We start from the raw sequence: 57,671 nt of genomic DNA, 5'->3' as shown, positions 1-57,671 counted from the left end.
AGTCGACCGTCACTCCCCCGACACCCACGCTCTCAGGCGTCCCACTCGGCCTGGGACTGGGTACCGGACCTTTGACGGCGATTCTCGAAAACGGCTCCGACCGAAGCCCGTGGGGGAAAAGGCCGAGCAGGTCGCTCCCGCCCTGCGGCATGATCACGGCATGGACGATCAGGCTTTCGCATGGGTGACTCTCTTCTGCCACGAGAACGTCGCCGGCTGCCCGCGGCCGAGTCGACCGACCGCGGTCTGACTGCGGGACCGAGGCATCGACTGGCACCCGTTCGCCGACCATGAGACCAGGATCGACCTGATGTGCGGCGTGAGGTCGGACGGGCACTGGCACGGTACGTTCGTTGTCCGCTTCCATGCCGACGCTCTTCGGCGGCTCGGCCTGCATCCCGACCAGCCGACATCGGCCCTGACGGACCCGCTGCCACCGAAGCGGTGGGGCCCGTGGGCGCGGTGAGTGCCGTATTGCCCAACTTCCTTCTACGATGCGGCGATTGACGGGCGCCGGCCAGTGCGCGCCGAATCGGTGTCAAGGAGTGGCGGCAGCCAGGGGCAAGCGGCAAGTCAGGGGTGCGTGGCTACGGCGTTGACGCCGTATTCCGTCAGCTTGCGTGCCAGGTGCTCCATCTCCGGCAGCGTTCCCGAGTGGTCGCCGCTCACCACGCGACGCATCACGTCCTTGGCGGTCGTCAGGTCGATGCCGAACTCAGCCCGTAACACCCGCATGATGGCGACCCCCTTGGCTGACGGACCGCTCACCCGCAGCCTCGCGGGTCCATGCTCGGAAAGCATCTGATCCCGCCGTTCGGCCGGCACGTCGCCATCGCACACGGCAGCCGCGGATCCGCAGGCGGAGCACATCACATCGACGTCCCACCGTAAGCGGCCGCCCACGAGGGCCTGAGTTCCCCAGCACTCCAGTTCTCCGCCGCAGTCCTGGCACACCTCGGAGTACCTGACAGATTCGAGCACCACCTGCTCCATCCCCACCTCCAACGGAGACGAGGCTAGACGACGAGCTGAACCGAAGCTGAGGGAACCGGAGCCGAGCACCGGATCTGAGAACCGATGCCCTGGAGAGTCGAGTTCTGTCGGCAGGGGCGATGGGGATGGTCAAGAGTTGCGATGCGGGCCTCAGCGGATCCGGGATGCCGGCTGGCGCCTACGGGCGTTGTGACGGAACTGGTGGGAGCTTCGGCCAGCGAGCGAGCATGCGTTGGCGCATGTCCGCGCTGAGCCTGCCGAAGCCGCTCAGGTCGGCCCGGTCGGCGGTCGCCCGGCTGACGACACCGAGTCGGTGGACGAGGCGTTGCCGGGCGGTCGCGGTGCCCCACTTCCAGTCCCGGTCCGGGACACGCGCCAGGTGGTCAGTGGTCCCGCGATGGGCGCGTTCGACCAGTGCGTCGCCTCGTAGCAACCAGCCGGCGCACGCGTCGGCCAGATCCTCGTGGAGTTCGCCGCCGGTCGCGTCGTGCCATGCCGTGCGGTAGGCCCTCTCCGCCCGGTCCAGCAGTGGAGCGGCCGCCGCGGTGACACACCAGCACGTCGGGAAGCCGATACGCAGGTAGGCGAGCTCCACCAGTCCGCTGCCCAATGACGCCTGTTCGAAGTCGATGAACCTGATCCCGTTGGTGGTGTGCAGGTCGTTGCCGGGGCACGGATCCCCATGGAGAAGGGCATGCCCCGGTGCCCGGTCGAGCCGGTGCACGAGGTCGTCGAGTTCACCGGGCACACCTGGCGCGACGGGAACCTCAAGGGTCTCGGCCAGCCTGAGAAAGGATTCGATGTCGCTCCGGTCCGGGCCCAGCCAGCGGGGAAGCACTCCGACGTCCTGCGGGCCGGCGGTGGCATGCAACCGGGCCAGTGCCGCCGCGTAGTCGACGATCCAGTCGCTGGAGGGGCGTTGGTGGTCCAGACGCTCCAGGACCAGCACCCGTTCGTCGGGATCGATGCCGAGCAGTGCGGGCACCACCGGCGTGTCGGCGCGGGCGGCGAGCCGCAGCGCGGCCACCTCCCGGGTGTACCGCTCCTCGGCGTCGGGACCGTCGACGATCTGCTTCACCACCGCCGGGCCCCTGGCCAGTTCAACGCGCCACACCCGGGAGCGCGGACTGCTGCCCAGGCGGCGAGAGTTCCTGGGTGAGCCCAGCGCGGCTCGTAGCTCGTCCCCGAACGGCAGTCGCGCCCACATGGGCGCATCCTTCCACACGGGTGGACAACGCTGTCGCTGCGGCGAGTGACCGGCGGCCGTTCGCATCGCGGTTCTCGGCGAGCCTCCGACCGAAGCGTCGCGTTCGAACCGGGGGTCGGCGCGGACCAGGGCGACGCGGCCCCGACGGTGAGCAGCGCCATGGACAGCGCCCCGATGAACTGGGACAGCACCAGACCGGCGGCGTGAGCACGGGCCTCTCGCTGCCGGAGACAGGCGACTACGAGTACGACCAGCAGCACGGCGGCCCCTGCCAGACCACCGTGGCGGCGTCCCGCAACCAGGAAGGGCTTCGCGGCAGCGTGGCCGCCGCGTCCGCGAGGATCCCGGTTCCCATGACGGCCGCGAACCACCTGGGACCGAGCGGCCCACGACCCGTGTCGCTCGTCCTGACCGACCGCCCCCGGGGCCGGTCGGAACGTCTCGTGCCCGAGGCAGGGCGACATCCCGGCCCTTCCCCAGGTCATCGCGCGCCACGACACCCCCGTCTCCGGACATCGAAGCGGGCGTCGTGTCCGGCACAAGGACCCGTCCGGCACGCGGAGGCGCAACGACTGTCCACCTGCCGAGTGAGTTCGGTATCCAAACCAACCTGTCCGCAACGGGCGCGACCATCGGCGCGGGAGGCCCACGATGAAGGACACGAAGTCCGGCCGGACGCCGCTACTGGTGACCGTGCCGCTCTTCCCCGGCGGGCGACTGCTCGACGTCACCGGACCGATCGAGGTCTTCGCGACGGCCAACGCGTTCGGCGGCCACATCGCGTACGTGTGGTCCCCCGGACGACGCCGACGCGGTCACCGTCGCGGGCACCGGAATGAGCGTCGGCCTGGCCGCCGACCAGGTCGGCCACGTCAGCGACGTGCTCCTCGTCCCGGGTGGCCCCGAGCGGCCCACTTCGGTCAAGGACGAGGCGTCCGGTCACCGGTCCGTCACCAGCCCGGTTCCTCATAGGTCGGGGCGACGAAAAGGCGTCGCTCGGGAGAGTGCGCCAAGCCTTGGTCGGGCCTTGTCCCGTTCACCGACCGGCCCGGCGCGCCCTCTCACGGCCCAGGTGCGCGAGAAGGACCGAGACATGGCTGCGTTCCGGTTCCTTCGCGGCGGTGACGAGGGTGACAACGTCACGGTCGGCGAGATCGAGGAGGTGACCGACAGCCTCCGCACGTTCGGGCTCGTCCAGCTCCGCCTCATAGGCCCCCTCGAAGCCGGCGAAATCCAACTCACCGGAGTGAAGGGCGACGCGCAGGCCGTTCGAAGGCGCGACCACCTTCAACCACTCGTCCAGTCGCGCTCGCTCCTTGGACAGCCCGCGCGGCCACAGGCGGTCCACCAACACCCTTTGGAAATCCACCGGTTCCGGCGGATCGTAGACGCGCCGCACACGAAACCCCGCCCCCGACCCCAGCTCCATCTCATCCTCTCTCGGACGCACGGCGGCGAGGCGTGGCCGACGCCCGCGATCCGGTGATCCTGCGATCCGCATCCGACAATCGTCACCCGGGCAGCGGGCACCGGCAGCACCCGGCACCGGTCGCCCGGCAGGCCGACCGCACCCGTGCCTCGTTTTCGTGGTGGTCTCTAGGCGGATTCCTGGCCCAGAACGCGACGAGCCGCCTCGGCCTCCGCCTCCGGTGGGGACAACTCGTCGAGGACGTCCAACTCGTCGTCCTCCTCCAACTCCCGCTCCCAGGCTGAGGCGAGACGGCTCTGCTCCTCCCCGGACATGGAACCGACTGACTTGCGGTCCTCAGGACCCAGGGCCGCCAGAAAGCGCGCAACCGAGTCGTTCGGCATCTGTAGACCTCTCATGTCGAAAACGCCGGTCGCTGACGCCGGCGACATGCCATCGGGCACGTAGGAGGGCATCGAGTCACCGGCAGGAAAACTCTGCTCAGCACCCGCCCGGGCGGAAGCCCACCGCCGTGGCTCGACACACTCCGCCGTCGGCGTTCCGCCTGAGCGAAGACCCGGCAGAAGACCCGGCAGCGGCCCTGATCCTCCGACCGAGGGTCGAAGGATTGATCCCGATTCGCCCAGAATAACGTGGATACCGTCAGCCCGGCCTGCGGAGCGGATGCCGTCCAGCCGAGCGAGTGACAGACTGAAACGCGCGTCGGCCGGCCGCGGGGAGAAGTGCGCGGGCGTGACGGTCGACGCCATCGGCTCGGCCCCAGGGTGTGACGGTCGGACGAGGTGCACGCGGCCGAACGCGGTAGGCACCTTCCACCGACCCTTCCACCGACCCTTCCGCAGGGGCCGAACCCGAGGTTCGAAGCGACGATCACCGTGTGGACGGAAACCGTGTTCCGAAAGTGGTGACCCCTGTGAGCGGGACCGATACAGAAACCGGTGGAACAGCAGGACGGTTCGCCGGGCAGACGGTCGTGGTGGTGGGAGGGAGCGCGGGCATCGGCCTGGAGACCGCGCGACAAGTGCGTGCAGCCGACGGCGAGTTGATCCTCGTGGCGCGCGACGCCGGGCGCCTCGAGCGGGCCGCGGACGAACTGCGCCCGCTGAGTACAGCAGCGTTCGACGCCCTGGACGTCGAACGCCTGGAGCACTTCATCGGAGGACTCCCCGGACGCGTCGACCATGTGATGGTCACGGCGGGCAGCCCGTCGTACACACCCATCGCCGAACTCGACCTCGCCAAGGCCGGATACGACTTCGGCGGGCGGATCGCGATGGTCCTGGCAGTGGCGCGAGCGAGCCGGGAGAAGGTCAGAGCCGGGGGAACGCTGCTGTTCATCGGGGGGACCGGCGGCCGACGCCCTGCCCTCGGGATGGCCGTGACGGGCGCTCTCACCGCGGCACTGCCCGCGCTGACCGCCAACCTGGCACTGGAGATCGCTCCTGTCCGAGTGAACCTGATCGCGGCCGGGTTCGTGGACACCCCACTGTCGGCCTCCCTGCTGGGCGACCGACTCGAAGCCCGGCGTGAAGAGTTGAGGAGGACGCTGCCCATCGGCCGGGTGGTCGGGCCGGCCGACGTCGCCGCCCTCGCGTTGCACATCATGGCTAACGATGCCCTCACCGGCGCCACTTACGACATCGACGGCGGCCAGCAACTCGTCGCGCACTGACTCCCCGCCGCGCCGGCCCTGGCACATGCCGCGGTCGGCGACAGCGCTCGGTCCGGCGCGCCAGGTCGCGGATCGGTCGGCCCCCCTTCCGGGGGGGTGAGAAGAGGAACCGACAAGGGGGACCGAGAAGAGGAGAACAAGCATGGACATGAAGCTCGAGGTCGTCGTGGTGCCGGTGTCCGACGTCGACCGCGCCAAGGACTTCTACACGGCACTGGGCTGGAGACTCGACGCGGACGTCGCCACGGACGGGGACTTCCGGGTCGTGCAGGTGACTCCTCCGGGTTCCCCGGCTTCGGTCATCTTCGGCAGCTCGGTCACCGAACAGGCCCCGGGTTCGGCTCGCGGACTGCACCTGGTCGTCGACGACATCGAAGCCGCCCGCGACGAGTTGCTTCGGGGCGGCGCCGAGCCGAGCGAGGTGTTTCACGACGCGGGGGGCGTCTTCCACCACGCGGGTACCGACTCCCGGGTGCCCGGTCCTGCTCCCGAACGCGGCAGTTACGGCTCCTTCCTGTCGTTCAGTGATCCGGACGGCAACGGCTGGCTCCTGCAGGAGATCACCACGCGGCTTCCGGGACGGCTGGACCCGGCGACCACGTCGTTCGGATCGGCCGACGACCTGGCGAGCGCACTGCGGCGCGCCGCGTCGGCGCACGGCGAGCACGAGGCGCGCACCGGCGCGGAGGACCCGGACTGGCCGGACTGGTACGCGCGGTACATGGTGAGCGAGCAGGCGGGGACGGAACCGCCCGTGTGAGCGGCCGGGCGTAGTGCTGTCGGCGACAACTCCCCCTGCCCGACGAAGGTGCGGTGCCGCGCCCGCTAATGCGTGCCGTCGAGGTCGTCGGCGTAGTGCTCGATGGCAGGCCGGTACGCCTGCATCCGTTGGTCGTCGCTGGTGGCCGTCAGTACCTTCAGCAGGGTCCGTACGGCCTCACGGCCTTCGCCGTTGTTGTACAGGGCCATGGCCAGGAACGCCTGCAGGGCCGGATCGTGCGGGAACTCGTCCAGCCCGCGGCGCAGTGTCCGCAGCGACTCCTCGTGACGACCGAGCACGCGATAGGTGCTCCCCAGTCCGAGGAAGGCCCCGTGGCGGTCTTCCTCCGTCAGCCCCGGACGGCTCAAGGCTTGTTCGTAGAACGGGACGGCCTCGCGCTCCAGACCGAGCACATCGTGCGTCCACGCGGTCTGATAGGCGACTTCGGCATCCTGCGGATGGCGTTCCGCCAGTGCCGACAATCGCTCGCGGGCCTCGGCGGCCCGCCCCTGTTCACGCAGTCGTATCGCCCGCGCGAGGTCCGCGTCCCGCTCGCGATCACTGTTCATGCCGCCCCGCACCGGTACGACGCGACGCGACCGGCGTCAGCGGTGGCGTGGCAGACGAAGGGAACTCCCATGCCGCCGATCATGGCACTCCCCGCCGGCAGCGGCACGGCAGTCGGCCGTACCGAGCGGGATCACGACCCGGTGTCACCCACCGCGGGGCGTGGGTCAGGAATCATTGATGTCAGGACGTGCGAGTACAGAGGTGTGGCACCTGGCCGCTGTTCTGGAATCTCGCAGGCCGCCTTCGGAACAATTCGTTCGGCCTTGATCGGCGACTCGCGTAGGGTGCCCGAGTCGTCGGGGCGCGGAGGGCGGTTGGGTGTGGCACCCAAACAGGTGACGCTGGTTCAGTTGGCGGGTGCGGCACGGGCCGCGTTGGGTGGCGGGCGACGGCTGGAGGGCGTCGAGCGTCTCGCGGGCGGCACGACGAAAGGGGTCTACCGGCTGACGATGGACGACGCCACGACGGCGATCGCCTATCTGTGGGAGGACTCCGAGAACTATTGGCCGGCCACCGAGCAGGACGGCGACCTGGCCGACCCGTTCTCACCCGGCGCCGGGCTCGACCTGTTCGAGGCCGCGCACGCGCGGCTGGGAGCGCTGGGTGTCCGGGTCCTCGAGATCCACCTGGTCGACCGTGACCGCACCCATTACCCGGCCGACCTCGCGATCGTCGAGGACGTGCCCGGCGAGAATCTGATGGACCTGCGCGCCCGCGACCCGCGCGCCGCGGAGCCGACCATGACACGCCTCGTCGAGAGTCTGGCGACGATGCGCGGTCACCGGGCGCCGTCCTTCGGCAAGGTGGCTCTGATCGACGGGGGCGGCACGTCGCGTTCGGCTTCGTGCGAGCAGGCGGCGCTCGTCTTCGGGCTGCGGTGTCTCGGCGAAGCGGCCGCGCGCGACCACAGGATCGCCGACGCCCGCGCCCAGTTGGAGGTGCGGCTGCGTCAACTGACCGCGGCGGTGCGGCCGCGCGCCGAGCACTCCGTCGTCCACGGCGAGTTGGGCCTGGACCACGTCCTGGTCGACCGCGACGGCCGCCCCGTCCTGATCGACATCGAGAACCTTCTGTACTTCGACGTCGAGTGGGAGCACGTCTTTCTCCGTCTCCGCCATGCCCGCGGTGAGTATCGGCGACTGTCCGTGGAGAGCCTCGACAAGGACCGTCTCGCGCTCTACAGACTCACCCAGCATCTGTCACTCACAGCCGGCCCGCTGCGCCTGCTCGACGGGGACTTCCCCGACCGGGAGTTCATGCGAGGGATCGCCGAGCACCACCTGAACGAGGCGCTGTCGCTGATCCCGGCGGCTTGAGAACGGGGATTCACGCTTTCCCCAGAGGTTGGAAGGTTCCCGGAAGGGTGTCCGCGTCACGCTCCGCGTCGGCGGGGCCGCGGGCGAGCGGGGCGCGCTGGTGACGCCCGGTCGTGGACAGCGCCATGCGAGAGGGGCGCGCGTCCGTCCCGGGGTGAGCGTGATCCGTTCGGAGATCGTCGATCCGGTCCGACGGGTTTCGGGCGCCGCCCGCCGGGGCGTTTCCCCGACCGGCTTACGCGTCAAGAGCGTTGGGGATCGGACCTGGCGAGGTCCCCGCCCTCCGGGGAAGCCTGCCGGTTCGTCGCGGCTCGCCGGCAGCCCGTGCCCTCGTCGGGCGGTGCGGCGGGTGCGTCGACTTCGTGACCGCTCATCTCGCGCCGTGATCGCCATCAGCCTGACCGCACCGGATGATCACTGTGCGTAATGATTGCTGGTCAGTCTCGGATGGTGATGGCGAGACGGCTTGTCTCGCCTGCCGAGATGGAGGTTTGACATTAGGCATCCTTATGGTTGATAAAGAGCTTGCTTTGGCCATCGAAATACGGTCCGTGATGCCAGTCCCCTCCTAGCCGAATGAGTCCGCCGTGTCCCTGTCCCCCGCCGTCCCGACCCCCGCAGGCCCCGGGGAGGACTGGAACGCCTGGCGTGCCGAGCGCCTGCGCGCGCTCCCCGCGCCGACCGGAAACCTCGCCCTCGTGGAGACCCGCTGGCTGCCGGCCGGCGAGGAACCCGACGTCGACGCGGCCCGCGCCGGACAGCCGGACACCGTGACCGTCACCACGCTGCGGCGCACCGACCTCGTCACCGGCGCCCCGGAACACGGCCTGCGCTTCTGGGACGCGGACTCGCCCTCCATCCGCCACTTCGAGGGCGTCGAGGCATTCCCGTACGACCCGGCCTGGGTCCTGGAAGCCACGTACTCCCCCGTGCCCGGTGCCCGCCGGATCGCCTTCGAGCACCTCCGGGACAACGGCGGCACCCGCGACCTCGTGGTCCCGGGGGACATCACCCTCAGCGTCGACGGCCGCGAGTACACCCTCAGCGCCTTCGACGACGACGGCACCCTGCTGCTCGTCTTCGGCGACCCCACCAACGGGGACACCACCTACGGCGCCGGCCGCTTCCTGTTCGTCGGGCGCGCCGACGACGACAGCCGCGTCGTCCTGGACTTCAACCGGGCCTTCGTGCCGCCCTGCGGATTCTCCGATCAGTACAACTGTCCGATGCCGCCGCGGCAGAACCGCTTCCACCTGCCGGTCCAGGCCGGCGAGAAGCGCCCGATCTTCCGCGACGGCTTCCTCGCGCAGCACTGACCGATCAGCACCACCGGTCGCCACCGACCGATCAGGACGACCGGCCGATCGGCACGGGCCGATCCGCAGACCTCCCCTTTTTCGCCCCGCACGAAAGCGCCCCGAATCATGAGACTCGACAAGTCGACCCTCTACGTCACCGCCACCACCGCCGGCCTCGCCGTCGCGCTCACCGCCTGCGGCGGCTCCGGCGCCAAGAGCGCCTCGGGCGGCGGCTGGAACAAGAACGCCGCCGTCAACATCGGCTCCCTGTACGAGCCGCAGAACCTCGACAACACCGCCGGCGGCGGCCAGGGCGTCACCGAGGCCCTCAACGGCAACGTGTACGAGGGCCTGTTCCGGCTCGGCGACGACGGCAAGGTCGACAAGCTCCTCGCCCAGGACTACAAGGCGAGCCCGGACGGACTCACCTACACCTTCACCCTGCGCGGCGGCGTGAAGTTCCACGGCGGCAAGGAACTCACCAGCGCCGACGTCAAGTACAGCCTGGAGAAGGTCCTCGCGGACGACTCGCAGTCGGCCCGCAAGAGCAACCTCGAGGTCATCAAGGACATCGCCACCCCGGACGCGCACACCGTCAAGGTCACGCTGTCCCAGAAGTCGATCTCCTTCGTCTACAACCTCTCCTATGTCTGGATCATCAACTCCGAGGCGAAGGACCTGAAGACGAGCGAGGACGGCACCGGCCCGTACACCCTCGCCAAGTGGACCCGCGGCTCCGCGCTGAGCCTGAACCGCTTCGCCGGCTACTGGGGCGACGCCGCCGCGAACAAGCAGGTCGTCTTCCACTACTACAAGGACGCCACCGCGCTGAACAACGCGCTGCTGACCAACGCCGTCGACGTGGTCACCAGCGAGCAGTCGCCCGATGCCCTGGACCAGTTCAAGAGCAACCAGAACTACAAGGTCAACGACGGCGACTCCACCACCAAGCTGCTGCTGGCCTTCAACGACAAGGCCAAGCCGTTCACCGACGTCAAGGTCCGTCAGGCCGTCTCGGCCGCGATCGACGACAAGAAGCTCCTCGAGTCCGTCTGGGGCGGCTACGGCAAGCTCGTCGGCTCGATGGTGCCGCCCACCGACCCCTGGTACGAGGACCTCACCGAGGTCAACGCCCACGACGTCGCCCGGGCCAAGAAGCTGCTCGCCGAGGCCGGTTACGCCAAGGGCTTCTCCTTCACCCTCGACACCCCGAACTACGACCCGCACCCCACGGCCGCGACCTTCATCAAGTCGCAGCTCGCCCAGGTCGGCATCACCGTCAAGATCAACACGATCACGCCGGACGAGTGGTACACGAAGGTCTACAAGAACCGCGACTTCACGGCCACGCTCCAGGAGCACGTCAACGACCGTGACCTCGTCTGGTACGGCAACCCCGACTTCTACTGGGGTTACGACAACAAGCAGGTCACCCAGTGGGTGGCGCAGGCCGAGGAAGCCTCCTCGACCGCCGAGCAGACCGAGCTGCTGAAGAAGGTCAACCGGCAGACGGCGAAGGACGCGGCCAGCGACTGGCTGTACCTGTACCCGCAGATCGTCGTCGCGAGCAGCAAGCTCTCCGGCTACCCGCTCAACGGCCTCAACTCGCAGTTCTACGCCTACGACATCAAGAAGCAGGGCTGATGGGGCGCTATCTCCTGCGCCGCTTCGCCTTCCTGCTGGTCTCGCTGGCCCTGGCGAGCGTGGTGCTGTTCGTCCTGCTGCGCCTGCTGCCCGGTGATCCGGCCAACGCGCTCACCTCGGTGGGCGCGAGCCCGGAGCAGATCGCCGCAGCCCGCCACTCGATCGGCTCCGACCGGCCGCTGCCCGAGCAGTTCACCCACTGGCTCGGGCAGCTGGCGAGCGGCGACCTCGGCACGTCGTTCGTCAGCTCGCTGCCGGTCGGCCCCGAGGTGAGCGCCCGCCTGAACGTCACCCTCCCGCTGACGCTGGCCGCGTTCGTCCTGGCCGTCGTCATCGCCGTACCGGTCGGCTTCGTGGCCGCGTACAAGCGGCGTACCTGGTACGGCGCGCTGCTCAGCGGAGTCTCCCAACTGGGCATCGCGATCCCGGTGTTCTGGCTCGGCATGATCCTCATCGCCGTGTTCGCGCTGAACGCGGGCTGGCTGCCGTCCGGCGGTTTCCCGCTGGACGGCTGGTCGGCCCCCGCCGACGCCGTGCGCTCGCTCGTGCTGCCGGTGGTCACCATCGCCCTGGTGATGAGCGCCTCGCTCATCCGCTACGTCCGCTCGGCCACCCTCGACGTCCTGGGCAGCGACCACCTGCGCACCGCGCGGGCTCTGGGCTCCTCCTTCCCCCGGGCGATGTGGCGGCACGGGCTGCGCAACGCCTCCGTACCGGTGATCTCCGTCCTCGGTATCGAGCTCGCCTCGACACTGCTCGGGGCCGTCGTGGTGGAGTCGGTGTACGCGCTGCCGGGCCTCGGCTCGCTGCTCGCCACCGGCATCGCCCAGCACGACTACCCGGTGATCCAGGGCGTCCTGTTCGTGTCCACGCTCGCCGTCCTCGTCATCGGCTTCACCGCCGACCTGGTCCAGCGGATCATCGACCCGCGGCTGCGCGGCCGTCTCTCAGGAGGTGCCCGTTGACGTACACGGACGTCCTGCGCAAGCCCACGGCGGTCCGCGGCCCGCGCTCGGTCACCCTGCTGGCCGGCTGCACGCTGACCGCGCTGATCGCGCTGATCGCCGTCGTCTCGCTCGTCTGGCTGCCGTACGGCGCCGACGACACCTCCGGCGGCCGGCTCGCGGGTCCCGGGGACGGGCACCTGCTCGGCACCGACAAGCTGGGCCGGGACCTGTTCGCCCAGCTGATGACGGGCTCCCGCATCGCCGTCGAGGCCGGCCTCGGCTCGGTCCTGATCGCCTCGCTCGTCGGCGTCACCCTCGGAGTGCTCACCGCGTTCGCGCAGGGCTGGCTCGACGACACCCTCGCCGCGTTCCTCGACATCCTCATCGCGTTCCCGACCCTGCTGCTGGCGATGCTCGTCGTCGCCGCACGCTCGGCCACCCTCGGCTCGGCCGTCCTCGCGATCGGCCTCGCCCAGAGCGCGATCGTCGCCCGCCTGGTGCGCATCCTCGCCAAGCGGGTCCTGGCCCAGGACTACGTCACCGCCGCCCGCACCTCGGGCACCTCCTGGCCGCGGACCGTCGTGGGACACGTCCTGCCGAACATCTGGCCCACCCTCGTCGTCAACCTGGCCCTCCAGTTCGGCCTGGCCGTGCTCGCGGAGGCCGGGCTGTCCTACCTCGGCCTCGGCGCGCCGCCGCCCAACGCCTCCTGGGGCCGCATGCTCCAGGAGGCCCAGGCCACCTTCACCACCGCCCCGGCCGGCGCGCTGGCCCCGGGCATCCTGCTGGTCGTGCTCGTCGTCGGGGTCAACCTCATCGCCGACGGACTACGCGACAGCCTCGACCCGGCGACCCGCCGGAGGCGGACATGACCCTGCTCGACGTACGCGGCCTGACCGTGCGCACCGACGACGGGCGCACCCTGGTCGACGACCTCTCCTTCACCCTCGACAGCGGCGGACGGCTCGGCCTGATCGGCGAGTCCGGCTCCGGCAAGTCCCTGACCACGCTCGCCGTGCTGGGTCTGCTGCCCGACGGCATGACCGCGACCGGCAGTGTGGAACTGGCCGGTACGCAGATCATCGGTGCCCCGGAGAAGCGACTCGTCGCGGTCCGGGGCCGGGACGCGGCCGTGGTCTTCCAGGAGCCCCTGACCGCCCTCGACCCGCTGATGCGGGTGGGCCGGCAGATCGCCGAGCCCCTGGCCCGCCGCACCGGCCTCAGGGGCCGGAACCTGCGCACCGCCGTCACGGAAGCGCTCCTCCGGGTACGGCTGCCCGAACCCGAGCGCATCGCCCGCGCCTTCCCGCACGAGATCTCCGGCGGCCAGCGCCAGCGCGTCGCCCTCGCCATGGCCCTCGCCTGCGAGCCACGTCTGCTCATCGCCGACGAGCCCACCACCGCGCTCGACGTGTCCGTGCAGGCCGAGATGCTGGAACTCCTCGACACCCTCGTGCGCGAACGGGAGATGGCCGTGCTGTTCGTCAGCCACGACCTGGCCGTCATCGCCAAGGTGACCGACCGCGCCCTGGTGATGAAGGACGGCCGGGCCGTCGAGGAAGGCCCCGTCCTGGACGTCGTCGGCGCACCCCGGGCGGCGTACACGAAGGCGCTCGTCTCGGGCGCCCGCAAGCTGGAGTCCGCCCTGGCCCTGAGGAGCGCGCGATGACACCCGTACTGGAACTGTCGGACGTGGCCGTGCGCTACCGGGGCGCGGCCGCCGACGTCGTACAGGACGTGTCCCTCACCGTCGAGCAGGGCCAGTCCCTCGCGCTCGTCGGCGAGTCGGGGGCCGGCAAGACCACCCTGCTGCGCCTGCTCCTGGGACTCGCCCGCCCCACGGCGGGAACGGTCCGCTTCGACGGCGAGGTGCTGACCCCGCGCGACCGGCGGCAGATGCGCCGCTTCCGGCGCGGCGTCCAGTGCGTGTTCCAGGACCCGTACTCCTCCCTCGACCCGCGCCGGCGCGTCGCCGCGATCGTCGCGGAACCGCTGCGCTCCCTCGGCATCGACACCCGGGCGACCGCCGCGCCGAAGGTGGCCGCCGCGCTGGAGCGGGTCGGCCTGCCCGCCGACGCCGCCACCCGCCACCCCCACGAGTTCTCCGGGGGCCAGCGCCAGCGCATCGCGATCGCCCGCGCCATCGTCTGCGACCCGCGCGTGCTGCTCGCCGACGAACCCGTCAGCGCCCTCGACGTCACGACCCGCGTCAAGGTCGTCGACCTGCTCGCCGAGCTCAAGGAGGAGCGGGAGCTGACCCTGGTGATGGTCTCCCACGACCTGTCGGTCGTCGCCTCGCTGTGCGAACGCACCGCCGTACTGGAGCGCGGCCGTCTGGTCGAACAGGGCGACACCCACCAGGTGCTGGGCGCCCCTGAGCACCCGTACACCCGCCGCCTGATCGACAGCGTGCCGCGCCTGCCGGCCTGAGGGACGAGCGGGCGGCAGGCGCGGCCGGACCGCGCCGCTGTCGGCCCACGGTCCCCCGCAGTCGCGCCCGCCGTGTGCGGGTCCGCCGCGAACCGTGCCCTCGCAAGACGACGGCGGTCCTGTCGTGCTCGCACGCGTGCGGCGTGACGTGCGCTTCGTGGATGCGCCGACCGAGGGGACCCGCGCGTGCCGGACACGAGCCGCACCCGCGGTGGTGCCGCACCCGGCCGTTTCCGCTCGTGTCCAGGCGGCGGCATCAGCCGGGACAGGACGGCCTCTCCGGGATACCTGCAGGGCCCGTCCCCATCGACTGGGAACGGGCCCTGCAGGTACTACCGTGACCGTCGTGACAGCTCCGCCCGCCGGCCGACGCGGCGAGCGCCGGTCCCGCGCGGGCGGAGCTGCGAGGTCGCGCCGGGGCACGGAAGCGGCCCCGTCGCCTGCGTCAGGAGCGACGCGTCCGGCGGGAGACGACGAGCGCACCGGCTCCGGCGACGAGCACCAGGGCCGCACCTCCGGCGATCGGGCCGAGCGAACCGTTCGCACCGGTCTCGGCCAGCGGGGGACCGCTGTCGCTGGGCGACGGCGCCGGGGTGGCGGGCGGCGTCGACGTCAGCGGGGGCACGTCCGAGGTCGTGGTCGGCGTGCTCGACGGCTTGGGCGTGGCAACCGGGGTCGACGCGTCGGCGGGCGGCTCGCTGGCCTCCGGGGTCCCGGGCGTGGCGGGGGTGGACGACGACGGCGTGGGCGAGTCCGACGCCTCGGGGGCGCACGGCTTCTCGCCGCCGTTCCAGGCGGCTATCAGGTGGTACGGGGTGTTGACGCCGTCCGGCTGGTACGGGAGGGGGCCGTGCCCGTCGCCGGTCTTTCCGTCGTACGAGACGTCGTCGCCGTACAGGTCGATCTGGCCGAAGCAGTCGGGCGAGCCCACCTTCAGCTTCTGCCAGGTCTGCTTCGCGTCGGCCGAGTCCGCGACATCCTCGGCGGTGAGGTAGACCGTGGCCTTGTCGACCAGCGTCTGGTGGCCCGAGGTCACCCAGCTCGGTCCCTCGGCGGTGTACTCGGCGAGGGAGACGGGGTACTTGCACCCTTCACCGACGTCCTGGCCCTTGGCCAGCCGGACCTCCACCGCTCCGGGAGCGGCGTCCCACTGGTGGAACCCGCCCTGGGAGGACCAGTCCGCGCCCACGGGCTTGCCGTCGGCGTCGACGATGCGGTACTGCACCGTGGCGGACCGGCAGTCGCCGGACGACGTGGCACTCGCGGCTCCCGCCCCGACGAGGGGGAGGACGGCACCGGCGAAAGCCGTTGCCGCGAGAGCGGCCAGAATCCTTGATTGATGCGAACGCGACAAGATGAGCCTCTGTAAGGGTCAAGGTGTGGGAGGTGGCAGAGTGCGAGCGGTTCACACGGACGGGGCCATGAACACATGGCCGACAAAGATTGGTCGCCCGTGTCACTCACGTCACTTCGCTCTCTACAGACACAGCGAAGTGAGGCGCATTCTCGCCGCCTTTCACAACTCCCGTCAATTCCTCACGGGTTGAACACAGCAAGCTCACGACAGGTGACTCTTCCGGCGATCGCACGGACGACGCCGACCGGTCCCGCTCGTGTACATCGCTCGGTCTCAGCGAGGGGCGGCACCCACGATCGGCCGGGCCGGAAACAGGCCCCGGACATGCGATCAGCGGGTGGCCCACGCGACCACCCATGGGATCGGCTCGACGCCTGCGGGGCAAGGGGTCCCGTACCGAGCAGCAGCCCGAATCTTGTGACGTTCTATCAATTTGCTTACACACAAGGACATTTGAACGTGAGCGATCACGCGACGAGAGACAAGGTGGTCCCTACCCCTGGAAGGCCACCAGGAGCCAGGTCGCCGGAAAGGCGAGGATGCCGAGCGCGATGGCACCGAAGAGGGAGACGAGCCAGACGAAGACGTACCGCTCACCGCCGAGGAGACGTCCTCGGCGGGCCGAGGTGAGGAGCCAGTGGCCGGGCAGTCCGAGGGTGACGGCCGTCCAGCCGGCGAAGGTGACATATTCGGCGGCGGAGGACGGTGAGGGCTCGAAGACCACGTCGCCGACGACTCGGACGTCACGCCGGGTGCCCGGCTTGAAGTCACCGGAGGCGGAGCGGAGCAGCATCGGCCGCGCCACGGTCGCCTCGGCGGAGGAGGACGCGAAGGACGGCGTGTACTTTCCGCGGCAGTGGGTCTCGGTCTCCTCCAGCCCCTCGAAGCAGTCGGTGACCACGAAGGTGCCGGTCGGCCCCGCGACGCCGGTCAGCGCCGCGAGTCGGGCGCCGAACAGCAGCCAGACCACGGCCAGGCTCCCCATGAGCCACAGCAGGGCGAACCCGCCGGTCACCCGCCAGGTCCACTTCCGCCCTGTCCGTCCCATACGACGCCCCCCGAGACTCGGTCACTTGTCCAAGGACGCCCTACCCGGCGCCCTCGACGCGGAACCCGGTGGGATCAACGAGACGGGCCGGCCGGACGCGAGGGGACACCGGCCGCTGCTCGACGCCGTCTGCGCCCACCTCCGTCGAAACGGTGGCACGGCTCGAAGCCGTCGCTCCGCTCCGGGCGCGGTGGACCTTCACGTTCGAGGCGAGTTCGCCCTGCCGAGGGGCCAGGACTCGATGTCGCGGTAGTGGATCGGTCCGCTGCTGCGGCCGAAGTTGCTGCCGACGAGGTGAAGCCGTTCGGCGGGCCACGGGTGACCGGCGAACCCGGCGAGCCCGCGGGCGATCTCCCCCGCCGAGGTCGGGTCTCCTCTGCGGGCACGGGCCAGTGTCAGATGGGGGCGAAGGGGTCGTTCCTCGAAGACGACTCCACAGTTCTTGACCGTGGTTCGCACATCGGCGGCGAGCGCGTGCAGGGCGTCGAGGTCACCGTCGATCCCGGTCCACAGCACGCGGTCGTCGAAGGTGCCGCCGCCCCGCAGTGCCAGGCGCACGGGTCGGTGCTCCGCCGCCAGTCCGGCGAGAGCCGGTCGCAGGAGCGGAACCGTCGCGACCGGCAGTTCCCCCAGGAACGCCAGGGTGATGTGCCAGTCCTCGACGCGGTTCCATCGCACGTGCGGGTGCGTGCCGTAGGCGGGTCGCAGTTCCCGGGCCAGTTCTTCTTTCGCGTGGTCAGGCGGGGCGAGGGCGATGAACACGCGAACGGTCGCGGGTTGCGTCTGATCGTTCACATCCGAATTCATACCGCACCCGCCCCCCATGGCTGCGCCCCCGCCCCGCCCTTGTCCCTGCCCTCGCCCCTGTCCCTGCCCCTGTCCCTGTCCCTGGCATACTCGCCCCGCCGACGGACCCAGAACGGGGGTTGCCACCGGTCCGCGGCCTCACGGGTCCGCGGCCTCACGTCCCTCGGGGTCCCGAGCCTTCAGGCCGGCGAGGAGGTCAAGGCCGGTCGGTCACGAACCGGTCGATCGCGGTGGTGAGTTCCGCGGGCTTCTCCACGGGCAGTTCGTGGCCGGCGTCCACGATCCGCACCACGGCGTCCGGGTAGGCCTTCGCCATCCGCAGCATCTGCGAAACGGGCAACTGGATGTCGTGGTAGCCGTGGACCAGAAGGGTGGGGGTGCTGATCTCCCCGAGGCGGTCGAAGACGTCGAACGACCGCATGGCGCCGTAGCACGTCATGACCACCTCGCGCGGGGTGTCCGCCGAGGTCCGGACGTACTCGCGGATCTTCTCGCGCGGGTAGCCGGGTGCGAAGGCCCGCTGGATGTTGGCGGCCACGAACAGCTTGAACGGCACCTTGGTGGAGACCGCCATCAGCAGGCCCCTCCCCCGGCTGTACGTCATCCGGCTGATCGAGTTCACCAGCACCAGCCGCTCGACCCGCTCGGGGTGGGCGAGGGTCAGGGTCTGCGCGATCATGCCACCCATCGAGTGGCCGACGAGGACGAACCGGTCGAGCTCCAGATGGTCGAGGACGGCGAGCACGTCACCGGCCAGCTCCGCCACGGTCCGCCGCCCCGACCCGTCGCTCTCCCCGTGCCCGCGCAGGTCCAGTCGTACGACCCGCCGCTTCTGGGCGAAGTGGTCCACCTGATGGTCCCAGCGGTGCCGGTTGGCGGTCCAGCCGTGGATGAACACCAGGGGCACACCGTCGCCGTCGCGGGGGCCCTCGTCGTCGTACCTCAGCGTGGCGCCGTCGACTTCGAGCTGCGGCATGGGGCCTCCAGGAGTGCGGTCCGGTTACTGATCGGTACGGTATCCGGCGGCGGGGCCGCGGTCACCGTCGTTCGCCGAGGAATTCGAGGATGTGTCCGAACACGTCGAGGGCGGCGCCCCGGCCCAGGAACGTGTCCAGATGGCCGTAGCCGGGGATCTCGGTGTACGACACGTCCAGTTGGGGCCGTCGGTGTGCCAGCACCTCGTGGCAGAGCTTCTGCGAGTCCAGCCACAGCCCGTTCTCGCTGCCCGTGAGCAGCAGCACCGGGGTGTCGATGCGGTCGGCCGCGTCCAGCGCGTTGGGCGGCAGCGCGCGGTAGCGGTGGTCGGTGTCGTGCCAGCGGACGACGCTGCGGGCCAGCTCGATGCGGCGCAGGTGCGGCAGGATCCACAAGGGCGCCGGCCCGAGAAGCTCGGCGAGGCGGTCGTGGGTGGCCTCGGACAGGTTCTCGTGCAGGAACAGCGAAGCGCCCGAGCCCCAGGCCGAGTTGTGGAGGATCTGGCAGGTCGGGTCCGGGCAGCCCGCCCCGCGGGAGGCCAGCGCGAACAGAGGCGTGTACTTCGACCGGAAGCCCACCTTGCGGAAGTCGACCGGGATGTGGTCGATCCGGTTCTTCAGCAGCTCGCCCGCCACCGTCATCCGCAGCGAGGTGCGTCCCGCGAGCTTCGGCGTCAGGAACACGCCCTGGGAGACGACGCCCGCGAGGCCCGGCACCAGTCCCGCCGTCATGCTCAGCGACAGGGCGAGGGAGCCGATGCAGTGGGCGACCACGAACAGCGGCCGGTCGCCGATGCGTTCGCGGACACGGGAGACGGCGTCGGGGATGTCGTACAGCGCGACGTCGTCGTACGTGTACCTCTGGCCGGTCTCGTTGTAGGGGAGACGGCAGCTGCCCCGCCAGTCGAGCAGCCAGGGCTCGTAGCCGTCGTCGAGCAGGACGTCGACGAGGTTGCGGGTCTCGGGGAGCAGGAACATGTCGGCGGAGGCGGTGTGCCCGTGCAGGAGCAGCACGGCGGGCCGGTCCCGCTCTCCGCTGTCGACGCGGGTGAGACCGAGGCGGACGCCGTCCTTGGCCGTGAAGGGGATCTCCTCGACCCGCGCCGGGTCGAGGCGGTGGCGCAGCGGCCGCAGGGCCGTGCCCGTCCTGACCTTGCGGATCGGCTTCCTGGTGCGGGAGTTGGTGGCTCTGAGGATCATCGGTGGCGCTCCGAGGGGGTCAGGGTGCGGCGCAGGTCGAGGAGGTCCGCGGCGGCGCGGGTGAAGGGGCCGAGCAGTCCGCGGCCCATCTCCGCGCCGAACCAGGCGAGCCAGGTCAGCTTGGCGGCGCGCTTCTCCGGGCCGGTCAGCCGCGGGTCCACCTTGATGCCGTCGATCTGGTCGCGTACGTAGCTGTCCGCGGGCACGACGAGCTCGCCGACGAGGTGGGCCGGCTCGCCCTCGCGGCCGATCTCGACACTCAGCGCGCGGGTCTGGCGCCATACGTCACGTCGGGCGCGGGCGTACTTGTGGCCCTCCAGCCACCAGCGGCCTCCGTCGGCGTCACGCAACGACAGCCGGTAGCGCAGGAGTTGGTGGCGCATCCCGTGCCGCTGCGGGATGCCCTCCTCGGGACGGACCCACACGTCGCCGCGTTCCACCAGCAGCGGCGCACGATGGACCGCGGCGCACGCCAACTCGCCGCCGACATCCACCCGGCGCTCCTTCACGAGCTGGTACATGCTCGCTATGGAGAGGGTGAGCGCCATGGAGCAGGGGGTGTCGGCGTCGGCGCCGACCTGTCCCACGGCCCCCTCGGTCGTCTCGTCGAACCACAGGTACGGCTGGTCGTCCTTGCCGGGCAGCCGGGCCAGGCCGTCCTGGGCAAGCCGCTCGAACGTCCGGAGCTGCGCCCGGGCGTCGTAGCGGGTCGCGGGACGCAGTCCGAGTGCCTCGACGAGCGCGGCCGTGCGTTCGTCGGTGGCCGCCGGCCCCTTCAGGGTCGCCTCGCACAGCTTGAGGGCGGTGGGGCTGCGCAACACCCGTGCCAGGAAGCCGAGTTCGGGAACCGGTTCGGCTTCCAGACGGGCCAGGGCGTCGGTGCGCCATTCGTCCCAGTCCTGTACGCGCACGTGCATCCCGCCGAACGCCATGTCCCGGACGACGTCGTCGAGGGTGTTGGGGACACCGGTCAGGTTGTAGTCGAATCCCCAGGCGTCCGGTTCGCAGACGACGGCGGCGGCGACCCGGCTCACCCAGTCCACCGGGGCCGCGTTCAGACGGTGGAAGGCCGGCACGGTGCGGAAGCGGCCGAAGGCCGAGATGAGGCCGCTGCTGAGGTCCTGCGGGTTGTGGGCACCCGTCCTGGTGTGGCCCCCGATGCCTCCCGGACGCATCGCGGTGACGATCAGACCGTGGTCGCGGGCCCGGCGCAGGGCGACCTCGGCGGCCCACTTGGTCTGGTCGTAGCCCGCGACGAGGCGGTCGACATGGGCGAGCGGGTCGTCCTCCCCCATGGAGGTGATGCCGACCTCGTTGAAGACCGCGATCGAGGAGATGTGGTGCAGCGGCTTGGGCGGCCCGGTGGCCGCCAGCTCGGCCAGGGTCAACGCGCCGATGACGTTGCTCTGCCGCAGTGACTGGTAGCCGCGCAGGAAGTCCACGGCCGCGGCCACGCCCACGATGCTGTCCAGTTCGCGGGCGAGCTGGTTCCAGGTGTCGTCGGACAGGCCGAGGTGCGGACGCCTGATGTCTCCGGGGAGCACCGTCACCCGGCGGCGGATCTCCGCGGACCAGGGCAGCCGGTGGCTCTTCAGCGCCTCGCCGAGGCGGGCCGTGGCCGCCTCCTCGTCGGCCGCGCGCACGAGGCAGTGGACGTGCGCGTCGCTGTGCCTGAGCAGATCGAGGAGGAGATGGCTGCCGAGGAAACCGGTGGCGCCGGTCAGCAGGATCCGGCGGGGCGGCACGGGCTCGGGCGAACCGGTCCAGGGCAGGCGGTCGGCCAGCGACAGGTCGGCGAGGATCTGGTCGAGGTCCTCGCGGCGGGCCGTGGGGTACGGGGCACCGCCACCGGTGGTCCGCGCGGCGGGCGCGACCTCGGGCGGGGTCCCGGTCGACGGGATGGGCGGGGCGTCCGTCGCCGGGGCCGGACGGGAACCCGGGACGACGGCAGGGCTGAATCCCGGGGCGGACGGCGAGAAGGTGTCCGGGCCCGGTGCGCCGCCGATCGTGTCGACCGCCGGGGCCGGGGCCCGTCCGGTTGTCGGTGTCGTCGATGTCTTCGGTGTCGCCGGCGCACCCGGGGCCGAGAGGGTCGCCGTGGCTCCCGCCGTCGCCAGCCAGCGCAGGGCGAGGCTGCGCGGCCGGGCGTCGGCGAACACCTCGTCGAGGTCCATCTCCATGCCCAGCTCGTCCTCCAGCGCCGCGACGAGTTCCACGGCGCCCACGGAGGTGCCGCCGGCGTCGAAGAAGTCGGTGTCGGGCGGCAGATGTCCTCCGGGTACGAAGGGACCGGCCGCCGCGGCGATGACGGCGGCCAGGCCGTCCGCGTCGGGTGCGGCGGGGGCGGCCGGGTCGCCGTCGCCTGTCTCTCCACCGGTGCGGCCGTCGCCACCGGCGCTCCCGCCCGCGCCGAACGGCACGGTCGGCGCGTTCGCGTACAGATCCGCACCGGAACCGGACCGTCCCCCGGCCACACCGGGGACACTCGAAACGGCAGCCGCACCCGTCTCCGCCGCCGCGTCGGACACCACGACGGTCGCACCCGCCTCGGCACCGGACACCATCTCAGGCGCACCCACGTCCGCACCCGCACCCGTGCCGGACACCGTGACGGTCACCCCCGCTTTCGCGTCGCCACCGGCACCGGCACCGGGCGGGAACGTGTCCGCCCCGGTCTCCCCAGGCGGCCGCGACTCGGCGCCGGTTCCGGCCGGTGCCGGAGTGGATTTCGGTGGCGGCATCGGCGTGGGGACCTGCCTGATCCTGGCCAGCAGGGCCTCCACGCTCGGCCCGTCGTCACCCCGCTCGATCGCCTCACCCGTCGCTCGCCGTCCGGCGTACGCCGACGCGTCCTCGTTCACTTCACGCATGCGTGCCCTTCCCCCTCTGCACTGTCCGTTTTCCGCACTGCCTCCGCGAGCCGAACCGCCGGCCCGCTCACCGCTGCCGCCAGGAGCGGAAGCCCCGCAGGTGTTCCGGCGTGACCACGCTCTCCAGGTGCTCGTCGTCCTGGTCGCCGCCGCCGAGCGCGGCCAGCAGACGCCGCGCCGGTACGTTGCGGTCGGTGCGCTCAGCCGTCAGCCGGACCTTCGCGCAGCCCAGTCTTTCGGCGTGATCCGCGAGCCATGCCAACAGCCTTTCCTCGACGCCTCGGCCGAGTGCGCGACAGCTCAGCATCCAGGCGAGGACGTCCAGTTGATCGCCGTTGGCGCGCAGGGCGAGGAGGCCGATCTGGCCGTAGTCGCCGAAACGGTCCCGCGCGGCGGCCGTCCACACCTCACCGTGCTCCCGCCAGCGCGCCAGATCGCCGCCGTCGGCCGACCGGGGACGGAGGGTGAACTGATTGGTGCGGCGGACGAGTTGCTCGGCGCGTTCAACGTCGGGCCCGTCCAGGGCCCGGATGTCGACCTCCAACCGCAACTCGGCGAGGAACTCCTCGAAGCCGGCCTGCTCGCGCGCCGCGTCCCGCTCGCGCTCCTGCGCGTAGAAGCCGGCCCGCAAGCCGTCCTCGGCCGTCGCCGCCGCTGGTACGAGAGGCCACAACCGGTTCAGGAAGTCGCCCAGTTGGGCTGCCGGAGGACAGGTCACCGCCAGCACCTCCGGCAACGCCGACCGCACTCCCTCGATCTCCACCGGGTTGTCGTCGAGGAACAGGAAGCTGTCCAGACCCAGGTTGAGCGTGCGCGCGGCCTCCGTGAGGCGGCCCGGCTTCGGGCCCCAGCCGGCGGACAGCGCGCTGAAGTGCTCCGGCTTCAGCGTGCTGTCCGGCCGGTCCAGGACCGCCCGTACGGTGTCCTCGTCGTTGTTGCTGACCAACGCGAGCAGCGCGCCCGCGGCACGCCACCGCAACAGCTTCCGTGCCAGCAGTTCACGCGGTCCGGTCAGGTCCACCGCGTCGGGGCCTACCTCCCCGGCGACCCCGCCCCACAGGGTCTCGTCGCCGTCCACCGCGATCACCTTCGGCACGGGACGCAGTACCGCTCGTACCATCTGGCCCAGCCGCACGGCCACCGTCGCCTGGAAGTGCGGGGTGAAGGGGAGATGGGCCAGCCGCTCGGTCCGTTCGTCGAAGCGTTCCGCGGCGGCGGGGCGCGGCGTCCAGTCGTCGGGGCCCAGCACCGCGATGCCGGGCGCGTCGGTCAGTTCGGCGACCAGGTCGCTCTCCCATCGCGCGAAGCGGTCGTCCCGCCGCGCCGAGGGCAGGATGCCGACGACCAGTGGTGTGCGGGTCCGCTCGGACAGGGTCCGCAGCGCGGCCGGGTAGGCGGTGCGCAGTTCGGACAGCGCCTCGTCGGTCATCGGGCCGAACCGCTCCAGGTCCGCGGCCCGCATCAGCACGACGCCGACCGCCGTCGCGGGATCGGTGAAGACGCCCGAGGGGTCGCGCAGGGCGGCGAGCACTTGGTGGTACGGCGCTTCCGCGACCGTCAGGCCCTCGTACGGCGCCCCCTGTCGTACCCCTTCCCGCGTGCCGTCCTCGAGAGCCGCCTCGCACAGCAGTGGCAGATTGCCGAGCGCGAAGGTCGCGGCGAGGGCCAGCGAGGAGCGCGGGTGGACACCGGGGTCCCGCACGCCCTCAGTCCGCGTCATTTCCCTCGTGCCGGTCGCGGCAATCGTGTCGGTCGTGTCAGGCGCGCCGGTCGTGTCAGGCGCTTCCCTCGCGGTCCCGGTTGCCGTCGGACCCGCCGCGGCGTTCGCGGCCGTACCCGTCGCACGGACCGCCTCCGTCGGGTCGTCGGCCGTCGTGGCGAGCAGCCGCAGGAAGTCCTCCGCCAGCTCGGTGGAGGTGGCCGCGTCCAGGATGTCGAGGTTGTGGTCGAGTCGTACGCGGCCCGCGTCCGGGGTCATGGTGATCATGAGGTCGAGGTCGGTGTAACCCGTACCGGCCGGGAGCACCTCCAGTCGGCCGAGCTGGGCCGCCGAGGAGCGCACGTAGTTGAAGTACACCTCCACCAGTGGGGCGTTCGCCCGGTGCAGTCCCTGCCGGGCCAGGGTCGGCAGCACGTCCGAGAACATGGCGCCCTTCGCGAGGACCCGGTCCAGGCGCGCGTCCGTCCGGCGCAGCACCTCCTCGATCCGCTCCCCCGCCGCCGCTCGCGCGGGGAACGGCACGGGCACTCCGAAGAAGCCCACCGCGTCGAAGGCGTCGGCGTGGATGCGCGTGTCGACGGGCACGGCGAGCACGAAGCGCTCCCGCTCCCGCCTCCTGGCCAAAAGGACGGTCAGGGTGCCGAGGCAGAAGGCGGCCGGGGTGACGGCGAGCCTGCTCGCGGCGGCCGACACCCGCTCCGTCAGCCTGTCGGGCAGCGCCACGGTGACGCTCCCGGCCCGGTACGAGCGCGTCGCCGGGCGCGGCCGGGCGAGCGTCAGGTCGAGACGCTCGCTGCCCTGGAAGGCCTCGCGCCACTCGATGGCGGCGGCGCCGGTGGCTGCGGCGGTGGGGACCGTGGATTCGCCGGTCCGCTGGGTCTCGATCAGCAGGTCGATGTCCCGGTTGGTGACGGCGTCGCCGAGTGAGGTGCCGGACAGTTCGGTGTCGATCTCCCCCGCGACGAGCAGCAGCGACTGGAGATCACTCACCGCGTGGTGGGCGCCGAACACCAGGATCTGGCCCCGCGTACCGGCGTCGAGGAGCTCGAATCGCCACAGCGGTGCCGTGGCCAGGTCGAACGGCGGCTCCAGCAGCCGGGACAGCCGGTCGTCGGCGTCGGGTACGGCGTCGGTGGGCACGTCCGTCCAGCGCAGCAGCGGCTCGGCCGGCTGCCGATCCACCCGCAGTTGTCGGCCCCGGCCGCCGTCTCCGGCCACCGCCGTACGCAGGGCCGCGTGCCGTCCGGCGAGCCGGGTGACGATGTCGGTGAGCGTCTCGCGGGTGGTCGGCGCGGTGAGCCGGACGGCCAGGCCCACGGCGTGCGCCGCGTCCGGCATGCCCGGCTGGGCGCTGCGCAACAGCCGTACGACGTCGCGGGTCGCGGGCCGCAGCTCGCTCTCGGGCACCTCGGGCGTGTTGTCGGGCTGGGGCTCCTGACTCCGTGCGCGGGGGTCGCGCTCGGGCAGCACCTCGTCCAGGGCCCGTGCGAGACCCCGGACGTCGGACGCGGAGAAGACGGCGGCGGTCGGGAGTTCGGCGCCCAGCTCACGGGTGAAGGCGTTGCGCAGCCGGACCAGCATGAGGGAGTCCAGGCCCAGTTCCTTGAGGGCCGTGGTCCCGGACAGCTCCACGACGCCTCCGGAGACCTGGCCGACCTTGGCCCGTACGTAGGCTTCGAGCCGTGCGGCCCGGTCCTGGTCCGTCGTCGCCGCGAACACCCGGGTGACGAGGTCGTCCGTGCCCGCCGGCTCCGCGGCGGCGGTGATCAGGTCGCCCAGGATCGGGCGGGTGCGCGCCGCGTCCGGGTCGAGCTCCAGCGCCTCCCTGTCCAGGGCGACGGGGGCGAGCTGTCGGCGGGAGGTGGGAAGGACCCGCTCGAACAGGTCGCCGCCTTCCTCCGGGGTGAAGGCGATCAGCCCCGAACGGCTGGTCTCGGCGGCCCGGGTGCCGGAGCCGGCGACCATGCCGACCCCGTTCCAGGCGCCCCAGTCCAGGCTCAGCGCCCGGCGGTCGGTGCGGGAGAGGTGGTGTGCCCAGGCGTCGAGGTAGGCGTTCGCCGCCGCGTACGGACTCTGGCCGCCCGAGCCGAGGACGCCGGCGGCCGAGGCGAAGAGGATGAACCTCTCGGCCTCCGGTGCCAGTTCGGTGAGCAGGGTGGTGCCCAGGACCTTGGGGGCGAGGACGCGCAGGACGCGTTCGTCGGTCAGGTTCGCCAGCGTGGCGTCGTCGAGGACTCCTGCCGCGTGGACGACCGTGGCGATCGGTCCGGCCTCGCGTCGTACGGCGTCCAGGGCGGCCGTCAGCGCGGCCCGGTCGGCGACGTCCGCGCGGGCGAGGTGCACGGTGACTCCGTGTGCTTCGAGCCCCTCGATCCAGCTGTCCGCGGCCGCGTCGGGTCCGCCCCGGCTCAGCAGGGCCAGTCGTCGGGCACCCCGGCGGACCAGCCGTTCGGCGGCCACCCGGCCGAGGCCGCCCAGGCCGCCCGTGATCAGGTGGACGCCGTCCGGGGTGATCGTGCCGTGGCCCCCGTCGTCGGGGCGGGTGCGGGCCAGCCGTGGGACGAGTCGGCCCGACTCCCTCAGTGCGACGAGGCGTTCGTCGTCCGCGTGGCGCAGCTGGGTCCACAGATCGTCGGCGCCGCCTGTGGCCGGCAGGTCGATCAGAGTGGTGGACAGTTCCGGGTGTTCCTGGGCCACCGAGAGCCCGAAGCCCCAGGCGAGGGCCTGCTGAGGGTGTGTCACCTGGGTGCTGTCGCCGGCCGCCTGGCTGCCGCGTACGACGACGAACAGGCGCGGGGCGCGGCCCCGGGGCCGGTCGGCGATCGCCCGGACCAGGTGCAGGGTGCTCAAGCAGCAGCATCGGGCGGCCTGTTCGGCCGTGGCGGCATCCACGACGGCCGGTGCGTCGAGTGCGGACAGGTGCACGACCCGCTCCGGCGGCCCGTCGGCGAAGGCCTCGTCGAGCAGCCGGGTCAGCTGGTGCGGATCGGCCGTGTCGAGGACGTAGCGGCCGGGTCCTTCGGCGGCGAACGCCGTACCCCCGCGCACGATCACATGGGGAACGGCGGCGGAGGCCAGCCGTTCGCCGAGCGCGTCGCCCGCTCCGGTCTCGTCGGCCAGGACGAGCCAGGTGCCGTCGACGGGCCGTTCCCGTGCCGCCGGACGTGATTGCCAGCGGGTCTCGAAGAGCGCGCCGTCCAGCGGCGAGAGCGCGGCGAGTTCGAACCCCTTCGCCTCCAGGACGAGTTGTTCCTTCTCGTCCCAGAGCCGCAGGTCCAGGAGCGCGGTGTCCCCGTCCATGGATCGCAGTCGGCAGGTCGCCCACGTGGGCGCGGAGCGCAGACCGGTGAAGCGCAGCGTTCCGACCCCGGCGGGCACGAAGGCCCGGCCCGCGGGCGCGTCGGACGGGAGGGCCGCCGTGTGGAAGGCGGCGTCGAGTACCGCGGGGTGCAGCAGGTGACCGGCGGCGGGCTGCCGGGCGAGTCGGCCGATCGCCGTGCTGTCCGCGCGGTGGCCCTGCTCCAGGAGCCGGAAGGCGGGCCCGTACTCGATGCCCAGGGCCGCCAGTCCCGCGTAGACGGCGGGCAGGTCGGCCTCTTCGTCGCAGCGCTCGCGCAGCACGGCGGGTTCCTCGCCCGCGTCGGGGGCGGCGGGCGCGGGTTCGGCGGCGTCGACGATCCGTCCGGTGACGTGCCGCTGCCACGGCGCGCGCCGCTCTCCGACGGCCGCCGAGGAGATGGTGAAGTCCCGTGAGCCGTCCTCCCCGGCGGGCTGCACGACCAGTTGCAGCCGTACGGGCCGGTCCTCGTCGAGGGCCAGGGGCCGCACGAACCTCACGTCGGCCAGTCGTACCTCGCCGCCGTCGAACGTCGTGGACGCGGCCTCCAGGGCCAGGTCGAGGAAGGCGGCGCCGGGCAGCCAGACCTGTCCGGTGACCCGGTGGTCGGTGAGGTAGGCGAAGCGGCTGTCGCGCAGGTCGATGTCGCTCTGGAAGAGGTGCCGGCCGGGTGTGTCGCTGGCCTCGACATGCGTGCCGAGGAGGGGCGAGCCCCCGGCCGTCCCGGTGGCGGGGGCGGGTGCGCGCCAATGGCGTTCACGGGCGAACGCGTACGTGGGAAGGTCGGTCCGGCGGCCCTCGGGGAACAGCACCGGCCAGTCGGGGGTGTGCCCCGCCTCGTACAACTCCCCCAGCCGGCCCAGGAGAACGCTCCGTCCGTCCCGGCCGCGGCTCAGTGAGCCGACCGTGACCGCGTCGATCCCCGCCTCGGCCGCCACCGCCTCGACGGACGCGGTGAGCGAGGGGTGCGGGCTCAGTTCGACGAAGTAGCGGTGACCGTCGTCGAGCATGCGCCGGATCGTGTCCGCGAAGCGGACGGGGCGCCCGAGGTTCGCGTACCAGTGGTCGGCGTCCAGCCGGTCGCCGGGCACCGGTTCGGCCAGGACGGTCGAGTACAGCGGGGTCGGTGTGCGCGTGCCCCGGATGCCGGAGAGCCGGTCCAGCAGGTCCGCGCGGACCGGGTCCATCAAAGGGGTGTGGGAGGCGAACGGCGTCGACAGCCGCCGGAACGGGATGTCCCGCGCTTCCAGGTGAGCGCTCAGTTCGGCCAGCGCTTCGGCGTCGCCGGAGACTGCCGTGGAGCGCGCGCTGTTGACCGCCGCGACGAACAACCGGTCCGGGTGCGGCGCGAGGAGCCGCTCGACCTCCGCGCGCGGCAGCTCCAGGGACAGCATGCCGCCCTGTCCGACCAGCGGGGCGACCGCTCGGGCACGCCCGGTCACCACGGACACGGCGTCGTCGAGGGTGAGGGCGCCCGCGCTGTACGCGGCGGCGATCTCGCCGAGACTGTGCCCGGTCACGGAGTCCGGGCGGACGCCGAGCGCGCGCCAGGCCGCGGTCAGGGCCGCGTTGACTGCGAACAGCACCGGCTGCAGGAACTCGGTGCGGTTCAGCGGGGCGAACTCCTCGGGCGCGCGCAGCACGTTGAGGACGGACCAGCCGGCGTGGCGGTGGACGGACTCGTCGATCCGGGCCAGTTCCTCGCGGAAGGCCTCCGACTCGGACGCCAACTCCATGCCCATGCCCGGCCACTGCCCGCCGTGCCCGGCGAAGACGAACGCCACCTTGCCCGTCCGCTCCCCGTGGGACGGGGCCGGCGGCCTGCGTCCGCTCGCCAACGCGTCGAGCCGTGAGCGCAGTTCGTCCCGGTCCCGGGCCACGATCCCGGCTCGCCGTTCGAAGTGGCTGCGGTGTCGCGCCAGGGTGTGGGCGACATCGGCCAGGGCGACCTCCTCGTCCAGGTGGCGGGCCAGCCGTGCGGCCTGCCCCCGCACGGCGGCCTCGCTCCGCCCGGACAGCACGAACAGCCTGTCACGCGGGGCGATTTCGCCCTTGGGCATGATCTCGGCGGCCTGCTCCGCCTCCTCCACGATCACGTGCGCGTTGGTTCCGCTGATCCCGAAGGCGCTGACACCGGCCCGTCGTAGGCGTTCGCCCGACGAGGGCCAGGCGACCGTCTCCTCCAGCAGGTGCAGACCGCTGTCGTCCCAGTCGACATGGCGACTGGGCGTACCGGCGTGCAGGGTGCGCGGCAGGGACCGGTGCCGCAGGGACTGTACGACCTTGATCAGACCGGCCACGCCCGAAGCCGCCTGCGCGTGGCCGATGTTGGACTTGAGCGAGCCGAGGTGCAGCGGGCGGCCCCCGGGACGCGAGGTGCCGAAGACCTCCGCGAGGGCGTTCGCCTCGATCGGGTCGCCGAGGGTGGTGCCGGTCCCGTGGGCCTCGACGTAGTCGATGTCGGAGGGTTCGAGGCCGGACAGCTCCAACGCCCGTCGGATCACCCGCTCCTGGGCCGGACCGTTCGGAGCGGAGAGACCCTGGCTGCGACCGTCCTGGTTGACGGCCGTGCCGCGCAGTACGGCCAGCACCTCGTCGCCGTCGCGCCGCGCGTCGCCGAGCCGCTTCAGTACGACCATGCCCGCGCCCTCGGCCCAGATGGCGCCGTCGGCCTCGTCGGAGAAGGAGCGGCAGCGGCCGGTCGGGGACAGTCCCCGCAGACGGCTGAACTCGACGAAGGTTCCCGGCGTCACCATCAGCGTCACCCCGCCGGCGAGCGCCAGGTCGCACTCGCCCGACCGCAGGGCCTGCGCCGCCAGGTGCAGTGCCACCAGGGAGGAGGAGCACGCGGTGTCCACCGTGAGCGCCGGTCCGGTCAGGCCCAGCGTGTAGGCGAGCCGGCCCGAGGCCACGCTCGGCGCCGATCCGGTGCCGACGTACCCGTCCAGCTGGTCGAGCCGGGAGCCGGCTAGGTAGTCGCTGCCGAACATGCCGACGTACACGCCCGTGGTGCTGCCCGCCAGCTCGGCCGGCACGGTCCCGGCGCGTTCCAGCGCCTCCCAGGCGGTCTCCAGCAGCAGTCGCTGCTGGGGGTCCATGGCGGCCGCTTCCTTCGGCGTGATGCCGAAGAAGCCCGCGTCGAAGGACTCCAGGTCGTCGAGGAAGCCGCCTTCCCTGGCGTACGACTTGCCGAGGGCCTCCGGGTCGGGGTCGTGCAGCGCGTCGACGTCCCAGCGGTCCGCCGGGAACGGGCCCACCGCGTCGCGGCCCTCCGCGACCAGACGCCACAGGCCCTCGGGGTCGTTCACACCTCCGGGCAGTCGGCAGGCCATGCCCACCAGGGCCAACGGCTCGTCCGGGGCCGGTGCCAGGGGCCGGGGGGACCGCGGATCGGGGGCGGTGCGCGGGGTGGTGCGGCCGTCCGTGGCGAGAGCGGTGCTCAGCAGGTGGGCGGAGAGCCGGGCCGCGGTGGGGTGGTCGAACAGCAGGGTGGCGGGGAGCCGGGTGCCGATCCGGGTGCCGATGCGGTTGCGGAGTTCCACCGCCGTCACCGAGTCCATGCCGAGCTCACGCAGCGGCTGATCGGGACGGACGGACTCCGCCGAGCGCAGGCCGAGCGCCCGGGACGCCTCCTCGCGGACCAGGGCCAGGACCCGAGCGGCGCGGTCGGCCTCCGGGAGCCGGGCCAGCCGGTCCGCCAGGGTGACATCGCCGCGCTGACCCGTGTGGGGCGCGGGCAGCAGTGAACGCCAGAGGGCCGCCGTACCGGCGTCCGTGCTCTCGCGCAGGCGGGGCAGGTCCAGGGACCAGGCGACCAGGTGCGGTGCGCCCCGGCGCAGGGCGAGTTCGACGAGTTGGCGACCCTGGTCGGGGCTGAGTGCGCGGTGGCCGAGCCGGGCCATCCGGTCCAGGTCGGCGTGTTCGGCGGCGAGGCCTTCACCCGCCCAGGCGCCGAAGGAGACCGAGATGCCCGGCAGGCCCAGGGCCCTTCGGTGGTGGGCCAGTTGGTCGAGGAAGACGTTGGCCGCCGCGTAGTTTCCCTGCCCGGGGCTGCCGAGTACTCCGGCAGCCGAGGAGATCAGCAGGAACAGGTCGAGCGGTGTGTCCGCGGTGAGCCGGTGCAGATGCGCGGCGCCGTCCACCTTGGGGCGCAGGACCCGCGCGAGGCGTTCGGGCGTCAGCTCGGCGAGCACCCCGTCGTCCAGGATTCCGGCGCAGTGCACGACACCGCGCAGGGGCAGCGCGTCGCCGACCCGGGCGAGCACGTCGGCCAGGGCTTCCGCGTCGGCGACGTCGCACTCCGCGATCTCGACCTCGGTTCCGAGGGAGGTCAGTTCGGCGGTGACCTCGGCGGTCCGCGGGTCCCTCGGACCTTGACGTGAGGTCAGGAGCAGCCGGGGGACGCCGTGTTCGGCGAGGAGCCGGGCGATGTGCCGGCCTACGGCACCGAGCCCACCGGTGATCAGGACCGTGCCGTCGGTGGGCGCCGGGGCGCGGTGTCCCACGAGGTCGAGGACGACCGGGGTGTTCGACACCCTGCCCCGTCGTAGCGCCTCACGTGCGGCGGTGACGGGCAGGACCTGGGGACGGGCGGCGCGTGCGGGACCGACGAGGGCCTCGTGCGGTGTCGTGGCCGCGTCATCGGTACCGGTCGCGCCGTCGGGCGCGAGGGGCAGGGCGGCCGCGGCGGTGAACGGCACGTCGTCCGGGAGCACCGTGACCAGCCGTGCGTCGGCGACGGCCGTGGAGCCGGGCGGAGTGTCGGCGAGGGCGGCGACCCGCAGGCCGGGGCTCAGGTCCGTCACGTCGGCGGCCGTCTCGGTGACCACACCGGCGCAGGCGGTGCGCGGCCGCTCCTCTCCGGGCCCGGGAACCGCCACGGCGTGCACCTGAATCCTCACCCGACCCGAGGTCAGGGCCGGGGGCACCACCGTGCGCAGGGTCGGGTCGGTCGCGGGGCCGGACAGTTCGTAGCAGTCACCGGCCGGGATCCGCAGCTCGTCGGCCGCGCGGGCGCGCACCAGCCGCGGGACGAGCAACAGGCCGTCTCTGAAGGCGAGTTCGGGTTCCCCGTCATGGGCGACAGCGGCCGGCAGGGCGTCGGTGGAGTCGGGACCGTCGAGGTCGAGGAGCGTCAGCCCGAGGTCCGGGTGTTCGGTCCGGGCGCTGCGGGCGAGGCCCCACAGCACCGACTGGGCCAGGCCGGGCACGGTGTCCCCGGTGCCGGTCGCGACCGCGCCGCGGGTGACCCAGACGGTCCGGGCGGGCCGTCGGTCGTCCGCGAGTTCGATCAGGGCGCGCAGTTCGGCCAACGCCACTGCGGCCAACTCCTGGGCCACGGCCGCCGGTTCGGCATCATCCGCCGGACGCGGCCAGAATCGTACGACGATGTCGGCGCCCGCGTCGCCCTCCTGGAGTCCGGCCGCCGCCGACCCGCGCAGGGCGGCCGCGACCTCGGGGTCGGAGCGGTCCCCGTGGACGGCCCACGCGGCGCCGGGTACCGCCACGGGCTGTTCGGTCACGGCCGTCCACGCCACCTCGTACAGATGACGGCCGTTCTCCGAGGCGCCGTTCAGGTCCGCCGGGTCGGCGGCCCGCAGTCGCACGTCCTCCAGTCGGCCCGCGGGGAGGCCGTCGGCGTCCCACAGGGTGACGTCGAGGGTCAGGTCCGTCCCCGAGCCGCCCGAGCGCCTGACCAGAGCCGTGAGGTCGCTCGCGCCGCCGGGCGGCAGGACACAGCGCCCCACCGCGACCGGCAGCAGCACCCGGCTCCCGGACGCGTCCAGCGCGGCCGCCACGTGCAACGCGGCGTCCAGCAGCGCCGGATGGACGGGATAGGGATCGCTCGCGTCGCGGGCCGCGACCGGGAGGGACAGCCGGGCGAGCAGCACGCCGTCGGTCCCTGCCGTGACCGCCGACCGGACGCCCTGGAAGGCGGGGCCGTAGCCGAGACCGAACTCGGCCAGCCGTTCGTACGTCCCCGCGCTCCACACGGACTCGGCGTCCTGCGGCCACACGGGCGGCGCCGCCGCCGTCACCCGGGTGGGGGCGACAGCCGTCGCGGTGGCGTGCAGGGTCCAGTCGGGGGCGTCCCCGCCGCGCGGGCGGCTGTGCACCGTGACCTCGGGCGCGGATCCGGTGGTGACCACTTCGACGGACACCTCGACCGTGCCGGTCTCCGGCAGCACGAGGGGCGCGAGCAGGAGCAGATCGCTCACGTGGCCGGAGTCGTCAGGGCGGGCCACGGCGAGCGCGGCTCGGCACAGCTCCAGCAGGGTCGTGCCCGACACCACGGTCCGCCCGAACACGGCGTGGTCGGGCAGCCAGTCGGCGGTGGCCGGGGACCATTCGTTGCGGAAGGTCCAGCGGGTCTCGTCCGCCGACTGGAGCTGGACGCCGAGCAACGGGTGCGCGGAGCGGTCGAAGAGCCCGGAGGCCACGGCCCGGGACTCGGGTTCGGGCTCGATCCAATAGGACCGCGGATCCCAGGCGTACGTGGGCAGGTCGACCGCCTCCGCGTCGGGAACGACGCGGCGCCAGTCGATCCGCCGCCCGTGGACGTGGAGTTCGGCGGCCGCCCGGTCCAGACAGGCGGGCCCGTCCTCGTCGCGGCGCAGCGATCCGACGACGACCACGTCCTCGTGACCGTGGTCCTCTGCGACGGTGCGCACCGCGGTGATCAGGGAGGGATGCGGGCTGAGTTCGACGAAGTGGCGGTAGCAGTCGGCCATCATGCGTTCCACGGCGGGTGCGAAGCGCACGGGTTCGCGCAGGTTCGCGTACCAATAGTCCGCCTCCAGCTCCTCCGTGACCGGCTCGCCGGTGACCGTGGAGTACCAGGCGACGGTGGTCGAGGAGGTGGTGACGCCGTCGAGTTCGTCGAGGATCGTCGCGCGCAGTGGCTCGACCCGGGCGCTGTGGGACGCGTAGTCGACGTCGAGTCGGCGGACGAACACCTGCTCCCGGTCGAGGTCGACGAGGAGGGCTTCGAGCGGCTCCACCTCACCGGCGACCACCGTCGAACGGCCGCTGTTGACGGCGGCGACGGACACCCGGCCGCCGAGACCGGAGAGTCCGGCGAGACGGGCCTCGACCTCGGCGTGCGGCAGGCCGAGTACGGCCATGGTCCCGGTCCCGGACACCTCGGTCAGCGTCCGGCTGCGCAGGGCGACCACCGCCGCGGCGTCGTTCAGGCTCAGCGCCCCGGCGACACAGGCCGCGGCGGCCTCGCCCTGGCTGTGCCCGATCACCGCGTCCGGCCGTACGCCTCGGGCCCGCCACACCGCGGCCAGGGAGACCATCACGGCGAAGAGCACCGGCTGGACGACGTCCACCCGGTCCAGGGAGGGTGCGCCCTCGTCACCGCGCAGGACGGCCGCCACCGACCAGTCCGTGAACGGGCGCAGCGCGGCGTCGCAGCGGTCCAGCTCGTCGGCGAACACCGGTGATCTGTCCAGGAGTTCGCGGGCCATGCCGGACCACTGCGCACCCTGGCCGGGGAAGACGAACGCCAACTTGCCGTGCGGAAGGGTCTGTTGCGGGCCCACCACCAGGTCGGGGTCCGGGTCTCCCCCGGCGAGACCGCGGAGCGCGGTGAGCAGTTCGGCATGGTCGCCCGCCCGGACGACGGCTCGGTGCTCGAAGTGTGTGCGGTGGTGCGCCAGCGTCGCGGCCACGTCGGCCAGCGCCGGTCGCGGTCCCACGACGAGCGCGTCGAGCAGACGGGCGGCCTGCCCCCGGAGCGCCGGGAGGGTGCGGGCGGAGAGCGGGAAGAGGACGGGCTCCCCGGTGCGGGAGCGGGGGGCGAGCGCCGGAGGGAGTACCGGTGTCGGCGCCTGAGCCGGTACTGCCGCCGGCACCGGTATCTGTGCGGGGGGCGCCTGCGCCGGTTCCTGTGTCTGTACCGGTGGCTGCGCCTGTGCCGATGCCAGCGTCTGTACCGGTGGCTGCGCCTGCGCCGATGCCGGCGTCCGTAGCGGTGACTGCGCCTGGGCCTGTGCCTGTTCCGGCGTCTGCACCGGAGCCGGTGTCGGCGCCTCGGCCGATGCCACCGTCGGCGCCTCGGCCACCGTCACCGTCGGCGCCTGGGTCGATGTCGGCGTCGGCGTCCCGGCGGATGTCTCGGCGGGGCGTGTCAGGTCCCGCGGTGGCTCCTCCAGCACCACATGCGCGTTGGTGCCGCTGATCCCGAAGGCGCTCACCCCGGCCCGCCGCACCCGGTCCTCGCGGCGTGGCCACGCCTCGGAGCCGCTGAGCAGGCGCAGCCCGCCACCCGCCCAGTCGACGTGCCCGGTCGGGGTCTCGGCGTGCAGGGAGGCCGGGATGCGTGCGTGTCCGAGGGACAGCACCGTCTTGATGACGCCGCCGATACCGGCCGCGGCCTGTGTGTGACCGATGTTGGACTTCAGGGAACCGATGCCCAGGGGCCGGTCCGCGGGCCGTCCCGGTCCGAAGACCGACCCGAGCGCCCGGCCCTCGATGGGGTCGCCGAGCAGGGTGCCCGTGCCGTGCGCCTCGACGTAGTCGAGGTCCTCCGGCCGGAGGCCGGCGTCGTCGAGGGCGGCGCGCAGCACCCGTTCCTGCGCCGGACCGCTCGGCGCGCTCAGTCCCTGGCTGCGGCCGTCCTGGTTGATCGCCGAGCCCTTGACGACCGCGAGGACCCGGTCGCCGTCCCGGCGCGCGTCCGCGAGCCGCTTCAGGAGCACCAGTCCGCAGCCCTCGGCCCACACCACTCCGTCCGCCTCTGTGGAGAACGGGCTGCACCTCCCGGACGGTGACAGTCCGCGCAGCCTGCTGAACTCGACGTGCCCGCGCGGTGTCACGAGGAGCGTCGCCCCGCCGGCCAGCGCGAGGTCGCACTCACCGCCGGCCAGGGCCCGCGCCGCCAGGTGCAGGGCCACGAGAGAGGAGGAGCAGGCCGTGTCCACCGTGACCGCCGGCCCCTGGAGTCCCAGGGTGTAGGCGATGCGTCCGGACGCCACGCTGGACGCGGAGCCCGTGCCGACGTGCCCGTCGAGCCGGTCCAGTGGCGCCGAGGCGAGGTATCCACTGTCGTACAGGCCGACGTAGACGCCCGTCAGGCTGCCGTTCAACGTCTCCGGGACGATCCCGGCACGCTCGATCGCCTCCCAGCCCGTCTGGAGCAGCAGCCGTTGCTGCGGGTCCATGGCCGCGGCCTCGCGCGGCGAGATCCCGAAGAAGGCCGCGTCGAAGCGGTCGATGCCCGTCAGGAAGCCACCCCGCAGGGTGTACGCCTTGCCGGTCGCGTCCGGGTCGGGATCGTAGAGCCCCTCGGTGTCCCAACGCCCTCCGGGCACCTCACCGACGGCGTCCTCGCCCGCGGCCAGCAACCGCCAGAGAGCCTCCGGGTCGTCGGCGCCACCGGGGAACCGGCAGGCCATGGAGATGATCGCGATGTCGTCGGCCGACCGCACCAGCGGGTCGGTGGGCGGGGAGGCGGGTGCCTGATCGGTGGTGCCCAGGGGCTGTTCGCCGAAGAGTGCCTCGGCGATGCCCGCGATCGTGGGGTGGTCGAAGAGGAGGGACGGCTCGAGCGGCCGCCCGGTCCACGTGGACAGACGGGCGGCCAAGGACACCAACTGCCTTGATCCCAGACCGAATTCGGCGATCGGCCGCTCCGGAGCGACGACCGACGGGGCGAGCCCTGCCGCCTCGGCGACGGCCGACGTCAACCAGGACCGCACCCCCTCGGAGGTCGTGGGAGACATCTCGGGGAACTGCTTCGGGGACTCGTTCGCAGGCATCTGGGCTGGTGTCCTCGTGAACTCGGGCTCAGGTGGATTCCGTACGGCCGATGCGACGGGCGCGCACGGCGTACAGCTGGTGCCGCCGACGCACGGCAGACGGCAGACGGCAGACGGCAGACGGTGAATTGGGGGGAGGCGGTGCATCGGGGTGGGAGGACCCGGAATTCCGGCGGCTGTACAGATGCGACGCGGCCCCTGTGACGCGACGCACGACTGCCGTACCGACGACCGCGACTTGCGGCCCCCGGCCGGCGACCGGGCAACAGGTCCGCTCAAGGAGGCCGTTGAGCCGCCGACGGCGCGTGGGCGCGCCGCCAGCGGGCGAACTCATCTCGTCGCGGGGTCGCCGACCAGGGAGAGCGTGCCGTCGAGATACGCCGTCCGCGAGGCACGGCGCTGAATCTTCCCGCTGGACGTCTTGGGGATGGTGCCGGGACGGACGAGGACGACGTCGCGCACCGGCAGTCCGTGCGCCTCGCCGATCGCCCCCCGGATCAGATCGATGATCTTCTCGGACTCGCCCACCGCCTCCGGCGCCGTCTCGGCGACGACGACGGGCAGTTCGCCCTCCCCTCCCCCGTCGACGGAGAAGGCGGCGGTGCAGCCGGGCCGCAGCGCCCAGTGCGACATCTCGGCGGACAGCTCCAGGTCCTGCGGGTAGTGGTTGCGTCCGTCGATGACCATCAGGTCCTTGAGACGGCCAGTGACGAAGAGTTCGCCGCCCCGCAGGAATCCGAGATCGCCCGTGCGCAGGAAACGGCCCTCGCGCCCCTTGAGGGTGGCCCGGAAGGTCTGCCGGGTGGCGAGCGCGTTGCGCCAGTACCCCTTGGCGACACTCGCGCCGGACACCCAGATCTCGCCGACCTCGCCCTCGGCCACCTCCTCCTGCCGTTCGGGGTCGGCGATCACCACCGTGATGCCGGGACCGGGCCTGCCGGAGCCGACCGCTGCCGCGTCCGTCGCCCCGGCGTCCGCCGACCCCGCGTCCGCCGCGCCGGTCCGCGGCCCGGCCCCGTCGGTTCCGGCGGAGGGAGCGGAGGCAGATACAGGGGCAGGGGCCAGGGTGGGCGGCGCCTGGACCGAGCCGCCGGTGACGATCAGCGTGGCCTCGGCCAGGCCGTAGCACGGATACAGGGCCTCACGGCGGAAGCCGGCCGCGCCGAAGGTCTCGGCGAACCGGCGCAACGTCGCGGCCCGCACCGGTTCGGCACCGTTGAAGGCGACCTTCCACCGGCTCAGGTCGAGGCCTTCGAGAAGGTCCGGCGTGGCGTGCTTCAAGGCCAACTCGTACGCGAAGTTGGGGCCGCCGCTGGTGTGCGGGCGGTACCGGCTGATGGCGGTCAGCCAGCGCTCGGGCCGTTGCAGGAAGTGCAGCGGGGAGAAGAGGGTGGCGGTCACGCCGAGATAGGCCGCGTTCAGGACCGGGCCGATGAGGCCCATGTCGTGGTACACGGGCAGCCAGCTGACGAAGAGTTCATGGCCGTACTCCTCGATCACATCGGGAGTGTGTCCCATCCGCTCCGTGATGACCCGCTCGTTGTCCAGCAGGTTCCCGTGGGTCACCATCACCCCGCGCGGGGCGGAGGTGGAGCCGGAGGTGTACTGGAGGAAGGCGACCGAGTCGGCGGTGAGGTCGGGTTCACGCCAGGAGCCGGCCGCCTCGTCGGGGATGTCCTCGGTGGCGACGCAGGTGATCCCGTCCAGTTCGGGGAGGTGCTCCGCCATGGTGGCGAGGGCGGCGATCGCCTCACGTCCGCCGAGGATCACCTTGGCGTCCGCGTCGGCGATCAGACGCTTCATCCGGAGCATGGCGCGGTGGTTCTGCGACCGCCCCTGCGGGGGCAGACCCGGCACGGCGACGACCCCGGCCGAAAGACAGCCCAGGTAGCCGCAGATGAACTCGATCCCGGGCGGATACAGCAGCATGGCACGGGAACCGGCCAGGCCGCGCTCCTGCAACCAGGCGGCGACGGCCCGGGACCGCTCCGCAAGCCGCCCATAGGAAATTTCCTGGATCTCTCCGTCGCAGTCACCCGTGACGAGGTACCGGTAAGCGGTCCGGTCAGGCTGTCGGAAGGCATGCGTGGTCAGCAGATCGACCATGGAACGAGCCATAAGAGGAGTCTCACCTGTTCGGATCAGTGAGCGAGAAGACTGAAGTGCGAAGGCCGCGTCATGGATACGCGCAGATGCCGTGTCCGCCTGGCCCCCTTGCCAGAACGTCCGTCTCGACCAAATCCGCCCGGGAAACGCCGGCAATGCTCGCGCCGGCTCCCCGTGGCCCCCTAACGGATTGCTACTAACCGGTAACACAATAGCAAGTCCGGCCCGCCCCGCAGATGTAACCCCGGGTACTAAATGCGGAATTGGGCGATCTGACAGTCGGTCACCACACGTGAACGGGGTGAAGTGGCTGGTGCGAGGGGTGCCCCGGAGAAACATGTGTGCCGCGTCACGCGCTCCGAACAACGTTCGGACCGCCCGGCCGCTCCCCGTCTCCGGTGCCACCCACATTCCGGGCACGAGTGGGGCGAACCGCGCGACGCACCCAAGAATGGCGGTGCGGGAATTCAGCGCCGCGCTTCCACCGCGCGCGCAATCGGACGGATTCTCACCCCGCGCGTCCGGCACCGCGCCGAGCCGAGCCAGGCCCGCCGGGCCACGCACTCAACGGCTCAGTCATCCGCCGACTCGACCGCCGGCCGGGCCCCCCCCGGGGGGGGGGGCCCCCCCCCCCCGGGGGGGCGGGCCCCCCCGGGGGGGGGGGGGGGGGCCCCCCCCCGGCCCCCCCCCCGGGCCCCCCCCGCGGGCCCGCGCCACACCGCCCCAGTAAGCCCCCGCCCGGCCCGCCGGCCCGACCCCCGCGGCGGGCCCCCCCCCGGCCCGCACGGTGTTCCTCTCCTCGCGGCGGTCCGGTCGCGGCCACCAGTCCGGCCGCCCGCGGAGCCCTACCGCTTCCGCCCGGCGGCCCGGTCCTTCATCACCGCGGTCACCGCGACCACCGCGTACGGCGGGCTCACCCGACCGCGCCGACCGGTCCGCCCGGAAGAGCCGGTTCGGGCCGACGGGCGAGCAGTCGGACGAGCAGCGGCCTGGCTCGCTTCGCGTCCGGGGCGTGGGCCAGGGGCAAGTGGGCGATGTCCGCGGGGAGTTGCATGCGGTCGCGGGGAATCGCGAGGACGGGCATCCCGGCCGCCGCCGCGGAGCGGATACCGTTCGGGGAGTCCTCGACGGCCAGGCAGCTCGACGAGGGAAAACCGAGGGCCGCGACCGCGCGCAGGTACGGGTCGGGGGCCGGTTTGGCCCGGATCACGTCCTCGCCGCACACCACGGTCGTCACCTGGCCGGCCAGGCCGAGGTGTTCGAGTGCGGCCAGGACGAAACGGCGTGGACTGGCGCTGGCCACCCCGACGGGCCCGCACCGGCGGGCTTCACGGAACAGCTCGACGGCTCCGGGCAGGGCCTGGATCCGGCCGGCCGCGCAGGCGTCGGCCATCACAGCGGTGCATGCCTCGACGACCTCCCTGGCGTCCACCTGTCCGCCGCACAGTTCGGCGACGTAGGAGGCCCAGTGACCGTTGCCGTGCAGTGCGACGCCGTCCTGCGGCCGCCAGCGGTGACCGTGGCGGGCGGTGAAGTCGGCGCACACCCGTTCCCAGGCGTCGCCGGTGTCGATCAGGGTGTCGTCGAGATCGAAGACCGTCGCTCGCAGCACGCGGCTCACACCGCCGCCGGGGCGGGGTCGGCGTCGCGCAGGTGCTGGGAGAGCTGCTCGATGGAGACCAGCGCCAGCCGGTGTTCGTCGGCGAAGGCGCGCAGCCTCTCGAAGCGGGCGAGGGAGCCGTCGTCCTCACAGACCTCACTGATCACGCCGACCGGTGCGAGCCCGGCCAGGCGCAGCAGGTCGACGGTGGCCTCGGTATGGCCGCGCCGCTCGAAGACCCCGCCGGGGCGGGCCCGCAGCGGGAACATGTGCCCGGGGCGGACCAGTTGTCCGGGCAGGGTCGAGGCGTCGGCGAGCATCCGCGCGGTCGCCGCCCGGTCGGCGGCCGAGATCCCCGACCCGGTGGCGACCGCGTCCACGGAGACGGTGTAGGCGGTCGTCCCGATCGGATCGACGCCCGGAGCGGGCTCGACCATGAGGGGCAGTCGAAGCCGGTCGGCGATCTCGTCGGCCATCGGGACGCAGATCAGCCCGCTGGTGAAGCGGACGAAGAAGCCCATGGTCCGGGCGGTGGCGAACTGGGCCGCCATGACCAGGTCCCCCTCGTTCTCCCGGTCCTCGTCGTCGACCACGACGACCGGCCGCCCGGCCCGCAGTTCGTCGACGGCAACGGCGAGCGGGTCCAGCGACCGTCGCGCCCCAAGTGTTGTCACTCTGTCCAGCTCCTTCGCGATCATGATCTTCCCGCGAAGGCATCGTCCGGCCTGTGGCCGGACTTGAGGATCAGCACTCGAACAGACGAGTCGGCGGATGAACGGCGGTCCCGGGAGGGGACCGAAAGCGCCGCGGACACGGCCGCGTGCCGACTTCGGCGCACAGCGACACGCGTACGGCGGCCGCCTGGGCCGATCTGTCCGGCACCTGGCACCTGGCCCGCCGACGCGGGACGGTCGACGACGAACCCATGTCCACGCGCCGTCGGCCGGTCCGTCGACCACCGGGCGTCCCTGGTGGTCGACCACCAGGTGCCGTGCGTGCCGTACGCGGCGTCTCGCGCCCTCCGTCACCGCCAGGGGGCCAGCTGCCGCAATCCGTTCTCGAGCAGCGCGAAGCCCTGTTCCGCGTCGGTCACCGCCCCCGCGTAGCGGGCGTCGGCCGACTCACCCCGCGCCAGACGATCGGCGTTGATGTCCGCCAGCGCCCAGCGGACCGCGACGATCTGGACGGCGGCCAACCGTGCGGTGACTTCCGGTACGGCTGCGGTCTCGTGCAGCGCCTCGGCGAGCGCGCGTTCGGCGCCGGTCTTGAACCGCTCCATCCGGGCCACCAGCGAGGGCGCGTCGACGATCATCTGATGGACCCTGCGCACCTGGGGATGGTCGTTGAGCCCGGTGATCGGGTCGCGCTCGCGCAGGCCCTCGAGGAAGTGCTCACGCACCGCGGTCAGCGGGTCGGTGCCCGGCGGGCGGGCCCGCACGACGCGGGCGAGTTCCGTCTCGTGGTCGGCGAGCCGATGCACCACGAGGTCTTCCTTGGTCGGGAAATAGGCGAAGAGCGTGCGCTTGGACACCTCGGCCGCCTCGGCCACCTGGACCACCGAGACCTGGTTGAAGCCGTGCTCGAGGAACAGCGCGATCGCGGCGTCGGAGATCGCCGCGTGGGTCCGCCGCTTCTTTCGTTCCCGCAGCCCTGGCGTGGCGTCCATGACAGACACCGTAACAGAAAGCTCACCCGAGGTGATTTCTGCACCTGGTATACATTTACTCCAGGTGAGACGAGCACGATGGAGGAGACCGTTGACCGAGACCGAGACCGAGACCGAGATCGAGACCGAGGTCGTCGTCGCGGGCGCAGGCCCGACCGGACTGACGCTGGCGTACGAGCTGACCCTGGCCGGGGTGGCGACGCTGGTGCTGGAGAAACTGCCCCGGCGCGTCGAGCAGGTGAAGGGCGGCGGGATCCAGCCCCGAACCGCCGAACTGCTGGAGTCACGGGGGCTGTTGGAGCCATTGCTGAAGCGGGCCACACCTCACGCGCCGACCGGCGGGCACTTCGCCGCCCTGCCCGTGCCCTTGGACTGCGGCCCATGGCGGACCAGGCACCCCTGTCCGATCCCGATCGCCCAGTGGGAGCTCGAGGACGTGCTCGAGGAGCGGGCGATCGCCGCCGGTGCGCGGGTCCTGCGCGGAACAGCCGTCTCAGGGGTCGCGTCGGACGACGACGGCGTCGTCGTGACGACGGAGGGTTCGCGGGTACGCGCGCGCTACCTGGTGGCGTGCGACGGAGGCCACAGCACGGTGCGGAAACTCCTCGGGCTGCCGTTCCCCGGCAGGCCGGGGACCAACCAGGCGGTGCTGGCGGGCATCCGCCTGTCGTCCGTGTCCCCACTGGTGCCCCGGCACATCGGCCACATGAGCACGCTGATGCGCCGGGCGGGAGGCTACTGGACCATGCTGGTCCCCCTCGGGGACGACCGGTACAACTTCACCTTCGGGCACACGGACACACCGGACGCGGCGGACACCGACGTCCCCGACACCGTCAGCCGCCAGGAGATCACCACCGCGCTGCACACCGTGTACGGCGACGAGACCACCCTCGCCTCCGTGGAGAACTCCTCCCGGTTCGGCGACGCCACCCGACAGCTGGAGCACTATCGGGCGGGCCGTGTGCTGTTCGCGGGCGACGCGGCGCACATCCACCCCCCGTTGGGCGGCCAAGGCCTCAACCTCGGGATCCAGGACGCGTTCAACCTCGGCTGGAAGCTGGCCGCGACCCTCCAGGACCGGGCCCCGGACGGCCTCCTGGACAGTTACCACGCCGAACGGCATCCGGTCGGAGCCCAGGTCCTGCACCACACGTCGGCGCAGCGGGTCCTGGCCGACCCGAATCCCGGCGAGGACGTGGCCGCCCTGCGCGACATCTTCGTCGACCTGCTGCGCCTGCCCGACACCAATCGCCACCTCGCGGGACTGATGTCCGGCCTCTCGCTGCGCCACCCGCTGCCCGGCGACCACCCGCTCATCGGACAGCGGGTCCCGGACGCCGACCTGGTCACCGAGGCCGGTCCCACGCGCGTGTCGACGCTGTTCGGCGCGGGACACGCGGTCCTGCTCGATCTGACCGGAGCCGTCCCGCCCGAACTCCCGCTCCCCGCACGGGTCGACGTCGTCCGCGCCACGTGCGCGGACGACCTGGGCGCCGCCACCCTGCTCGTCCGTCCCGACGGCTACGTCTGCTGGGCGGCGGACACCTCCACCCCCGCCGACACCACCGCCCTGCTCGCCGCGATCGCCGACCATCTCTTCGTCACCGAGCGGACGAACGGAGGTCGCCACACGCCGGTGGTTCGGACAGCCTGAACACCCCTTCGATCCCCGGTATTTGACCCCTTCGCGCGCTACGCTGCCGTCTCGTGCAGGAGACGCGTCTCGACACAGCCCGGATCCGGGCAGCCCGCCGGATGATCGACCCGGTCTTTCTCGACAGCCCCCTGTACCGGTGCGAGGCGCTGGAGCCCGGCCTCGGGTGCGCGGTGAGCATCAAGCTGGAGACGGCCAACCCGGTGCGCAGCTTCAAGGCCCGCGGCACCGAGGTGGTCGCCGGCCTGCTCGCCGACGGCCATTCGCGCGACGTGGTGTGCGCCAGCGCGGGCAACCTGGGCCAGGCCCTGGCCTGGTCCGGTCGCGGCCGGGGGCTCGACGTCACCGTCGTGGCGTCCCGCTTCGCGACGGCGGCCAAGCTCGACCGCGTGCGCGCATGGGGCGCCAGGCTCGAACTGGTCGACGGCGACCACGAGTTGGCGCGTGAGCGGGCGGCGGCCATCGCGCGCCACGACCGCATCCGGCTGGTCGAGGACAGTCTGGACCTCGAGACCTGCGAGGGCGCGGCGACCATCGGCCTGGAACTGGTCGACACCGCGCCCGCGTTCGACGCGGTTCTCATCGCCCTCGGCGGCGGGGCGTTGGCCACCGGTGTGGGCCACGTGCTGAAGGCCTTGGCGCCCGGGGTCGAGGTGATCTGCGTCCAGCCGCTGGGCGCGCCGGCGATGACCCGGTCGTGGCGTGAGCGACGTGTCGTCACCACCGGTCCGACCGACACCATCGCCGACGGCGTCGCCGGCCGCCGCCCCATCCCGGCCGTCCTGGACGACCTCCTCCTGGTCGCCGACGACGCCGTCCTGGTCCGGGAGGCGTCGATCATCGCCGGTATGCGGATGCTCCTCGACCACGCCGGCCTCGTCGTCGAGCCGTCGGCGGCGCTCGGCGTCGCGGCGATCCTCGAGGACCGCGACCGCTTCGCCGGGCGGCACGTGGTCACGATCGTGTGTGGCAGCAACGTCGACATGGACGCGTATCACCGTTGGGTAGGCGCCGCCCCCGTCCGCCGGCCCTGACGATCGCTCCGGCAGCGCGGCCGGGGGGAGGCCGGGGGGCCACGTCCCGTGCCGAGCACCACGAGGGCGCGCTGTGTGATCCACGCCACATGACGGTGGTGCATAGCGGGCTGGGGCCCAGTGTCTTTGTAGAGGGTGAGGAGATGTGTCCGCGGTCCGCGGCGGCATCCGTCACTGACGGCGTACGCGGTTGACGGCGTAGGCCGTCGATGACATGTGCGCCGCTCTGGAACCCGCACGGACACGGTGAACGCCGGCGTGCTCGGCAGGAAGGCAGGGGGCGACGCCCATGGGGCAGGTGCGGACCGATGACTTCGACCGGTTCGTGGCGGCTCGTTGGTCGGCGTTGCTCCACCTGGCGCGGCTGCTCACCGGTGGGGACCGGCACCGGGCCGAGGATCTGCTCCAGGAAGCGCTCGTCAAGCTGTGGTTCGCCTGGCCGAAGGTGTCCGGACAGGCGCCTGAGGCCTACGTGCGGAAGATCCTGGCCAGGGCCGCGGCCCGTTCGGCACGGCGCCGCTGGTGGGGCGAGCACCCCGTGGACCAGCTGCCGGAGCCGCCCGAGGCGGGAGACGCGATCGCCACCGTGGACGAACGGACGCGGTTGGAAGCCATGTTGGCGCTGCTGCCGGCCCGCCAGCGGGCCGCGGTGGTGCTCCGCTACTACCAGGACCTGCCCGAACGGCACGTCGCCGAGGCACTGGGATGTCCGGTGGGAACCGCTCGTTCCCTCACGGCGCGTGGCGTCGCACGGTTGCGGCACCTTCTCGCCGAGGCAGTGGAACCGGCCGTGCCGGTCGAGTGAAGAAGGAGCCATGGATCGCTTCGAGCAGGAACTGACACGCATGATGCGGGACAGCCGGGAGGTCACGCCGTACGAGACCCGGCACCGTGACCGCCTGCACGCCGGTGTTCGCGCCCGGCGGCGGGCCCGGACGGCCTGGAAGGCCACCGGATCCGCGCTGACCGTGGCCGGACTGGGAGTCGGACTGATGGTCCTGGCGGGCTCCTTGGCCAGGGGCGGACCGACCGGTCCTCAGCCTCGACCCGTCACTTCGGCCGAGTCGGTCCCGATGCCCTCGACGGCCCGCTCCGCCTCCGCCGCCCATGGGGTGCCGATGCCCTACCGCCCCTCGACGCCGGGACCGGTCCTGCCGCAGCGGACCTCGATCACCCAGGTGGCACCGCGGTCCGGTCCGACCGGCTCCGGCCAGTGAGGGCCGAAGTCCAGGGTCGGGGGTGACCGGCACCGACCGCCGCGTTTCCGAATCCGTCCGTTCCGCCCTCCACCCATCAGAAAGCTCACCCAGTGACCCCTGAGAACGCGCCCGCCTCCGTCGATCAGCCGCGGGAGACGGTGGACCCTCGACCGATCTCCTGGGAGCGGCGGCTGCGCGACTTCGGATACGCCGGGCGCCCGCGTACGTCCGTGCGCGACCGCCTGGTCGTGCCGTTCCCCGAACCCGGGTCACGGGTGTGGCGCGCGCTCGGGCTGTCCCCGGCGACCGCGGGCAGGCTGGCGCGCTGGTCTGGGTGGGGAGGCCCGCTGCTGGTGGCGCTCCTGGCCGGACTGCCGCGCTTCTGGCGTCTGGGCAGTCCGCGGGCGGTCGTGTTCGACGAGACGTACTACGCCAAGGACGCCTGGTCGTTGCTGCGGCTGGGGTACGAGACCACATGGCCGGAGAGCAAGGTCGTCGACCCCCAGATCCTCGCCCATCCCCCGGCGATGCCGCCCTCCGGCACCGGGTCCTTCGTCGCGCACCCGCCGACGGGCAAGTGGGTGATCTCCCTGGGCGAGTGGATGTTCGGCTTCACCCCGTTCGGCTGGCGGTTCATGACGGCGGTCCTCGGCACGCTGTCGGTGCTGATGCTGTGCCGGATAGGCCGCCGCCTGCTGCGTTCGACATTCCTGGGCTGTCTCGCCGGAACGCTCATGGCGTTGGACGGTCTGCACCTCGTGATGAGCCGCACCGCCCTGCTCGACCTCGTCGTCATGTTCTTCGTCCTGGCGGCCTTCGGATGCCTGCTCGTCGACCGGGACTGGGCCCGGGCCCGGCTCGCGGCGGTCCTGCCGGCCGACGAGAACGGCCGGGTACGCCCGGACGCAGACACCGGTGCTCGCGCTGGGACGGGGCCGCGCCCCTGGCGGCTCGCCGCCGGCGTCTTCCTGGGACTGGCCGCCTCGACCAAATGGAACGGCCTGTACTTCCTCGCCTTCTTCGTGATCCTCACCCTGCTGTGGGACGTCGGCGCCCGCCGGGTGGCGGGGGCGCGCCGCCCGTACCGCGCGGTGCTGCGCAAGGACCTCGGCCCGTCGGTTCTCTCGCTCGTCCCGGTCGCCGTCCTGACGTATCTGACGACATGGACCGGCTGGTTCCTGTCGGACGACGGTTACGGGCGCCACTGGGCGGACGGCCGCGGCGGCACCTGGTCGTGGATTCCCGCCCCGCTGCGCAGCCTGTGGCACTACGAGTACGGGGTGTACCAGTTCAACATCGGGCTGCACACCCCCCACAAGTACCAGTCGAATCCGTGGAGTTGGCTGGTCGTCGGCCGTCCGGTGCTGTTCCACTACGAGTCGCCGACACCCGGGAAGGACGGCTGCCACACGACGGCCGGCTGTTCACAGGCGGTTCTCGCCCTGGGAACACCGCTCCTGTGGTGGTCGGCGTGCTTCGCTCTCGCCTACCTGCTCTACCGTTGGGCGCTGCGCCGCGACTGGCGTTCCGGAGCCGTCCTGTGCGCGGTGGCCGGCGGCTACCTCCCTTGGTTCCTGTACCAGGACCGCACGATCTTCTCCTTCTACGCGGTCGCGTTCGTGCCGTACCTGTGCCTGGCGGTGACGATGATGCTGGGGGCCCTGCTGGGACCGCCGGGGGCGACCGCCGGACGCCGCCTGCGCGGTGCGGTGGCGGCAGGCGTGCTGGTCGTGCTCATCGCCTGGAACCTCATCCTGTTCTTCCCGATCTACACGGGGCAGACGATTCCGTACGCCGACTGGCACTCCAGGATGTGGCTCGACACCTGGATCTGAGCGGCGGCCGAGGCCGTACGGCCGCCGGGACCGTCCGTTCCGGACCTGCCAGGAACCTTCCCTGTCATGAGGCCGATCACAACGCGCGCCTCGATCGGCTTCACCCGCCGAACGCCCTCGCCCCGGACGCGCCTCCCGGCCCGGCGAGCGCGGCCTGGCCCGAGTCGGTGGTGTCTCGGGCAGGGCCCGGCATGACAAGCTGGGGTTTCCACTGCCCGGCCCCAGGAGGTCACCATGACTGCAGAATCTTCATCACCCGAAGGTACGGAGCCGGTCGACGGCGAGGACCCCGCCGTCACGCCCGACGACGAGCAGCAGGACTTGAAGCGCAAGTTCCGGGAGGCCCTGGCGCGCAAGCGCGGCATGCAGGCGGACGCCGCCGACCTCGCCGCGACCACCAACAAGTCGAAGATCCACGGCGCGCACGGCCCGGCCTCGAGCCAGCGGTCGTTCCGCCGGAAGAGCGGCGGCTGAGTCCGACCGGTCCGCGCCGCGGCGGATCAGGTGCCGGGTCGGACGGTCGGACCTCCGCCCGGCCCGGTCGATCCACGAGGAGCGTCCTCGTCTGCCGAGTGGACGGCGCGAACTGCCCGGCGGCCGGGCGGAGTCGGGACGGGCACCCGTTCCGGCGGTCCGCCGCCGTCGGGGTGCTCGGGCCCCCTCACCGCAGGCTGAGCGAGGGCGCCGCTCGTCGTCCGGCCGACGGGGTCCGCGCCGAACCGGACGTCGGTCGTACGAGCCAACAGGCCCCCGGGATCAGCGTGTTGCCGTCTCCTCCGCCAGGGTCTCGCGCACGATCCGCACCGCCTGTTCCGTGTCGGCGCGCGTCACGTCCAGGTGGAACACGAAGCGCAGCTGTCCCGGGTATCCCGCACACAGCAGCCCCCGGCGCGCCAGCCGGTCGCGCACCTCGTCGGTGTCGACGCCCGGAGCGGACCTCGCGAAGACCATGTTGGTCAGGCTGGGCTCCACGGTCAGGCCCCGCACGTCCTTGAGACCCTCAGCGAACAGCGCGGCGTGCGCGTGGTCGTCCGCGAGGCGTGTCACATGATGGTCCAGCGCGTGGACCGCGGCGGCCGCCAGCACTCCGGCCTGCCGCATCCCGCCGCCCAGGACCTTGCGCCAGCGCCGTGCCCCGGCCACGAACTCCCGTGATCCGACGAGTGCCGAACCGACCGGCGCGCCCAGGCCCTTGCTGAAGCAGACGGAGACGCTGTCGAAGTGGCCGGCGATCAGCCTGGCCCCCTCGTACGGGTCGCCTCCGCCCGCCACCGCCGCGTTGAACAGCCGCGCCCCGTCGAGATGCGTGGCGAGCCCGTGGTCGCGGGCGATTTCGGTGGCGGCCTTCAGGTACTCCATCGACACCGCGCGGCCACCGATGGTGTTCTCCAGGCAGAGCAGCCGGGTTCGCGCGAAGTGCGGGTCGTCCGGCTTCACGGCCGCCGCGATGTCCAGCGGGTCCAGCGTCCCGTCCTCCCGGTGCGGCAGCGGCTGGGGCTGGATGCCTCCGAGCACGGCGGCGCCACCGCCCTCCCACCGGTACGCGTGGGCCATCTGGCCGACGATGTACTCGTCCCCGCGTCCGCAGTGGGTCAGCAGGGCGCACAGGTTGCTCTGTGTCCCCGAGGAGACGAACAGCGCGGCCTCGAATCCGAGGAGTCCGGCGATCCGCTCCTGCAGCGCGTTGACGGTGGGATCGTCACCGAAGACGTCGTCGCCCACCTCGGCCTCGGCCATCGCCCGGCGCATGGCCTCGCCCGGACGGGTGACGGTGTCGCTGCGGAGATCGATGGGACGGCCGGGCCGCTCACCGGCGGCCCCGGTCACGTTCGCGGCGGTGGAGGCATCGACGACCTCGGGGGTACGGGCGGCATCAGTGGTCGGCACACGCATACTCTGCCACGCCCCCGCGCACCTCGACCGTCGAGGTGTGCGGGATCCCCGCGCGGGCGCGACCCGAGGACGGCGTCGATCCGCTCGGCCCGCGGTCCACAGCCGGCGGCCCGGCGCTCACCGCCGGGTCCGGATCAGCGGATACAGGAAGTACGGCGTTCCGATGACGGCGGTGACGACGCCCGCGCCCAGTGGGGCCGGAGCGGTCACGGTGCGGCCGGGCGCGAGGGCGTTGCCGGACAGGACGAGGCGTACGGTGCCGGTGCCCGGGCCGGACAGCGACAGGACGACGGCGGCCGCCGTCAGAGCTCCGGCGAACGCGGCCCCCGACGAGGCCACGAGCGGCAGGGTGGTTCCGATGACGGTGAGCACGCCGAGCGCCAGGTACGAACCGGCGTTCACGGCCAGGGTGTCGGGCGCGGCCAGGACGTTGCGGCTGACGGCCCGGAGCGCGGCGCCGGCGATACCGAGGGCCGTGCCGGCCGGGGCTCCCCAAGGACCGCATCACCTGCTCGGGCTTCTGGCGCCACGAGACCGCACGGGCCGCCTGCCCACCGCACACCCGGGTGCTCGCGCGGGAGGGGAACCGCGGCCCGGGGCCGACTCGTGTCCTGGTACGGAGGGAAGGGCCGGGCGAACTCCACGGGGGAAGCGTGCAGATCATCGAGGTGACCGGGTATGCCGTCCGATCCGCCGTGATCACCATGAGGCGGACGGGGAAACCACTTGAGTTCGTGATCTTCCCGATGCTGCATGTGGCCTCGCCGACGTTCTACTCCCAGGTCCGCCTTCGGCTCAGGGAGTGCGACCTCATAGTCCTCGAGGGAATCCAGGGGAGGTCGGTCGGCGTGAGCGCCCTGACCCTCGCCTACCGGTTCGCCCCACGGTGGCGGCGCAACGGCCTGCAGGAGCAGCGCGACGACGTGCTGCTTCCCGAGGGCGTTCCGGTCGTCCACCCGGACGTGACCGCGGCGGAGGCCATGGCGGACCTGAGGACGCTGCCCTACTGGATGTACCTGCTGCTGATGGTCTCGGCCCCGGTTTTCGGCCTGCTGTTCGCGCTGCGCGGTCCGCGCGCCTTCCTCGACGAGGACCTGGTGGTCGAGGATCTGCCGTCGACCCTGCGGGCGGAGATGCTGGCCGACGGGCCGGTGGAGCAGGCGATGACGGGCCGGCGCGATCAGCGACTGCTCGCCGCGCTCGGCGAGATCCACGCGGAGCGCGGCGACGAACCGATCCGGGTGGCCGTCGTCTACGGAGCGGGCCACGTCCCGGCGATCGTGTCGGGGCTGATGGATCGTCACGGGTACCGGCCGCGTGAGGCGGAATGGCTCACCGTCCTCGTCCCGGCGTAGACCGGATCCGGTTCAGCGGCGGAGCGGTCGCCGGCTCAGAGGTCGAGGACGACTTCGGTGGTCGGCTCGCTGCAGCAGACGAGAACCGTGCCCGGGTCGGGGGGTTCGAGGGGCGGGGTGGTGTAGGCGATGTCCCCCGACACCAGCGGCGTGACGCAGGTATGACAGACACCGGTGCGGCAGGACCAGCGGGTGGGGATGTCGCAGGCCTCGGCGAGGTCGAGGAGCGTCACGGCGGCGGGCGACCAGGCGGTGGTGATGCCGCTTCGGGCGAACGTGACCGCGGGCCCGCTCCCCGGCGGCCCGGCCGGCTGGTGCGGGCGGACCCCGGTGGTGGCCGTGACGCCCGGGTTGACGGCGGGCAGGGCGCTGAACTGTTCCGTGTGGATCCGCTCGGGGCGCAGGCCGTGATCTCGCAGGAGTCCGCCGAAGCCGTCCATGAAGGCCGAAGGCCCGCAGAGGTAGGCGTCGGCATCGGTGGGGACCCCCATGGCCACCAGCGACGCGGCGGTCGGGTGCCCCTCGTGGACGCGGGCCCCGCCGGTCTCCGCGGTCGTCCCGCCCGCCGCGGTGTAGAAGATGTCCTCGTGGGCGTCGGGGACACGCGCCAGGAGTGCGTGGGCCTCCTCCGCGAAGGGGTGCTGGGCCCGTTCGCGCGCCACGTGGATCCACCAGAGCGCCCGCGGGTCGCGTGCGGCGGCGAGCCGGTGGAGCATGGCCAGCACAGGAGTGGCGCCGATGCCCGCGGAGACCAGGACGACCGGTGCCGTGCCGTCCTGGAGGACGAAGGTCCCGCGGGGAGCGGCGGTGTCCACGAGGTCACCGGGGCGGAGCGTGCCGTGGATGTAACCACTGACCGTCCCGTGAGGTTCCCGCTTGACGCTGATGCGGTAGGCGTCGGCTCCGGGCGCCGAGGACAGGGAGTAGCTGCGGACGGTGGGGGCGGCCCCGCCCACGGCGAGACGGATGGAGAGGTACTGGCCCGGCTCGGCCTCGGGCAGCGGTGTGCCGTCCGTGCTGCCGAGGTGGACCGAGGAGATGGTGGGCGTCTCGGGAAGGATGCGGTCGACGCGCAGGGCCTTGAACCCCGGCCATCCGGTCTCGGGTTGCCGGCCCGCGGCGCGCGCATCTGACGGTCCCGCGTCCTGCCGGGACCGCTCCGCGTCGACGAGTTCACGGAAGGACTGCTGCCAACCGGGGCTGAGGGCGGGGATGTTCAGGGATCTGCGGAGCATCTGCGGGTCGCGGTCCGGCAGATAGAGCAGCGCGTCCGTCTCCGCGACGCTCAGTCGCTCAGGACCCTCGCGGGTCAGGACGATCTCGTCGCCGGCCTGGACGGGGCCTTCCTCGATGACGCGCAGGTAGAAGCCGGGGCGATGGTGAGCGACGAGGAGCGAGGCCATGGTGGGTTCGCCCAGTCGCATGCCGACGCGATAGCAGGTGACCCGCGGTTGGGTGACCTCGAACTCGGCTTCGCCGATGCGGTAGCGGTCCCCGATGCAGACTTCCTCGTCGGGCAGACCGTCGACGGTGAAGTTCTCCCCGAACATCCCGAACGTGAGGTCGTCACGCCCGAGTTGTTTCTGCCAGAACCGGTAGGACTCCGTCTGGTACACCAGGACGGCCCGTATCTCCCCGCCGTGCCCGGCCGTGTCTCCCTGGCCGTCTCCGTCGACGTTCAGCCGCCGCACCATCCGCGGACCCTCGACGGGCGTCTTCCAGGCTCCGGTGTGAACCGTTCGCCCTTGCCAGGGGACGTCCTCGGGCATGCCCACGTTGACGGACAGCAATGTCGCCATCGCGACCTCCCGCGGAGTTCCGGCCGGTCAGCCCTCCTGGCACGGACAGCTGTGCGCCGGACTCATTCTATTTCTCGCTCCCGTACCCCCACAATTCAGGCGATCATGACGCTCGGCAACCGATCGTTGACGACGAGGAGTCCTGAGCCCTCGCCCCCACATCCGACCATGGGCCCAGCGGGCGCACGGGTCAGCCGCAGGACAGCAGGCCCGCCCGCTGCTTGGCGTTCAGGACGCGGTGGACGCTCTGATCCACCTGCGCGCGGAAACTCGCGCTCTGCGTCATTCGGCTCTGTACCGCCTTGGTCATGGCCGGGATCAGGTTCGGTTCGACCGTGAGGACCATGTCACCGCCGGCCGACAGGAACCTGACCGCGCGATCACCGGGAGTCACGGACTTCACCGCCACGGCGTTGCCGAGGTCGTCGGAGATGACCACGCCCTTGAAGCCCAGATCCTTGCGGAGCATTCCCTGGATCACCGTCGAGGAGAACGCGGCCTGGTTCTTCGGGTCGATCTTGCTGTAGACGGCGGAGGAGATCATGACGAACGGCGCTCCGGCTTCGATCCCGGACTTGAACGTCGTGATGTTCGGGCTGGTGCGCGTGGTCACGGTGTCCACGACGTTGGCCGTCGTGTCGGTGTTGTCGCGCACGCTGCCGAGTCCGGGGAAGTGCTTGAGCGTGGCCAGTACTCCAGCGTCGGTGGATCCCGCGAGGAACGCGTCGCTGTGGGGCGCCACCGTAGCGGCGGTGTACCCGAACTCGCGGTCGTACCGACCGATCGGCGCGTTGGCCGTGCCCAGGCTCGCCGGCACGACATCCGCGACGGGGGCGAGGTTCAGGTTGACACCGGCCGACTTGAGCTCCTTGGCCCATACCGCGGATTCGTCGCGCAACCGCGACGTCGTCCAGCCACCCTGCGTGAGGGCGCTCGGTATGGTCGAGAACCCGGGGCCGGACAGCACCTGCACGACACCGCCCTCCTGGTCGGTCGAGATCAGAAGGCCCACACGGTGCCCCGCCGCACTGTCGGCCTTGGCCTGCAGACCGTCCACGAGGGTCTTGGTCGCCGCCGTCCCGGCCTTGCTGCGACCGGCGAGGAACACGGAGCCCACGTGGTACTGGCGCATGAGGTCGATCCGCTTGCTGTCCGGAGCGGACGGCGTCACCGATCCCATGAAGAGCTGACCGACCCGCTGCGAAGCGCTCAGCGCCTTGAAGGTCCTGTCGGCGCACGTGTTCGCCGCGGCTTTGACGGGCGTCCCGGACGGATCGACGATGGCGGCCTGTGACATCTGCACCCCCGCTCCGGCGACAGCGAGTGACAGCACCAGGGAGGAAGCGATCCAGACGGGACGCTTGATCCTGGAGCGAGGGGCGGGCGACTGGTGCGATGCCATGGAGGTACTCCAACTGTGCCTGCTGCGGGCCGCGTGGATCTTGAACGACAAGTCAGTTGCCGTGTTCATGGTATCAACACTCGGATCACCGAGCCGAGGCACGGACCGCCGCGTCCTCCAAGGTCCGGGGCCTGACGTGCCCTGATACCGCTCCCGCTCGACCGAGGCCCGGCGCCGGCGGAAGTGGTCGCCGGCGTCAAGCCCGGTGGCACATCCGGGGCGGCACGGTCATGGGCTCGACGCTCAGGGCCGGCGCCATGCGACGGAGACATGGGCGTACCCCTCGCCCGCCCGAGGCGCCCGGGTCCAGGACCGGGTGGTGAAGGTGCGGAGCCTGCCTCGGGTCAGCGCGAAACAAGGAAGCGAGAGCCCGAGCTCCGCGTGCAGGGCCCGCAGCACACGCGGTTCGTCGTCCGGTTCGGTGTCCCGCGGGCGGAACAGCCGCGCGGGATCCAACGCGTCGGGTATGTCACCGGAACACCGGCTTTCTCCACCCCGTACGGTGAACGCGTAGAGTTCCTCGCCGTGTTCGGCCACCGACAGGTGGAACGCCGCCGCGTGGTCCGGGAATGAGCCTCTCGGCTCGTACCACACCACCACCGCACGACCGGACGAGGAGGCAGCCGAAGCAGGCGACCGGAACCGGTCGTTCAGGCTGCGAGCTTCGCCGTCGAAGGCGAAGGCCCACCCTTCGGCGGTGCGGCCGACGGCGACCACCGCCCGGTCCTCCCAGGGTTCCACGCCCTCCCGTTCGCGTGACCGGGCCCGGCTCCGGTTCCGGAACATCTCACGCTGGGACGTGGGCGCGCTCAGTGCGGCGCCCTCCTCCCCGATCAGGGCGGGAAGCTCGGCGGGATCGATCCCCTCCACCCAGACACAGCGGTATCCGTGCGGCGGCTGCCGGCCCACCGCGGGCTCCGCCAACCAGCCGAGTCCCGGCGGATCGAGATCGGGCCCGTGCTCGGGAGCGGGACCCCGCTCCCCGGCCCGCGGCGTCGCGAGGATCTCCCGCCCTCGCTCCGGGGTGACCAGCGGGCCCAGGACCGGATCGGCGAGCAAGCCGATCGGAGCGATCAGCAAGGGCCCCGGGGGCTCCCACAGCGCCAGCGCCTCCCGCAGCACCCGCCACGCGGCGTCGGTGGCCCCCCACTCGGCCGACTTCCGGGCTTCGGCGACGGCCCGGCCCCACGGACCGGAAGGCGTGTAGCGGTGGGTGCCGTCCCGCAACGCGCCCAGGACGACCTCGAGGGTCTTCCGGTCGGCCCCGCGGGCGGACATCATCCCGAGCCAGTGGTCGTCCCCGCCCAACCGCCATTCTCCGCGTGCCGGCTCCATGGCATGCCCGGGAAGCAGCTCGGGCAGATAGCGCGGATCGGCCACCAGGTTCCCGTAGTCCCGGGATTCGCCCGGCGTCCGCAGATGCCTGAGCTGGGTCAGCAGAACGGCGCTGTTCGGCCGTCCGAAGGACTGCGCTTCCTCCAGCAGGGTCTGGGCCTCCTCGTAGCGTCCGCGCAGCGCGAGCAGGCGGGCCTCCTCCACGTGGGCGTCCTGGGCGCGCGTCGTCGCGTTCACGAAGTCGGGCCGCTTCACCCGGTCGGAGTGGAAACCGCGGTACATGGCCTCCATGTACGCGCGGAACGACGTGTAACGATCGGGCAGTTCACCGCCCCAGCCCTTGTAGAGGTAGAGCGCCCACTCGCCGTGCCGGTCGGTGTCGCCCGGGTCGAGCAGGGCGTGCGACATGTCGGAGTCGGTCTCCAGCCGCAGCGCCCTCCGCCACATCCCGGCCAGCAGGGTCTCCGCTTCGCTCGGGTCGTCGCCCAGGCCCTCCTCATAGATCGGGGTCAGGTCGAACGGGTCCTGGAACCATCCGATCTCCGCGGCCCCGCCGAGCCGATAGACGCCGGCCACCTGGTCCACGTGCCATCCGTCGCTCACGGCCAGGAACTCCCGGTACGAGGGCGGCAGCCGCCTGCCCAGCCGCTCCTCCGCGGCGGAGATCGCCGCCTCGTCCGCCCCCGGGCGGCCCGGACCGACGGCCGAATCTCCGGCGTCGCAGCCCGCGCCCGGAACCCACTCGTCCTGCCAACGCCCCAGGAAATCACGCCAGTCGAAAGACTTATCACTCATCAGGTCTCCTTCGTGGATACCCCGGCCTTCAGGCCGGGGTAGGGGGTACCTCCCTCTTGTGGGGGAGAAACGAAGTTCCTGCGGGGCAGGGCGGGGAAAGCTGGTTCGCTCCTGGGCGGACCGGTGTTGTCAGTGGCGGCCGTTAGGTTGGTTTCGTGTATCTGCGGTATTCCTTCCGGCTCGAGCCGACGCCGGGTCAGCGCATCGCGTTGGCCCGTACGTTCGGCTGTGCCCGGGTGGTCTACAACGATGCGCTGGCCGCGAGGAAGGCCGCGTACCAGGCGGACAGGTCGCGGATCGCGACGGGTGTTCTGGCGCGGCGGGTGATCACCGATGCGAAGAAGACGCCCGGGCGGGCGTGGCTGGCCGAGGTGTCGGTGGACGCCTTGCAGTCCTCTCTTCGTGATCTCGATACGGCGTACGCGAACTTCTTCGCGTCGGTGTCGGGGAAGCGGCGGGGGCGCCGTATGGGGCTTCCGGTGTTCAAGTCGAAGAAGGACAGCCGGCAGGCCGTCCGTTTCTCCAGGAACGGGTTTCGGCTGCGGGACAACGGGCGGTTGAACCTCGCGAAGATCGGGGATGTCCGGGTCCGCTGGTCTCGAAAGCTGCCTTCCGCTCCGTCGTCGGTGACTGTGGTCAAGGACGCTTCGGG

At 72.0% G+C, this 57,671-nt stretch carries 37 protein-coding genes and 1 pseudogene; 17 read left to right on the top strand and 21 right to left on the bottom strand.

Annotation, left to right across the window (positions count from 1 at the left end):
* Positions 1–573 precede the first annotated feature (573 nt).
* From ACFYW7_RS35955 to ACFYW7_RS35940, 4 genes are all read right to left on the bottom strand, one after another.
* Positions 574–993 (bottom strand): hypothetical protein, encoded by a 420-nt coding sequence (locus tag ACFYW7_RS35955; protein ID WP_389510326.1) that lies wholly within the window; start codon positions 991–993, stop codon positions 574–576.
* 178 nt (positions 994–1,171) lie between these two features.
* Positions 1,172–2,200 (bottom strand): aminoglycoside phosphotransferase family protein, encoded by a 1,029-nt coding sequence (locus tag ACFYW7_RS35950; protein WP_389510324.1) that lies wholly within the window; start codon positions 2,198–2,200, stop codon positions 1,172–1,174.
* 1,036 nt (positions 2,201–3,236) lie between these two features.
* On the bottom strand, positions 3,237–3,629 hold the full coding sequence (locus ACFYW7_RS35945; protein WP_389510322.1) for a DUF488 domain-containing protein: 393 nt from the start codon (positions 3,627–3,629) through the stop codon (positions 3,237–3,239).
* A 167-nt stretch (positions 3,630–3,796) separates the two neighbouring features.
* Positions 3,797–3,943 carry a hypothetical protein gene (locus ACFYW7_RS35940; protein WP_389510320.1) on the bottom strand — a complete coding sequence of 49 codons (147 nt, stop codon included), beginning with the start codon at positions 3,941–3,943 and terminating at the stop codon, positions 3,797–3,799.
* A gap of 599 nt (positions 3,944–4,542) precedes the next feature.
* Between ACFYW7_RS35940 and ACFYW7_RS35935 the strand changes: the two genes are divergently transcribed.
* Together ACFYW7_RS35935 and ACFYW7_RS35930 are read left to right on the top strand one after the other, a co-directional pair.
* Complete coding sequence (locus tag ACFYW7_RS35935) at positions 4,543–5,301, top strand: SDR family oxidoreductase (RefSeq protein ID WP_389510318.1); 759 nt, start codon at positions 4,543–4,545, stop codon at positions 5,299–5,301.
* 142 nt (positions 5,302–5,443) lie between these two features.
* Positions 5,444–6,061: a VOC family protein gene (locus tag ACFYW7_RS35930; RefSeq protein WP_389510316.1), complete on the top strand. Its 618-nt coding sequence runs from the start codon at positions 5,444–5,446 to the stop codon at positions 6,059–6,061.
* A gap of 65 nt (positions 6,062–6,126) precedes the next feature.
* On the opposite strand, the gene ACFYW7_RS35925 is transcribed toward ACFYW7_RS35930, so the two are convergent.
* Positions 6,127–6,630, bottom strand: coding sequence for a tetratricopeptide repeat protein (locus ACFYW7_RS35925; protein ID WP_389510314.1), 504 nt, complete (start codon positions 6,628–6,630; stop codon positions 6,127–6,129).
* A gap of 315 nt (positions 6,631–6,945) precedes the next feature.
* Here ACFYW7_RS35925 and ACFYW7_RS35920 point away from each other — a divergent pair, with 315 nt between their 5' ends.
* The 7 genes from ACFYW7_RS35920 to ACFYW7_RS35890 all read left to right on the top strand — a co-directional run bounded on the left by ACFYW7_RS35920 (position 6,946) and on the right by ACFYW7_RS35890 (position 14,266).
* On the top strand, positions 6,946–7,947 hold the full coding sequence (locus tag ACFYW7_RS35920) for a phosphotransferase family protein (protein WP_389510312.1): 1,002 nt from the start codon (positions 6,946–6,948) through the stop codon (positions 7,945–7,947).
* 587 nt (positions 7,948–8,534) lie between these two features.
* On the top strand, positions 8,535–9,263 hold the full coding sequence (locus tag ACFYW7_RS35915; protein ID WP_389510310.1) for a DUF1684 domain-containing protein: 729 nt from the start codon (positions 8,535–8,537) through the stop codon (positions 9,261–9,263).
* A gap of 108 nt (positions 9,264–9,371) precedes the next feature.
* Positions 9,372–10,889 (top strand): ABC transporter substrate-binding protein, encoded by a 1,518-nt coding sequence (locus ACFYW7_RS35910; RefSeq protein WP_389510308.1) that lies wholly within the window; start codon positions 9,372–9,374, stop codon positions 10,887–10,889.
* Positions 10,889–11,854 (top strand): ABC transporter permease, encoded by a 966-nt coding sequence (locus tag ACFYW7_RS35905; RefSeq protein WP_389510306.1) that lies wholly within the window; start codon positions 10,889–10,891, stop codon positions 11,852–11,854. The genes ACFYW7_RS35910 and ACFYW7_RS35905 overlap by 1 nt, the downstream gene beginning before the upstream one ends.
* Positions 11,851–12,708, top strand: coding sequence for an ABC transporter permease (locus tag ACFYW7_RS35900; RefSeq protein ID WP_389510304.1), 858 nt, complete (start codon positions 11,851–11,853; stop codon positions 12,706–12,708). The genes ACFYW7_RS35905 and ACFYW7_RS35900 overlap by 4 nt, the downstream gene beginning before the upstream one ends.
* Positions 12,705–13,505, top strand: a complete 801-nt coding sequence (locus ACFYW7_RS35895; RefSeq protein ID WP_389510302.1) for an ATP-binding cassette domain-containing protein — start codon at positions 12,705–12,707, stop codon at positions 13,503–13,505. The genes ACFYW7_RS35900 and ACFYW7_RS35895 overlap by 4 nt, the downstream gene beginning before the upstream one ends.
* Positions 13,502–14,266 (top strand): ABC transporter ATP-binding protein, encoded by a 765-nt coding sequence (locus tag ACFYW7_RS35890; protein WP_389510300.1) that lies wholly within the window; start codon positions 13,502–13,504, stop codon positions 14,264–14,266. The genes ACFYW7_RS35895 and ACFYW7_RS35890 overlap by 4 nt, the downstream gene beginning before the upstream one ends.
* Before the next feature lie 445 nt (positions 14,267–14,711).
* On the opposite strand, the gene ACFYW7_RS35885 is transcribed toward ACFYW7_RS35890, so the two are convergent.
* The 11 genes from ACFYW7_RS35885 to ACFYW7_RS35835 all read right to left on the bottom strand — a co-directional run bounded on the left by ACFYW7_RS35885 (position 14,712) and on the right by ACFYW7_RS35835 (position 42,715).
* Positions 14,712–15,620, bottom strand: coding sequence for a hypothetical protein (locus tag ACFYW7_RS35885; RefSeq protein WP_389510297.1), 909 nt, complete (start codon positions 15,618–15,620; stop codon positions 14,712–14,714).
* 496 nt (positions 15,621–16,116) lie between these two features.
* Entirely contained in the window at positions 16,117–16,671 is a 555-nt protein-coding gene (locus tag ACFYW7_RS35880; RefSeq protein WP_389510295.1) for a hypothetical protein, read from the bottom strand.
* Between the two features lie 198 nt (positions 16,672–16,869).
* Positions 16,870–17,466, bottom strand: coding sequence for an RNA 2',3'-cyclic phosphodiesterase (thpR, locus tag ACFYW7_RS35875; protein WP_389510293.1), 597 nt, complete (start codon positions 17,464–17,466; stop codon positions 16,870–16,872).
* A 208-nt stretch (positions 17,467–17,674) separates the two neighbouring features.
* Positions 17,675–18,454 (bottom strand): alpha/beta fold hydrolase, encoded by a 780-nt coding sequence (locus ACFYW7_RS35870; protein ID WP_389510291.1) that lies wholly within the window; start codon positions 18,452–18,454, stop codon positions 17,675–17,677.
* A 61-nt stretch (positions 18,455–18,515) separates the two neighbouring features.
* Positions 18,516–19,652, bottom strand: coding sequence for an alpha/beta hydrolase (locus tag ACFYW7_RS35865; protein ID WP_389510289.1), 1,137 nt, complete (start codon positions 19,650–19,652; stop codon positions 18,516–18,518).
* Entirely contained in the window at positions 19,649–22,522 is a 2,874-nt protein-coding gene (locus tag ACFYW7_RS35860; protein WP_389510287.1) for a thioester reductase domain-containing protein, read from the bottom strand. Before ACFYW7_RS35860 ends, ACFYW7_RS35865 begins: the two co-directional genes overlap by 4 nt.
* A gap of 67 nt (positions 22,523–22,589) precedes the next feature.
* A complete protein-coding gene (locus ACFYW7_RS35855; protein ID WP_389510285.1) occupies positions 22,590–37,343 on the bottom strand; it encodes an SDR family NAD(P)-dependent oxidoreductase in 14,754 nt (4,917 codons plus the stop codon).
* Between the two features lie 330 nt (positions 37,344–37,673).
* Positions 37,674–39,461, bottom strand: a complete 1,788-nt coding sequence (locus ACFYW7_RS35850) for a fatty acyl-AMP ligase (RefSeq protein WP_389510282.1) — start codon at positions 39,459–39,461, stop codon at positions 37,674–37,676.
* A 901-nt stretch (positions 39,462–40,362) separates the two neighbouring features.
* A complete protein-coding gene (locus tag ACFYW7_RS35845; protein WP_389510280.1) occupies positions 40,363–41,061 on the bottom strand; it encodes an HAD family hydrolase in 699 nt (232 codons plus the stop codon).
* Positions 41,062–41,066: 5 nt separating this feature from the next.
* The gene (gene ribB, locus ACFYW7_RS35840; RefSeq protein WP_389510278.1) at positions 41,067–41,723 is read right to left on the bottom strand and encodes a 3,4-dihydroxy-2-butanone-4-phosphate synthase; all 657 of its coding nucleotides are present in this window, start codon (positions 41,721–41,723) and stop codon (positions 41,067–41,069) included.
* Positions 41,724–42,073: 350 nt separating this feature from the next.
* Positions 42,074–42,715: a TetR/AcrR family transcriptional regulator gene (locus ACFYW7_RS35835; protein WP_389510276.1), complete on the bottom strand. Its 642-nt coding sequence runs from the start codon at positions 42,713–42,715 to the stop codon at positions 42,074–42,076.
* Positions 42,716–42,806: 91 nt separating this feature from the next.
* Between ACFYW7_RS35835 and ACFYW7_RS35830 the strand changes: the two genes are divergently transcribed.
* From ACFYW7_RS35830 to ACFYW7_RS35805, 6 genes are all read left to right on the top strand, one after another.
* Entirely contained in the window at positions 42,807–44,372 is a 1,566-nt protein-coding gene (locus ACFYW7_RS35830; RefSeq protein WP_389510274.1) for an FAD-dependent oxidoreductase, read from the top strand.
* A gap of 53 nt (positions 44,373–44,425) precedes the next feature.
* Positions 44,426–45,406, top strand: coding sequence for a threonine/serine dehydratase (locus tag ACFYW7_RS35825; protein ID WP_389510272.1), 981 nt, complete (start codon positions 44,426–44,428; stop codon positions 45,404–45,406).
* A 289-nt stretch (positions 45,407–45,695) separates the two neighbouring features.
* Positions 45,696–46,211, top strand: coding sequence for a SigE family RNA polymerase sigma factor (locus ACFYW7_RS35820; RefSeq protein ID WP_389510270.1), 516 nt, complete (start codon positions 45,696–45,698; stop codon positions 46,209–46,211).
* A gap of 10 nt (positions 46,212–46,221) precedes the next feature.
* Complete coding sequence (locus ACFYW7_RS35815) at positions 46,222–46,623, top strand: cellulase (RefSeq protein WP_389510268.1); 402 nt, start codon at positions 46,222–46,224, stop codon at positions 46,621–46,623.
* A gap of 92 nt (positions 46,624–46,715) precedes the next feature.
* Positions 46,716–48,440 carry a dolichyl-phosphate-mannose--protein mannosyltransferase gene (locus ACFYW7_RS35810; RefSeq protein ID WP_389510266.1) on the top strand — a complete coding sequence of 575 codons (1,725 nt, stop codon included), beginning with the start codon at positions 46,716–46,718 and terminating at the stop codon, positions 48,438–48,440.
* A gap of 234 nt (positions 48,441–48,674) precedes the next feature.
* Entirely contained in the window at positions 48,675–48,914 is a 240-nt protein-coding gene (locus ACFYW7_RS35805; protein WP_389510264.1) for a DUF5302 domain-containing protein, read from the top strand.
* A 282-nt stretch (positions 48,915–49,196) separates the two neighbouring features.
* Here ACFYW7_RS35805 and ltaE read toward each other — a convergent pair whose 3' ends face one another.
* Both ltaE and ACFYW7_RS35795 read right to left on the bottom strand, forming a co-directional pair.
* Positions 49,197–50,327 carry a low-specificity L-threonine aldolase gene (ltaE, locus tag ACFYW7_RS35800; protein ID WP_389510262.1) on the bottom strand — a complete coding sequence of 377 codons (1,131 nt, stop codon included), beginning with the start codon at positions 50,325–50,327 and terminating at the stop codon, positions 49,197–49,199.
* Between the two features lie 216 nt (positions 50,328–50,543).
* Positions 50,544–50,825: pseudogene (locus ACFYW7_RS35795) on the bottom strand (iron chelate uptake ABC transporter family permease subunit); the annotation flags it as partial.
* A gap of 242 nt (positions 50,826–51,067) precedes the next feature.
* Here ACFYW7_RS35795 and ACFYW7_RS35790 point away from each other — a divergent pair.
* Positions 51,068–51,688 (top strand): hypothetical protein, encoded by a 621-nt coding sequence (locus tag ACFYW7_RS35790; RefSeq protein WP_389510261.1) that lies wholly within the window; start codon positions 51,068–51,070, stop codon positions 51,686–51,688.
* Positions 51,689–51,723: 35 nt separating this feature from the next.
* Here the strand turns inward: ACFYW7_RS35790 and ACFYW7_RS35785 are convergent, their stop codons facing one another.
* From ACFYW7_RS35785 to ACFYW7_RS35775, 3 genes are all read right to left on the bottom strand, one after another.
* Positions 51,724–53,487: an MOSC domain-containing protein gene (locus ACFYW7_RS35785; protein ID WP_389510259.1), complete on the bottom strand. Its 1,764-nt coding sequence runs from the start codon at positions 53,485–53,487 to the stop codon at positions 51,724–51,726.
* A 190-nt stretch (positions 53,488–53,677) separates the two neighbouring features.
* Positions 53,678–54,889 (bottom strand): glycoside hydrolase family 3 N-terminal domain-containing protein, encoded by a 1,212-nt coding sequence (locus ACFYW7_RS35780; protein WP_389510257.1) that lies wholly within the window; start codon positions 54,887–54,889, stop codon positions 53,678–53,680.
* A gap of 243 nt (positions 54,890–55,132) precedes the next feature.
* Complete coding sequence (locus ACFYW7_RS35775) at positions 55,133–57,019, bottom strand: SMI1/KNR4 family protein (RefSeq protein ID WP_389510255.1); 1,887 nt, start codon at positions 57,017–57,019, stop codon at positions 55,133–55,135.
* Positions 57,020–57,174: 155 nt separating this feature from the next.
* Here ACFYW7_RS35775 and ACFYW7_RS35770 point away from each other — a divergent pair.
* A partial coding sequence (locus tag ACFYW7_RS35770) for an RNA-guided endonuclease InsQ/TnpB family protein (RefSeq protein WP_389510253.1) occupies positions 57,175–57,671 on the top strand: 497 nt, incomplete at its 3' end.

Origin of the sequence: Streptomyces sp. NPDC002580 (assembly GCF_042889485.1) — a bacterium.
Classification (GTDB): Bacteria; Actinomycetota; Actinomycetes; order Streptomycetales; family Streptomycetaceae; genus Streptomyces.
Note: the sequence above shows the minus strand (reverse complement) of the source record. Positions and strands in the feature narration are given on the sequence as shown.

Bases quoted from the DNA above. Each gene is read 5' to 3' on its own strand.
- ACFYW7_RS35955 (WP_389510326.1), bottom strand. From the start codon at position 993: ATGGAGCAGGTGGTGCTCGAATCTGTCAGGTACTCCGAGGTGTGCCAG.
- ACFYW7_RS35950 (WP_389510324.1), bottom strand. From the start codon at position 2,200: ATGTGGGCGCGACTGCCGTTCGGGGACGAGCTACGAGCCGCGCTGGGC.
- ACFYW7_RS35945 (WP_389510322.1), bottom strand. From the start codon at position 3,629: ATGGAGCTGGGGTCGGGGGCGGGGTTTCGTGTGCGGCGCGTCTACGAT.
- ACFYW7_RS35940 (WP_389510320.1), bottom strand. From the start codon at position 3,943: ATGTCCGGGGAGGAGCAGAGCCGTCTCGCCTCAGCCTGGGAGCGGGAG.
- ACFYW7_RS35930 (WP_389510316.1), top strand. From the start codon at position 5,444: ATGGACATGAAGCTCGAGGTCGTCGTGGTGCCGGTGTCCGACGTCGAC.
- ACFYW7_RS35925 (WP_389510314.1), bottom strand. From the start codon at position 6,630: ATGAACAGTGATCGCGAGCGGGACGCGGACCTCGCGCGGGCGATACGA.
- ACFYW7_RS35910 (WP_389510308.1), top strand. From the start codon at position 9,372: ATGAGACTCGACAAGTCGACCCTCTACGTCACCGCCACCACCGCCGGC.
- ACFYW7_RS35905 (WP_389510306.1), top strand. From the start codon at position 10,889: ATGGGGCGCTATCTCCTGCGCCGCTTCGCCTTCCTGCTGGTCTCGCTG.
- ACFYW7_RS35895 (WP_389510302.1), top strand. From the start codon at position 12,705: ATGACCCTGCTCGACGTACGCGGCCTGACCGTGCGCACCGACGACGGG.
- ACFYW7_RS35890 (WP_389510300.1), top strand. From the start codon at position 13,502: ATGACACCCGTACTGGAACTGTCGGACGTGGCCGTGCGCTACCGGGGC.
- ACFYW7_RS35880 (WP_389510295.1), bottom strand. From the start codon at position 16,671: ATGGGACGGACAGGGCGGAAGTGGACCTGGCGGGTGACCGGCGGGTTC.
- ACFYW7_RS35870 (WP_389510291.1), bottom strand. From the start codon at position 18,454: ATGCCGCAGCTCGAAGTCGACGGCGCCACGCTGAGGTACGACGACGAG.
- ACFYW7_RS35865 (WP_389510289.1), bottom strand. From the start codon at position 19,652: ATGATCCTCAGAGCCACCAACTCCCGCACCAGGAAGCCGATCCGCAAG.
- ACFYW7_RS35860 (WP_389510287.1), bottom strand. From the start codon at position 22,522: ATGCGTGAAGTGAACGAGGACGCGTCGGCGTACGCCGGACGGCGAGCG.
- ACFYW7_RS35855 (WP_389510285.1), bottom strand. From the start codon at position 37,343: ATGCCTGCGAACGAGTCCCCGAAGCAGTTCCCCGAGATGTCTCCCACG.
- ACFYW7_RS35850 (WP_389510282.1), bottom strand. From the start codon at position 39,461: ATGGCTCGTTCCATGGTCGATCTGCTGACCACGCATGCCTTCCGACAG.
- ACFYW7_RS35835 (WP_389510276.1), bottom strand. From the start codon at position 42,715: ATGGACGCCACGCCAGGGCTGCGGGAACGAAAGAAGCGGCGGACCCAC.
- ACFYW7_RS35820 (WP_389510270.1), top strand. From the start codon at position 45,696: ATGGGGCAGGTGCGGACCGATGACTTCGACCGGTTCGTGGCGGCTCGT.
- ACFYW7_RS35815 (WP_389510268.1), top strand. From the start codon at position 46,222: ATGGATCGCTTCGAGCAGGAACTGACACGCATGATGCGGGACAGCCGG.
- ACFYW7_RS35805 (WP_389510264.1), top strand. From the start codon at position 48,675: ATGACTGCAGAATCTTCATCACCCGAAGGTACGGAGCCGGTCGACGGC.
- ACFYW7_RS35785 (WP_389510259.1), bottom strand. From the start codon at position 53,487: ATGGCGACATTGCTGTCCGTCAACGTGGGCATGCCCGAGGACGTCCCC.
- ACFYW7_RS35780 (WP_389510257.1), bottom strand. From the start codon at position 54,889: ATGGCATCGCACCAGTCGCCCGCCCCTCGCTCCAGGATCAAGCGTCCC.
- ACFYW7_RS35775 (WP_389510255.1), bottom strand. From the start codon at position 57,019: ATGAGTGATAAGTCTTTCGACTGGCGTGATTTCCTGGGGCGTTGGCAG.